The sequence below is a fragment of the Aeromonas sp. 600276 genome (assembly GCF_049175815.1).
GTDB classification, from domain to species: domain Bacteria; phylum Pseudomonadota; class Gammaproteobacteria; order Enterobacterales; family Aeromonadaceae; genus Aeromonas; species Aeromonas dhakensis.
In genome coordinates this window covers 170,120-227,790 of record NZ_JAAKVU010000006.1, presented here as the reverse complement: position 1 = coordinate 227,790, position 57,671 = coordinate 170,120, and the positions used below count along the sequence as shown (strand labels likewise).

49 protein-coding genes (2 of these 49 running past the window's edge) are annotated in these 57,671 nt (G+C 60.1%); 21 read left to right on the top strand and 28 right to left on the bottom strand.

The window, feature by feature from the left end; genetic code table 11:
* Positions 1-172, top strand: partial view of a LysR substrate-binding domain-containing protein gene (locus G5134_RS08485; RefSeq protein ID WP_065018618.1) — the final stretch only. 731 nt of this gene lie to the left of the window's left edge; the window shows 172 of its 903 coding nt (coding positions 732-903); its start codon lies off the left edge, out of view; the stop codon is at positions 170-172.
* Positions 173-264: 92 nt separating this feature from the next.
* On the opposite strand, the gene G5134_RS08480 is transcribed toward G5134_RS08485, so the two are convergent.
* From G5134_RS08480 to G5134_RS08465, 4 genes are all read right to left on the bottom strand, one after another.
* On the bottom strand, positions 265-501 hold the full coding sequence (locus G5134_RS08480) for a hypothetical protein (protein WP_017765989.1): 237 nt from the start codon (positions 499-501) through the stop codon (positions 265-267).
* 186 nt (positions 502-687) lie between these two features.
* Positions 688-2,664, bottom strand: a complete 1,977-nt coding sequence (locus G5134_RS08475) for a methyl-accepting chemotaxis protein (protein WP_065018617.1) — start codon at positions 2,662-2,664, stop codon at positions 688-690.
* Between the two features lie 197 nt (positions 2,665-2,861).
* Complete coding sequence (glpK, locus tag G5134_RS08470; RefSeq protein ID WP_005299552.1) at positions 2,862-4,364, bottom strand: glycerol kinase GlpK; 1,503 nt, start codon at positions 4,362-4,364, stop codon at positions 2,862-2,864.
* A 54-nt stretch (positions 4,365-4,418) separates the two neighbouring features.
* Positions 4,419-5,267, bottom strand: coding sequence for an MIP/aquaporin family protein (locus tag G5134_RS08465; RefSeq protein ID WP_065018616.1), 849 nt, complete (start codon positions 5,265-5,267; stop codon positions 4,419-4,421).
* A 487-nt stretch (positions 5,268-5,754) separates the two neighbouring features.
* Between G5134_RS08465 and glpT the strand changes: the two genes are divergently transcribed.
* Entirely contained in the window at positions 5,755-7,110 is a 1,356-nt protein-coding gene (gene glpT / locus G5134_RS08460; RefSeq protein WP_005299556.1) for a glycerol-3-phosphate transporter, read from the top strand.
* A 101-nt stretch (positions 7,111-7,211) separates the two neighbouring features.
* Positions 7,212-7,970 (top strand): DeoR/GlpR family transcriptional regulator, encoded by a 759-nt coding sequence (locus G5134_RS08455; protein WP_005299558.1) that lies wholly within the window; start codon positions 7,212-7,214, stop codon positions 7,968-7,970.
* Between the two features lie 79 nt (positions 7,971-8,049).
* Here the strand turns inward: G5134_RS08455 and G5134_RS08450 are convergent, their stop codons facing one another.
* Positions 8,050-8,187, bottom strand: a complete 138-nt coding sequence (locus G5134_RS08450; protein WP_197495635.1) for a hypothetical protein — start codon at positions 8,185-8,187, stop codon at positions 8,050-8,052.
* A 104-nt stretch (positions 8,188-8,291) separates the two neighbouring features.
* Between G5134_RS08450 and glpD the strand changes: the two genes are divergently transcribed.
* The 4 genes from glpD (at position 8,292) to tyrA (ending at position 13,609) form a co-directional block, all read left to right on the top strand.
* Positions 8,292-9,779, top strand: coding sequence for a glycerol-3-phosphate dehydrogenase (gene glpD / locus G5134_RS08445; protein ID WP_421231965.1), 1,488 nt, complete (start codon positions 8,292-8,294; stop codon positions 9,777-9,779).
* Between the two features lie 99 nt (positions 9,780-9,878).
* Entirely contained in the window at positions 9,879-10,958 is a 1,080-nt protein-coding gene (gene glpQ / locus G5134_RS08440; RefSeq protein ID WP_214453951.1) for a glycerophosphodiester phosphodiesterase, read from the top strand.
* 319 nt (positions 10,959-11,277) lie between these two features.
* Positions 11,278-12,351 carry a 3-deoxy-7-phosphoheptulonate synthase gene (locus G5134_RS08435; protein WP_017779394.1) on the top strand — a complete coding sequence of 358 codons (1,074 nt, stop codon included), beginning with the start codon at positions 11,278-11,280 and terminating at the stop codon, positions 12,349-12,351.
* A 118-nt stretch (positions 12,352-12,469) separates the two neighbouring features.
* Positions 12,470-13,609: a bifunctional chorismate mutase/prephenate dehydrogenase gene (gene tyrA / locus G5134_RS08430; RefSeq protein ID WP_065018613.1), complete on the top strand. Its 1,140-nt coding sequence runs from the start codon at positions 12,470-12,472 to the stop codon at positions 13,607-13,609.
* A gap of 62 nt (positions 13,610-13,671) precedes the next feature.
* Here the strand turns inward: tyrA and hdfR are convergent, their stop codons facing one another.
* From hdfR to G5134_RS08380, 10 genes are all read right to left on the bottom strand, one after another.
* Positions 13,672-14,547 carry an HTH-type transcriptional regulator HdfR gene (hdfR, locus tag G5134_RS08425; protein ID WP_005299567.1) on the bottom strand — a complete coding sequence of 292 codons (876 nt, stop codon included), beginning with the start codon at positions 14,545-14,547 and terminating at the stop codon, positions 13,672-13,674.
* Positions 14,547-14,903 carry a DUF413 domain-containing protein gene (locus G5134_RS08420; protein WP_010634377.1) on the bottom strand — a complete coding sequence of 119 codons (357 nt, stop codon included), beginning with the start codon at positions 14,901-14,903 and terminating at the stop codon, positions 14,547-14,549. Before G5134_RS08420 ends, hdfR begins: the two co-directional genes overlap by 1 nt.
* Positions 14,904-15,205: 302 nt before the next feature.
* Positions 15,206-15,688 (bottom strand): serine protease inhibitor ecotin, encoded by a 483-nt coding sequence (gene eco / locus G5134_RS08415; protein WP_005299572.1) that lies wholly within the window; start codon positions 15,686-15,688, stop codon positions 15,206-15,208.
* Positions 15,689-15,918: 230 nt separating this feature from the next.
* Positions 15,919-16,476, bottom strand: coding sequence for a DUF1566 domain-containing protein (locus G5134_RS08410; protein ID WP_005299575.1), 558 nt, complete (start codon positions 16,474-16,476; stop codon positions 15,919-15,921).
* Positions 16,473-17,846 carry a DUF1566 domain-containing protein gene (locus tag G5134_RS08405; RefSeq protein ID WP_065018612.1) on the bottom strand — a complete coding sequence of 458 codons (1,374 nt, stop codon included), beginning with the start codon at positions 17,844-17,846 and terminating at the stop codon, positions 16,473-16,475. Before G5134_RS08405 ends, G5134_RS08410 begins: the two co-directional genes overlap by 4 nt.
* 58 nt (positions 17,847-17,904) lie before the next feature.
* Positions 17,905-20,319 (bottom strand): proprotein convertase P-domain-containing protein, encoded by a 2,415-nt coding sequence (locus G5134_RS08400; protein ID WP_065018611.1) that lies wholly within the window; start codon positions 20,317-20,319, stop codon positions 17,905-17,907.
* 32 nt (positions 20,320-20,351) lie between these two features.
* A complete protein-coding gene (locus G5134_RS08395; RefSeq protein ID WP_421231964.1) occupies positions 20,352-22,430 on the bottom strand; it encodes a prolyl oligopeptidase family serine peptidase in 2,079 nt (692 codons plus the stop codon).
* Positions 22,430-24,592 carry a TonB-dependent hemoglobin/transferrin/lactoferrin family receptor gene (locus G5134_RS08390; RefSeq protein ID WP_208199549.1) on the bottom strand — a complete coding sequence of 721 codons (2,163 nt, stop codon included), beginning with the start codon at positions 24,590-24,592 and terminating at the stop codon, positions 22,430-22,432. The genes G5134_RS08395 and G5134_RS08390 overlap by 1 nt, the downstream gene beginning before the upstream one ends.
* Before the next feature lie 307 nt (positions 24,593-24,899).
* Positions 24,900-26,750 (bottom strand): DUF3413 domain-containing protein, encoded by a 1,851-nt coding sequence (locus G5134_RS08385; RefSeq protein WP_065018608.1) that lies wholly within the window; start codon positions 26,748-26,750, stop codon positions 24,900-24,902.
* Positions 26,751-26,793: 43 nt separating this feature from the next.
* Entirely contained in the window at positions 26,794-27,021 is a 228-nt protein-coding gene (locus G5134_RS08380; protein WP_005299589.1) for a YejL family protein, read from the bottom strand.
* Positions 27,022-27,094: 73 nt separating this feature from the next.
* Here G5134_RS08380 and yejK point away from each other — a divergent pair, with 73 nt between their 5' ends.
* From yejK to G5134_RS08355, 5 genes are all read left to right on the top strand, one after another.
* Positions 27,095-28,156, top strand: coding sequence for a nucleoid-associated protein YejK (gene yejK, locus G5134_RS08375; protein ID WP_065018607.1), 1,062 nt, complete (start codon positions 27,095-27,097; stop codon positions 28,154-28,156).
* Positions 28,157-28,551: 395 nt separating this feature from the next.
* Complete coding sequence (gene malE / locus G5134_RS08370) at positions 28,552-29,733, top strand: maltose/maltodextrin ABC transporter substrate-binding protein MalE (protein ID WP_005299593.1); 1,182 nt, start codon at positions 28,552-28,554, stop codon at positions 29,731-29,733.
* A 75-nt stretch (positions 29,734-29,808) separates the two neighbouring features.
* Positions 29,809-31,461 (top strand): maltose ABC transporter permease MalF, encoded by a 1,653-nt coding sequence (malF, locus tag G5134_RS08365; RefSeq protein ID WP_005299595.1) that lies wholly within the window; start codon positions 29,809-29,811, stop codon positions 31,459-31,461.
* Between the two features lie 12 nt (positions 31,462-31,473).
* The gene (malG, locus tag G5134_RS08360) at positions 31,474-32,364 is read left to right on the top strand and encodes a maltose ABC transporter permease MalG (protein WP_005299600.1); all 891 of its coding nucleotides are present in this window, start codon (positions 31,474-31,476) and stop codon (positions 32,362-32,364) included.
* A gap of 70 nt (positions 32,365-32,434) precedes the next feature.
* Complete coding sequence (locus tag G5134_RS08355; protein ID WP_065018606.1) at positions 32,435-33,571, top strand: ABC transporter ATP-binding protein; 1,137 nt, start codon at positions 32,435-32,437, stop codon at positions 33,569-33,571.
* Between the two features lie 115 nt (positions 33,572-33,686).
* Here the strand turns inward: G5134_RS08355 and ppk2 are convergent, their stop codons facing one another.
* Positions 33,687-34,502 (bottom strand): polyphosphate kinase 2, encoded by an 816-nt coding sequence (ppk2, locus tag G5134_RS08350; RefSeq protein ID WP_054545130.1) that lies wholly within the window; start codon positions 34,500-34,502, stop codon positions 33,687-33,689.
* Between the two features lie 171 nt (positions 34,503-34,673).
* Here ppk2 and G5134_RS08345 point away from each other — a divergent pair, with 171 nt between their 5' ends.
* Entirely contained in the window at positions 34,674-35,474 is an 801-nt protein-coding gene (locus tag G5134_RS08345; RefSeq protein ID WP_065018605.1) for an alpha/beta fold hydrolase, read from the top strand.
* Between the two features lie 68 nt (positions 35,475-35,542).
* On the opposite strand, the gene G5134_RS08340 is transcribed toward G5134_RS08345, so the two are convergent.
* From G5134_RS08340 to G5134_RS08330, 3 genes are read right to left on the bottom strand one after another with little or no spacing between them, the layout of a single operon-like run.
* Positions 35,543-36,331 (bottom strand): MipA/OmpV family protein, encoded by a 789-nt coding sequence (locus tag G5134_RS08340; RefSeq protein WP_065018604.1) that lies wholly within the window; start codon positions 36,329-36,331, stop codon positions 35,543-35,545.
* A gap of 56 nt (positions 36,332-36,387) precedes the next feature.
* A complete protein-coding gene (locus G5134_RS08335; RefSeq protein ID WP_017786655.1) occupies positions 36,388-37,458 on the bottom strand; it encodes an AI-2E family transporter in 1,071 nt (356 codons plus the stop codon).
* A 16-nt stretch (positions 37,459-37,474) separates the two neighbouring features.
* Entirely contained in the window at positions 37,475-37,717 is a 243-nt protein-coding gene (locus G5134_RS08330; RefSeq protein ID WP_065018603.1) for a sulfurtransferase TusA family protein, read from the bottom strand.
* A gap of 129 nt (positions 37,718-37,846) precedes the next feature.
* On the opposite strand from G5134_RS08330, the gene G5134_RS08325 reads away from it, so the two are divergent.
* A complete protein-coding gene (locus G5134_RS08325; RefSeq protein ID WP_010634365.1) occupies positions 37,847-39,301 on the top strand; it encodes a M48 family metalloprotease in 1,455 nt (484 codons plus the stop codon).
* Between the two features lie 128 nt (positions 39,302-39,429).
* Here G5134_RS08325 and G5134_RS08320 read toward each other — a convergent pair whose 3' ends face one another.
* Positions 39,430-39,912 carry a TlpA family protein disulfide reductase gene (locus tag G5134_RS08320; protein WP_421231963.1) on the bottom strand — a complete coding sequence of 161 codons (483 nt, stop codon included), beginning with the start codon at positions 39,910-39,912 and terminating at the stop codon, positions 39,430-39,432.
* 60 nt (positions 39,913-39,972) lie between these two features.
* On the opposite strand from G5134_RS08320, the gene arsC reads away from it, so the two are divergent.
* Both arsC and G5134_RS08310 read left to right on the top strand, forming a co-directional pair.
* On the top strand, positions 39,973-40,323 hold the full coding sequence (arsC, locus tag G5134_RS08315) for an arsenate reductase (glutaredoxin) (protein ID WP_373342008.1): 351 nt from the start codon (positions 39,973-39,975) through the stop codon (positions 40,321-40,323).
* On the top strand, positions 40,320-40,703 hold the full coding sequence (locus G5134_RS08310) for a DUF2069 domain-containing protein (protein ID WP_017779377.1): 384 nt from the start codon (positions 40,320-40,322) through the stop codon (positions 40,701-40,703). The genes arsC and G5134_RS08310 overlap by 4 nt, the downstream gene beginning before the upstream one ends.
* Positions 40,704-40,847: 144 nt before the next feature.
* Here G5134_RS08310 and G5134_RS08305 read toward each other — a convergent pair whose 3' ends face one another.
* Both G5134_RS08305 and G5134_RS08300 read right to left on the bottom strand, forming a co-directional pair.
* Positions 40,848-43,502, bottom strand: coding sequence for a hypothetical protein (locus G5134_RS08305; RefSeq protein WP_421231962.1), 2,655 nt, complete (start codon positions 43,500-43,502; stop codon positions 40,848-40,850).
* 465 nt (positions 43,503-43,967) lie between these two features.
* Complete coding sequence (locus G5134_RS08300) at positions 43,968-44,582, bottom strand: ACP phosphodiesterase (RefSeq protein ID WP_421231961.1); 615 nt, start codon at positions 44,580-44,582, stop codon at positions 43,968-43,970.
* Between the two features lie 176 nt (positions 44,583-44,758).
* Here G5134_RS08300 and iadA point away from each other — a divergent pair, with 176 nt between their 5' ends.
* Positions 44,759-45,889, top strand: coding sequence for a beta-aspartyl-peptidase (gene iadA / locus G5134_RS08295; RefSeq protein ID WP_421231960.1), 1,131 nt, complete (start codon positions 44,759-44,761; stop codon positions 45,887-45,889).
* Positions 45,890-46,000: 111 nt separating this feature from the next.
* Here the strand turns inward: iadA and G5134_RS08290 are convergent, their stop codons facing one another.
* Positions 46,001-46,903 carry a lysine exporter LysO family protein gene (locus G5134_RS08290; protein ID WP_010634358.1) on the bottom strand — a complete coding sequence of 301 codons (903 nt, stop codon included), beginning with the start codon at positions 46,901-46,903 and terminating at the stop codon, positions 46,001-46,003.
* A gap of 533 nt (positions 46,904-47,436) precedes the next feature.
* On the opposite strand from G5134_RS08290, the gene G5134_RS08285 reads away from it, so the two are divergent.
* The 4 genes from G5134_RS08285 to G5134_RS08270 all read left to right on the top strand — a co-directional run bounded on the left by G5134_RS08285 (position 47,437) and on the right by G5134_RS08270 (position 50,621).
* Positions 47,437-48,207, top strand: a complete 771-nt coding sequence (locus G5134_RS08285; protein WP_005299631.1) for an ABC transporter ATP-binding protein — start codon at positions 47,437-47,439, stop codon at positions 48,205-48,207.
* A 64-nt stretch (positions 48,208-48,271) separates the two neighbouring features.
* Positions 48,272-49,045 (top strand): ABC transporter substrate-binding protein, encoded by a 774-nt coding sequence (locus tag G5134_RS08280; RefSeq protein WP_005299633.1) that lies wholly within the window; start codon positions 48,272-48,274, stop codon positions 49,043-49,045.
* 139 nt (positions 49,046-49,184) lie between these two features.
* Positions 49,185-49,925 (top strand): ABC transporter permease, encoded by a 741-nt coding sequence (locus G5134_RS08275; protein ID WP_005299635.1) that lies wholly within the window; start codon positions 49,185-49,187, stop codon positions 49,923-49,925.
* A gap of 3 nt (positions 49,926-49,928) precedes the next feature.
* Positions 49,929-50,621 carry an ABC transporter permease gene (locus G5134_RS08270; RefSeq protein WP_065018598.1) on the top strand — a complete coding sequence of 231 codons (693 nt, stop codon included), beginning with the start codon at positions 49,929-49,931 and terminating at the stop codon, positions 50,619-50,621.
* A gap of 59 nt (positions 50,622-50,680) precedes the next feature.
* Here G5134_RS08270 and G5134_RS08265 read toward each other — a convergent pair whose 3' ends face one another.
* From G5134_RS08265 to G5134_RS08245, 5 genes are all read right to left on the bottom strand, one after another.
* Entirely contained in the window at positions 50,681-51,994 is a 1,314-nt protein-coding gene (locus tag G5134_RS08265; protein WP_408771828.1) for a capsule biosynthesis protein, read from the bottom strand.
* 7 nt (positions 51,995-52,001) lie between these two features.
* On the bottom strand, positions 52,002-54,056 hold the full coding sequence (locus tag G5134_RS08260) for a capsular polysaccharide biosynthesis protein (protein ID WP_421231968.1): 2,055 nt from the start codon (positions 54,054-54,056) through the stop codon (positions 52,002-52,004).
* 52 nt (positions 54,057-54,108) lie between these two features.
* Entirely contained in the window at positions 54,109-55,161 is a 1,053-nt protein-coding gene (locus tag G5134_RS08255; protein WP_421231959.1) for a galactosyltransferase-related protein, read from the bottom strand.
* A gap of 29 nt (positions 55,162-55,190) precedes the next feature.
* Positions 55,191-57,008: a hypothetical protein gene (locus G5134_RS08250; protein ID WP_421231958.1), complete on the bottom strand. Its 1,818-nt coding sequence runs from the start codon at positions 57,006-57,008 to the stop codon at positions 55,191-55,193.
* A 122-nt stretch (positions 57,009-57,130) separates the two neighbouring features.
* Positions 57,131-57,671 carry the 3' portion of a DUF6270 domain-containing protein gene (locus tag G5134_RS08245; protein WP_421231957.1) on the bottom strand. 254 nt of this gene lie beyond the right edge of the window, so 541 of the gene's 795 nt are visible here — the last part of the coding sequence; its start codon lies beyond the right edge, outside the window; its stop codon occupies positions 57,131-57,133.

Below are 57,671 nucleotides of genomic sequence, written 5' to 3'. Positions count from 1 at the left end.
CATGACCGGGCCGGATCGGACGAGCGGGGCCCTGGTGGAGGTGCTGGCCCGCAGCAACAGCGGCGCCTCGCGCCCCATCAATGCGGTCTTCTACTCCGATGCCCAGCGCGACATCCGGCTGCGGGTCTGGCTCGATTTCCTCAAGGAGCAGCTGGGCAGCCATGCCCTGTGATCCAGCGGTCGGGTGAAGGGGCAGAGGGCTGCACCGGATAAGCAGACGGCCGCCTCAAGGGGCGGCCGTCTGCCTGGGAAGGTGGGGAGGGCTTAGCGGGGCAATCTGCCCCATACCCGGCTGAGCAGGGCGCCACCGATGGCAGGCGGCATGGCCAGCAGCAGCGTCCCATACCAGGGGAGCTCAGCCAGGGTGGCGGCCAGGACAATGCTGGTGAGCACCAGCAACTGGGCAACCATCATCAGCAAGGTGCCTTCACGGGGGGTCAGCGCCGCCTTGTGGGTGACACAGGTTTGGGCGGCGGGGGTGTGAGTGGTGGTCGGCTTCATGGCGATGTCCCTGGGTTGCGTCTGATATGACTCAACGATGACTAGCAATGACCGTTCCAAATATTTTCGTGTTACTTATCAATTGGTTGTGTATGTGCGTGCCATTCCCGTTTCGGGAGTGATGCAAAATTGTTCGCAAAATGAAAACGCCACCCCAGGGTGGCGCCTTGTCTGACCGACGGCGGTTCAACCGATCCGGTATTGGCGGATCTGCTCGTCTATCGCCTTGGCCAGTTCGAACAGCTCGCGACTGGCGGCATTGCTCTCTTCTGCGTGTTCCCGTTGATGCTCGGCCACCATGGCCAGCTCGTCCAGCGCCGCTCTGGCTTGTCCCATCTGCTGATCCTGCGCCTGGGCCAGCGCACTGATCTCGTTTATCTCGAGGGCGGTCTGCTTGATCTGGCGGCTGGCATCCATCAACACCGCCCTGGCCTGATGCATGCGGTCATGGCTCTCTTCACTCAGGGTGCGGGAATCAGCCATGGAGCCGCTGGCCTGGCGAGTGCCCTCCTGCAGACGCAGGATGAGATCCTGCACATCCTTGGTGGCGGTCTGGGTGCGCACCGCCAGCTGGCGCACCTCGTCGGCCACCACGGCAAAGCCGCGCCCCATCTCGCCCGCCCGCGCCGCCTCGATGGCGGCGTTGAGCGCCAGCAGGTTGGTCTGGTTCGAGACGTCACGGATGAGGTTCATGATCTGGGTGATGTTGTTGCTGTCCTTGACCACCTCTTCGAGCAGGGCGGAGGAGCTGCCGATGCTGCTGCGCAGGGTGTCGAGCTGCTGGGCGCTTTGACTGACGTCCCGCTCGATGGCGAGCATGTGATCGGCGATGCGGTGGGTCACCTCGTTGACCCCCTCCGAGCGACCGGCAATCTGCTCGGCATTGTCGCCGATAAGGGCGACCACGCTGCTCAGCTCCTGGATGCTCTGGGCCTGCTGGCAGGCCTCTCCTGCCAGGGCCTGCGCCTGATGCAGGGATTGGGAGGACTGGGCCGAGAGGGCGCTGCCTGACTGCTGGAAGCGGGAGAAACTCTGGTTCAGGCTCTGGATCAAGCGGTTGAAGCTCTGCGCCATCTGGCCCAGCTCCGACTGATCCGAGAAGTCGAGGCGGGTCGCCAGATCCCGATCGGCGGTGATGTGGTGCATGCCGTCGGCGGCCTGGCGAATGGGGCGGCTGATGGAGTGGGCGAGCCAGGCGGAGGCCAGCATGGCGAGCCCGCCGATAGCCAGCGACACCATGATGATAAGCCGGCGGGATTCGCTGCGCCCCTCCTCCAGTTCGGCTGCATTGATCTCGCCTATCAGCAGGCGATTGAGTGCCGGAATGTAGCGCACGGCGATCAGATAGGTCTCTTTTCCAAGCGTGAGGGCCTGGACCGCGACCTGTTCTCTGGCTGCCGGGATCAGCGCCCTGACGGTGTCGAGGAAGGCGCTCTGATGGTGGGCAGCCTCTTTGAGCTCCTGCTCTGGGTGGATCTCGATATGACCCTCCATGTCGGCCAGATAGACCTGCCCGCTCTTGCCTATCCGGTAGCTGCTGATGAGTTTGCGCAGTGCGCTCATGTCGATGGAGGTACCGGCCACCGCCAGAGTCTTGCCCCCTGCCGTGACGGCGGTATTGATATAGAGGGAGGCGCGCTTGTCAAAGTCGGAGATGTCGAGGTTCAGCTCGTAGGGCTTGCCCCGTTTCAGAAAGCCGTAAAACCACTCGTCTTTGGGGTCCGATGCGCTCAGTTTCTTCTGGGCCGTGGTGCCGTTGCTGAAGTTGAGCAGGGTGGCGCTCTGGCGCGGCGCGATAAACACATTGCCCCCGATGCGTTGCTGCAGTGCCAGAAAGTAGCGCTCCATGACCGGCCACTGCTCGGCGGGCATCTCCTGGCTCAGCCAGTCGATGACAAAGCTGTTGCCGGCCAGTGCCTCGGCCTCGGTCAGGTGCTGGGTCAGCTCGGCGGTCAGCTGGTTGGCGATGCGCTCCACGCTGCTTGGCAGCTCATAGCGCTCCACCCGCTGCTGTGCCTGGTCGTGGGAGATCTGCTCCAGGATCAGGGTGATGCAGCTGATGGCAATGATCATCAGGATGGCTACTCCGAGCAGGATCCGGCTGCGGATCCCGAGCCCCGACCAGAGTGATTGCAATCTAACAAGGTGTATCGCCCGCTCCATAACGCTCTCCTGTATTAAATAAGGTCGCATATGCGACCCAAGAGATGATTATAGATAGATAACTCAATTGAGAATGGCTGACATGAAATCGTCATCAAGGCAGGGGCGGCTGGCAGGGGGCCGGCAGGCCATAAAACAAAAGGCCGACATTGCTGTCGGCCCCTTCAGTCTTTATTTCAAGGATATCGGTTGCCCGATCACTCCTCTTCGGCCCAGCGGCGTGAACGCTCGACTGCCTTCTTCCAGCCGTTGTAGCGTTTGGCGCGATCGTCGCGGTCCATCTGCGGGATGAACTCACGGTCCACGCTGAACTTGTCTTCCAGCTCTTCCGAGCTCTTCCAGAAGCCGACGGCCAGACCTGCCAGGAAGGCGGCGCCCATGGCGGTGGTCTCGATACGGGTCGGACGCACTACCGGGGTGTGCATCATGTCGGCCTGGAACTGCATCAGGAAGTCGTTGGCTACCGCGCCACCGTCCACCTTCAGGGCCGCCAGCTTGATGCCGGAGTCCTGCTGCATCGCATCCAGCACATCGCGGCTCTGATAGGCGATGGATTCCAGCGCGGCACGGATGATGTGGTTGCGGTTGGCGCCGCGGGTCAGGCCGACCATGGTGCCGCGAGCATACGGATCCCAGTAGGGGGCGCCCAGGCCGACGAAGGCCGGTACCAGGTAGACGCCGTTGGTGTCGCCCACCTTGGAGGCGAAGTAGTCGGTATCGCGGGCATCGTGAATGATCTTGAGCTCATCACGCAGCCACTGGATGGTGGCGCCGCCCATAAACACCGCACCTTCCAGCGCGTAGTTCACTTCCCCTTTCGGGCCGATGGCGACCGTGGTCAGCAGGCCGTTGCTGGAGCGAACCGGCTCGGTGCCGGTGTTCATCAGCATGAAGCAGCCGGTGCCATAGGTGTTCTTGGCCATCCCTTTCTCGAAGCAGAGCTGGCCGAACAGGGCAGACTGCTGGTCACCGGCGATACCGGCGATGGGGATGCGGGAGCCGCCGCCACGGGTGGTGTAGCCATACACCTCGGAGGAGGGCTTCACTTCCGGCAGCATGGAGGCAGGGATGCCCAGCTCGTCCAGCATGCGCTGATCCCACTTCAGGTCGCGGATGTTGTAGAGCATGGTACGGGAGGCGTTGGTCGGGTCGGTGACGTGCACTTCGCCGTTGGTCATCTTCCACACCAGCCAGGTATCGATGGTGCCGAACAGCAGCTCGCCGTTCATCGCCTTCTCGCGGGCCCCTTCGACGTTGTCGAGGATCCACTTCACCTTGGTGCCGGAGAAGTAGGCGTCCAGCACCAGACCGGTGTTTTCACGCACGTACTCTTCCAGGCCGCGCGCTTTCAGTTCTTCACAGATGGCCGCGGTGCGGCGGCACTGCCAGACGATGGCGTTGTAGATGGGTTTGCCGGTGGCTTTTTCCCATACCACTGTGGTTTCACGCTGGTTGGTGATGCCGATGGCGGCGATCTCTTCGCTGCGCAGGCCAGTCTTGGCCAGCACTTCGGTGAAGACGGAGGACTGGGTCGCCCAGATCTCCATCGGGTCGTGCTCCACCCAGCCCGCTTTTGGGTAGTGCTGGGTGAATTCGCGCTGGGAGGTACCGACTATGTTGGCGTCCTGGTCAAACACGATGGCGCGGGAGGAGGTGGTACCCTGGTCCAGAGCGACGACATATTTCTTTTCAGCAGACATGATGTTCTCCACGTTTTTATTTTCCACGTTTTTACACGTTGGGGAGGGCCGCTCTTAGGCGGCGGCCTCTTCTTTGGCGGTTTGGGCAGCTTGCTCGGTGGCGGCAACACGGTTGCCCGGCACACAGGGAGCCAACACTTTCACATAGAGGGCGGTACCAATCTGGGCGCCGACGATGGGGCCGAGGATGGGAACCCAGAAGTAGGGGTTGTCACGACCACCGGTCAGGGCCACGTCACCCCAGCCGGCCAAGAAGGCGAACAGTTTGGGGCCGAAATCACGAGCCGGGTTCATGGCAAAACCGGTTAACGGGCCAAGGGAGGCGCCGATCACCGCGATCAGGATACCGATCAGCAGGGCGGCGGCGAAGCCTTTGGGGGCGCCGTTGTTGTTGTCACCCAGTGCCATGATACCCAGCATCAGCACGGCGGTGATCACCAGCTCGACGGTGAAGGCCTGCATGTTGGAGAGCAGGGCATTGGGGTAGGTGGAGAAGATGCCGGCGGTGCCGAGGCTCTCGACGCTGCCGCGTACCACGTTGTGGGTCAGTTCCCACTGGCTGAAAAGGTTACCATAGAGGAAGTAGACCAGCGCCGCGAAGCAGAAGGCGCCAGCCATCTGGGCGATGATGTAGGGCACCACCTTGCGCTTGTCGAACCCGCAGAAGGTCATCAGCGCCAGGGTGACCGCAGGGTTGAGGTGGGCACCTGAGATGCCGCCGGTCACATAGATGGCGATGGCGACGCCCAGACCCCAGGTAATGGAGATTTCCCATTGCCCGAAGTTGGCACCGGCCAGCACCAGTGCGGCCACGCAACCGACGCCGAAGAAGATCAGCAGGCCGGTTCCGATAAACTCGGCGATGCACTCGCCAAGCAGGGTATTGGGTCTTTGTATGCTCATACCGTTATTCCTTATATCCACCCAGAGTAGGTTTGATGTTCCGTTTTGTTGTTTTTCATTCCCATTGTTGCGCCCGAAAACGTTTCTTCTTGTTTTTTGAGCTGACGCAAACGTTATGCTCGTTTGCGCTCGTTCTCGGACGAGAGAGAAAATAAACCGAAATCGACCATTCACCACTCCCTCCCCGCAGGAAATGTGGACAAGATCCCACTCATTGCTAAGAAAATGTGACGGAAAGCAAGTTGATACCGTGGTTATACCACTTAGTGGGTAGCTAGAGGCCTTGCTACACAAGGGATTGCGGCTGATGAGTGATTACTCATCTGACACTTTCTTTTGTAATAAAACTGCAATATTTCCGACTACATCACAGATTAAATGTTCACATATGAGCACAATAGGCTCGCTTTCGAATCGGGACTCCTCTGATTGGTCAGCATGGACAGGGCACCCTCAACCGCCCACAACAACAATAAGGAAGCAGAACATGCTTAGTCTCTTCAGGCCTGCACCACACATAGACAGGCTCCCGGCCGACAAGGTCGACCCCTTCTACAAACGCATGCGTTGGCAGGTGTTCTTCGGGATCTTCTTCGGTTATGCCGGTTACTACCTGGTACGGAAAAACTTCAGCTTGGCCATGCCTTATCTCATCGAGCAGGGCTTCTCCCGCGGTGATCTGGGCCTGGCCCTGTCCGGCGTCTCCATCGCCTACGGTCTCTCCAAGTTCCTGATGGGGAACGTGTCGGACCGCTCCAACGCCCGTTACTTCCTCTCCGCCGGTCTGCTGCTGTCGGCCGGTATCATGTTCATGATGGGGACCATGCACTGGGCCACCTCCAGCATCGCCATCATGTTCGTGCTGCTGTTCCTGAACGGTTGGGCACAGGGCATGGGCTGGCCGCCCTGCGGTCGCACCATGGTGCACTGGTGGTCGCAAAAAGAGCGGGGCGAAATCGTCTCGGTCTGGAACGTGGCCCACAACGTGGGTGGCGGCATGATAGGCCCGCTGTTCATTCTGGGGATGGGCTGGTTCAATGACTGGCGCAGTGCCTTCTACGTGCCGGCCGCTGCGGCTGCCGCCATCGCGGTGATCGCCTTCTTCGTGATGCGTGACACCCCGCAATCGGTGGGCCTGCCGCCCATCGAAGAGTTCAAGAACGACTATCCGAAGGATTACAACGAGAGCCACGAGCAGGAGTTTTCCGCCAAGGAAATCTTCATGAAGTACGTGCTGCACAACAAGCTGCTGTGGTACATCGCGATCGCCAACGCCTTCGTCTACCTCATTCGCTACGGTGTGCTGGACTGGGCGCCGACTTACCTGAAAGAGGCCAAGGACTTCAGCGTCGACAAGTCCTCCTGGGCGTACTTCCTCTATGAGTGGGCCGGTATTCCGGGCACCCTGCTGTGCGGCTGGATCTCTGACAAGATGTTCCAGGGCCGCCGCGCCCCGGCCGGTATCCTGTTCATGGTGCTGGTGACCATTTCCGTGCTGGTTTACTGGTTCAACCCGGCCGGCAACCCGACCATCGACATGATGGCTCTGGTCGCCATCGGCTTCCTCATCTACGGTCCCGTCATGCTGATCGGCCTCTATGCCCTGGAGCTGGCGCCGAAGAAGGCGGCCGGTACCGCGGCGGGCTTCACCGGTCTGTTCGGTTACCTGGGTGGCGCGGTTGCGGCCAACGCCATGCTGGGTTACACCGTTGACCACTTCGGCTGGGACGGTGGCTTCATGGTGCTGACTGCCTCCTGCTTGCTCTCCATCGTGCTGCTGGCGATGACCCTCAAGCACGAGAACGAGTCGATTGCCGCCAAGGCTGCTGTTCATAAGGCATAAAACGTGATCCTGCCCTTATCGATTGGAAAAGGGATCAGGTAAACTGCCCAAGGCCCCGCATCTGCCGGGGCCTTTTTTCGTCTCATCATCGGAGTTCAAGCGTGAAGCAAACCCAACGACATCTGGAGATCCTGGACGTCCTGACGCGGCAGGGCTTTGTCTCGACCGAGGATCTGGTGACCCATTTTGACGTCAGCCCCCAGACCATTCGCCGGGATCTCAACGATCTTGCCGAGCAGAACAAGATCCGGCGCCACCATGGCGGGGCCTCCCTGCATTCGAGTACCGTCAACACCGCCTACAGCGCCCGCAAGGTGATGCAGCTCAAGGAGAAAGAGCGCATCGCCCGGGAAGTGGCCGCCAACATCCCCGACGGTTCGTCGCTGTTCATCGACATCGGCACCACCACCGAAGCCATCGCCCGCGCCCTGCTCGATCACCGCGAGTTGCGCGTGGTCACCAACAACCTCAACGTGGCCAGCATCCTCACCGCCAAGGATGACTTCACCGTCATCATCGCCGGCGGCGAAATTCGCAACCGGGACGGCGGCATCGTGGGGGAGGCGACCCGCGACTTCATCGGTCAGTTTCGGATGGACTACGGCGTTATCGGCATCTCTGGCATCGACAGCGACGGCTCACTGCTCGATTTTGACTACCACGAGGTGAAGATCGCCCAGGCCATCATCGCCCACTCCCGCCAGGTTTTCCTGGCCGCCGACCACACCAAGTTCGGCCGCAACGCCATGGTCAACCTCGGCAACCTCAGCCAGATCCACGCCCTGTTCACCGATCAGGAGCCGCCGGAGAAGCTGATGCGGCTGATGTCCCAGCATCAGATCGAGTGTCACATCTGCTGAGTCGCCGTTAATCCGCTCCAGCATCAGGCCGCCATCGGGCGGCCGCTTCGTTTTCAGCCTCCCGCCTTTCTGCTTGCCCTCATTCCACTGCCGATGCCGAGCTGATCACCCCAAAAAGCGCGAACTCGCTCACAGCCTCGCCCCCGTTTTCCCCATGCCCTGCCGCTTTATCACCGACCGGCAGCATTTTTAGCATTGCCAAAACAATCGCGATCACATTTTCTCCATAAAATGTTCGTTTATCATTTTTTCATGCTCTAATATGAGCGAAATCAAACATTGCGACGGTTTCGCAAGATCAAAATAAGAAAGTAGGTGAACATGAGCGAACATTATGATCTGGTCGTCGTCGGCGGCGGCATCAACGGGGTAGGCATTGCGGCTGATGCGGCAGGGCGGGGTTTGAAGGTTGCCCTGTTCGAGGCGCGCGATCTCGCCTCTGCCACCTCTTCCAACTCCAGCAAGCTGATCCACGGCGGTCTGCGCTATCTCGAACACTACGAATTCCGGCTGGTGAAAGAGGCGCTGGCGGAGCGGGAAGTGCTGCTCGGCATGGCCCCTCATATCGCTCGCCCCATGCGTTTTCGGCTGCCCCATCGCCCGCACCTGCGCCCGGCCTGGATGATCCGCGCCGGCCTCTTCCTCTATGACAACCTGGCCAAGCGCGACAAGCTCAAGGGCAGCTGCGGCGTGCGCTTCCTGCCGCAGGATGGCCTCACCGCCGGCATCAGCAAGGGATTCGAATACTCGGACGCCTGGGTCGACGACGCCCGGCTGGTGGTGCTCAACGCCATGATGGCGCGCGACAAGGGGGCCGACGTGCAGACCCGCACCCGCTGCGTCAAGGCGGTGCGCGGCTCCAAACACTGGACCCTGACTCTGGAGCGGGAAGGGGGCGAGCAGTTCAACGTCACCTGCCGCGGCCTGGTCAATGCGGCCGGCCCCTGGGTCAAGACCTTCTATGACGAGAGCCTGCACGAGAAATCCCCGCGCGGCATTCGCCTCATCAAGGGCAGCCACATGATAGTGCCGCGCATCCATGAGCGCGAAGAGGCCTACATCCTGCAAAACGAGGACAACCGCATCGTCTTCGTCATCCCTTATCAGCAGGACTACTCGCTGATTGGCACCACTGACGTGGAGCACAAGGGCAGCCCGCGCGAGGTCAAGATCAGCGACGCCGAGATCAACTACCTGTGCAAGGTGGTCAACGCCCACTTCACCCGCCAGATCGCCCCCAAAGACGTGATCTGGACCTACGCCGGGGTGCGCCCCCTGTGCGACGACGAGTCCGACTCGCCGCAGGCGGTGACCCGCGACTACACGCTGGAGCTCAGTGGCGAATCCGATGGCGCGCCGCTGTTGTCGGTGTTCGGCGGCAAGCTCACCACCTACCGCAAGCTAGCTCAGGCTGCCTGCAACAAGCTCAAGCCCTGGTTCAGCCAGATGGGGGATGACTGGACCGCCAGCAGCCGCTTGCCCGGAGGCGAGTTCGACTGCTCGGTGCGCGAACTGGCGCGCGCCTTTGCGTTGGAGTTCGACTGGCTCGATGATCGCAGCGCCCTGCGCATTGCCGAGGCCTATGGTGCCCATGCCCGCCTCTGGCTCAAGGAGCCCCGTGGTCAGCACTTTGGTGCCGGTCTGTACGAAGCCGAGGTGCGCTACCTTATCGAGCGGGAATGGGCCTGCACCCTGGAAGACATCCTGTGGCGCCGCAGCAAGCTGGGGCTGCGCCTCTCCGACGCCGAGCAGCAGCAACTGGCTGCCTGGCTGAGCGAACACCACCACGCCCTGCCAAAAGCGAGCTGACCCCCTGCGGGCGGCCTCGGCCGCCCGCCGTAAAACTGCAATAAACCTCTGTTATAACAATAACCTACATCCCATAAACAATAACAAAGAGCACCGCGCATGAAAAAACATACTCGCTCCCTGATTGCCCTTGGTCTGGGGGCTGCCCTGGCATTGCCCGCACTGGCCGCCGATGAAGGCAAAATCGTGATCGCCCACCGGGGCGCCTCCGGCTACCTGCCCGAGCACACCCTGGAGTCCAAGGCATTGGCCTATGGCATGGGGGCCGATTACCTGGAGCAGGATCTGGTGATGACCAAGGATGACCAGCTGGTGGTGATGCACGATCACTTCCTCGATGGCATCACGGACGTGGCCGAGCGCTTCCCCGGCCGGGCCCGCCCGGATGGTCGCTACTATGTGGTGGATTTCACCCTGGACGAGGTGCGCTCCCTGCGCATGACCGAGCCGTTCCAGCTGGTGGACGGCAAGCAGGTGCCCGTCTATCCGGCCCGCTTCCCGCTGTGGAAGTCGAGCTTCAAGATCCACACCTTCCAGGAAGAGATCGAGATGATCCAGGGGCTCAACAAGAGCACCGGCAAGAACATCGGCATCTACCCGGAGATCAAGGCCCCCTGGCTGTTCCGCCACGAAGGCAAGGACATCTCCAAGGCGGTGCTCAAGGTGCTGAAGGAGTACGGCTACACCAGCAAGAACGACAGGGTCTATCTGCAGTGTTTCGATACCAACGAGCTCAAGCGCATCAACAGCGAGCTGATGCCCGCCATGGGGATGGACTTGAAGCTGGTGCAGCTGATGGCCGAGACCGACTGGAACGAGACCATGGTCTACGACGCCAAGGGCAAGGCGACCCCCTACAACTATGACTGGATGTTCAAGCCGGGCGCCATGAAGGAGATCGCCGCTTACGCCGAAGGGATCGGCCCCTGGAAGCCGATGATAGTGCCGGAGCCGGGTACCCTGGGCAAGCCGACCTTCACCGGCATGGTGAAAGAGGCCCATGCGGCCGGCCTCAAGGTGCATCCCTATACTTTCCGTCAGGATGAGGGCCAGATCCCGGCCTACGCGAAAGACTTCACCGATCTGCTGAATATCTTCCTCTATCAGGCCGATGTGGATGGCGTGTTCAGCGACTTCCCCGACAAGGCGGTCGAGGTGATCAAGACTCACGGCAAATAATAAAAGAAGAGCAACACGGGAATGCAAGCGGGGCCAGGTGCCCCGCTTTTTTATGTCTGCTGGCAAGGGAAACCAGTAAGGGTGTAATTATATGTTTACGATTTTGGTGTTTTGAGCATATGGCGAGCACTACTTTCTGGTCGAAAGGGTCTCTTTTGTGGTCATTTATCCATCTGTCAGCGAATAAGCCCGCTAGTTTCACTTGATTGTTTGTTTTTAATTGGTAAGGTGGGGGCGGTTGCGTAACAAAGTGCTGACTTGTGTAAATAAAAGTGAACGGTCGGCGCAGTTGGCTTGAAACAGTAGAGAGAATGAGAAAATGCAAAGAGACCCCCTCAACAACATCCATATCCAGTCCGAACAAGTGATGATCACGCCTGCCCAGCTCAAGGAGAAACTGCCCATCTCCGATCGCGCGCTGGCATTCGTGCAAGGGGCCCGCAATACCATCGCCGACATCATCCACCGTCGTGATCACCGTCTGCTGGTGATCTGTGGTCCCTGCTCCATCCACGACATGGACGCCGCCAAAGAGTACGCAACCAGACTCAAAGCGCTGCATGACGCCTATCAGGACACTCTCTACATTGTCATGCGGGTCTACTTTGAGAAGCCACGCACCACGGTCGGCTGGAAGGGCTTCATCAACGACCCGAACCTGGATGGCACCTTCGACGTGGAGCTGGGGCTGCACCGGGCCCGCGAGCTGCTCTGCTGGCTGGCCGAGCTGGAGCTGCCGCTGGCCACCGAGGCGCTCGACCCCATCAGCCCGCAATACCTGGCGGAGCTCTTCTCCTGGTCGGCTATCGGTGCCCGCACGACGGAATCCCAGACCCACAGGGAGATGGCGTCCGGTCTCTCCATGCCGGTTGGCTTCAAGAACGGCACCGACGGCAACCTGGGCACCGCCATCAATGCGCTGCAGGCCGCCTCCAGTCCCCACGCCTTCATGGGGATCAACCAGCAGGGCCAGGTCGCGCTGCTGCAGACCCAGGGCAACCCGGATGGTCACGTGATCCTGCGCGGCGGCAAGCACCCGAACTACGATTCGGTCAATGTGTCGCTGGCGGAAGAGGCGCTGGAAAAGGCGGGCCTGCTGCCTGGCCTGGTGGTGGATTGCAGCCACGGCAACTCCAGCAAGGATCACCGCCTGCAGCCCAAGGTGGCCGACAACGTGATCCACCAGATCGAGGAGGGCAACCGCTCCATCATAGGGGTGATGCTCGAATCCAACCTGTTCGAGGGCAACCAGTCCAGCGAGCAGCCCAAGTGCGAGATGCGCTACGGCGTCTCCATCACCGATGCCTGCATCGACTGGGAGACCACGGACGCGCTGCTGGCCCGTTGCCACAGCCAGCTGGCGGCACCACTTTTGGCCAGAACCAAGGCATAAGCCGTGGTATCTTGTCAGCACTGACTGAACAATCGAGGTGTCACCGGCCGAGGCGGTGACACCTCGTTGCCTCTTGAATCACAGGGCGTCGCTGCGGGCGGCGCCGCAGGGACCGGATATGGCTGAAGAGTTGAATGCCCTCAGGGACAAGATAGACGCGGTGGACAAGCAGCTGATTGATCTGCTGGCCGCCCGTCTCGCCCTGGTGGGGGAAGTGGGGGAAGTGAAGAGCCGGCACGGCCTGCCCATCTATGCACCGGATCGGGAGGCGAGCATGCTGGCCCGCCGCCGCGCCGAGGCCGAGGCTCTGGGAGTGCCGGGTGATCTCATCGAGGACGTGCTGCGTCGGGTGATGCGCGAGTCCTATATCCTGGAGTCCGCCAGCGACAAGGAGCACCACTTCAAGTGCATGAAGCCTGACCTTGGCAAGGTGGTCATCATCGGTGGTCAGGGGCAGCTCGGCCGCCTGTTCGGCAACCTGTTCAGCCTCTCGGGCTACCGGGTCGAGACCCTGGGTCAGGCCGACTGGCCGCGCGCCGACGAGATCCTGCAGGGCGCCGGACTGGTGATGGTGGCGGTGCCCATCGACGTCACCTGCCAGGTGATCGACCGGCTCGGCAACCTGCCCGAGAACTGCCTGCTGGTGGACGTGACCAGCGTCAAGGGTGAACCGCTCGAGCATATGCTGGCGGTGCACAAGGGGCCGGTGCTGGGGCTGCACCCCATGTTCGGGCCGGACGTGGCGAGCCTCGCCAAGCAGGTGATCGTCTGCTGCCAGGGGCGTGAGCCCGCAGCCAGCCAGTGGCTGCTGGAGCAGATGACCATCTGGGGCGCCCGTTTGCAGCAGGTGGAGGCCAGGGCCCACGACGAGGCGATGACCTTTATCCAGGCGCTGCGCCACTTTGCCACTTTCGCCTATGGCTGGCACCTCTCCCGCGAGCAGGCCAACCTCGACCGGTTGCTGGCGTTGAGCTCCCCCATCTACCGGCTGGAGCTGGCCATGGTGGGACGGCTGTTCGCCCAGGATCCGCACCTCTATGCCGACATCATACTGTCGTCACCGCAGAATCTGGCGATGATCCGCCGCTACTACCAGAACTTCGGCGAGGCGCTGGGGCTGCTGGAGCGGGGGGACAGGGAGGGCTTCATCGAGGCCTTCAGCCAGGTTTCGGGCTTCTTTGGCGAGCGGGCGGACGAGTTCCTGCGCGAGAGCCGCACCCTGCTGGCCCAGGCCAATGATCGTCGCCACCACGGCTGACGATGACCAAAAGCAAAAGGGGCCTGTCGGCCCCTTTTGCATTCTAGCGCGCCGCGCCGCCTCTATTCCGGCTGCGGCAAGCGCAGATCGGCGCCATCCCAGCCCAGCGGCAGGGTCAGCAGCTGATCGATCAGCTCCCGCCGATCGGACTTTTCCAGATAGGCAAGGTAGAGCGGGCGGCTCAGGGCCTGGGCGCCTTCCACCAGGTGCAGGCGCCCCTGCTCCAGGAAGGGGCTTACCATGCGCCTTGGCAGGTAAGCCGCGCCGCCGTTGGCCAGCACGAACTGCAGCGCCATATTGGCGGAGCTCGAGTGCAGCACCGGGGTCTTTTGCAGGCTCTGCAGCCGGCTGGGCTGGGGCTCAAAGCTGGTGCCCCAATCCAGATGAATGTGCGGCATCTGCATCAGGCTGTCGGCGTTGGCCGCGCCATCCCGGCTCACCAGCTCGAACACCAGCTCGCCGATGGGGTGCAGGGCTATCTCGTCGATCTTGGTCGGCTCGGAGAGCAGGGCGAGATCGAGGGAGCGCTCCAGCAGCTGGCGGCACAGGTGCTCGCGGGAGGCGGTCTCGAGCCGCACCGCAAGACCGGGGGCCAGGGCATAGACATGGTTGAGCCAGTCATTGAAGTCGAGCTCCCAGAACACGGCGGGGGCGCCGATGGCGAGCTGCTGGCTGAAACCGGGGGAGAGGGCCACATCCTGCTTGGCGCGGCCCAGGGTATGCAAGATGGCGTCTGCGTAGGGCAGCAGACGCTCACCGGAGGCGGTCAGGCGGATGTTGTTGCGATGGCGGGCAAACAGACTGACCCCGAGTTGCTGTTCGAGCTGGCGGATCCGAAAGCTCACCGCCGACTGGGTCAGGTAGAGATTTTCAGCAGCCCGGCCGAAGTGCCGGGTCTTGCTGACCTCGATAAAGGTCCGAAGCAGTTCGGTATCCATTAATCGATGGACTCGTCGCTACCGCTGCCACCTTCAAAACCGCCGCCACTCGCTTCCTCGTTGGCACCGCCGGCGACGGTGCACAGACGGTGCACGCGCTTGGGACCTATCACCTTCAGATACTTGAACCACACCTTGGCGTGGGGGTTGTTGCCGGCGGCGCCGGACTTGACCTGCTCGATGAAGGCGCTTTCCACGTCATCGCGCGCGGCCAGGTTGCCCTGATAGAGCGCGAGCATGGCGGTACCGTATTTTTCCAGACTGTCCGCTTCGGCCACAGTGAATTCGCCACTGCGACGCAGGCCACGGGGAAAATGTTTGAAGTCGTTGAAACGCTTGTCTGATTCGAAGCTCATAGTGCTCTTTTTCTGGTTAGTTTGACCTTTGCGGGCAAGTATCATCAGGCCGTCGCAGAGTGCAAAATCAATTTTTTCACTATATTGATAAATCTCTTTCATCGAAAGTGATTTGCGGCGGATCCATGGGCCCGGGTCGGCTGAAAAGGGCAAAAAAGTGAGAAAAAAAGCGGAGTTATGTCAGGTTCTGTAAAGGTTGGCGGGGTGGGAAACAGCACAATCTGTTACAAATAAAGCGCCATTCGGCGCTCTATTTGATGTCATTTATGAACCAAAGCGGGAGGTTTGGTCTCGGTAGAGACTCACTCGATCATGGCTGGCTGAGCCAGGGTATCGGCACGCCACAGACGGTAGCGCACTTCATACTCCTGCGGTACGTAGAGCACGAACGGCAGCTTGGAGTTGTAGTTCACAAAGAAGCCCTGACCGTAGATCTGGACGAAGGTCTCTTTCTTCTGGCCATCCGGGCAGGCCATCAGGGTGCTGATGGGATCGGACACCTTGCCGAGCATCAGGTAGTTGTAGCCCCAGCCTTTGACGCTGTGCTGTTCCAGGTTGCCGGCAAAGCGCGGCACATTGCAATCGACCATCATTTTCTTGCCGACCTGCAGCTCGACCATCATGTCGGCTTCGTTCTCGACTTCCGGCAGGCGGATCACCACACGTTCCTGGTTCACTTCGGCAGCCGGGAACATGCTGATATCAAATTTTTTCGGTTCGGCGGCGAAGGCATGGCCGCCCAGCAACAAGGCGCCCAGCAGGCTAAAACGCAATACGGTTTTCATCTGTACCTCATGGGGTTGGTTCAACGCCGCTAGACTAACCGCTCTGCCCGTTTCATGCCAGCGATCTGCTACGTAAAAACTGCGTAAAATGATGCAGATCCGGCACACAATGACGTGTTCTGGCTATTTTCTGACAGGGTGCAGATCCGCCAAACGACAGGCCGGGCCGCAAACGCGGGTGGCCAGCCGGGATCCGGTGTTCATCGGGATCCCCTGGCCACCCGACTCCATCAGCGCACCAGCAGCACCTGCTTGGCCCAGGCGCCGGGGGCCCGCATGCCGACGGCGCCGCTGGTGATATCCAGATAGGCGACCCCCTTGCTGGCCGGCACCGGGGTGGAGGACCAGAGGTAGACGTAACCGTCGTTCACCTCTTTGCCGTCACCGGCCATGGCGCGGGGGAAGATGGTTTCGTTGAGCGCCGGTTTGTAGCAGGCGGACTCCAGCACGCTGGCCAGCTCCTTGATGGTAGGCAGGCGCCAGCCGCCGTGGCCGCCGAAGTTGTACAGCGCATGGCTCGGCTCGGTACGGATCCGCTCGGCGGTCAGCAGGGCCTGCTGCCAGTAAAGCCGGGTCGGCTCGCCTTGGCAGCTCTGGTTGCGCCAGGTCTGGCCGAGCTGGCAGCGCATCCAGGTCAGGCCGGTGGAGCGATCCGTGACGGTGCCGTTGCCGCGGTCGATGAAGCGGGCGGTGGGACTGGTTCTGGGCATGTTGTCATCACAGATGGCGGTGGCCAGGGCGAGGGGGCTGCCGAGGGTCAGCAGCAGGGTCAACATCAAGCGGTTCATCGGGTTACCTCCGCCACCAGTCGCAGTTGCAGACCGTTGGCATCATCGCTGTTTTGAACTGTGGTGGCGTAGTCGGTGCCGGCGTCGTCGCCAAGGAAAATGTGGGCGATGGCGCTGATGGGGGCGCTCTCCAGCCGGCGCGAAGGGGTCAGGGTCTGGCTCCAGTAGTAGCCGCTGAAATCTTTGCTGGTGGTGCCGACATCGGGGAAGTAGCGCACGTCCATGCTCACCGGCTGGTCGTCCTGGCGGGCGAGGGAGCCGTAGTGCTGCAGGCTCATCAGCTCGCGCGAGTGGGGCATGCGCCAGTGAGTGATGCCGCACAACTGCTGGGCGTTGAGCCACTGGCGGTACTGCTCCGTGGTGCAGATGGCCTCGCCATCCGGGCAGGCGTAGTCCAGCTCCTGCTGGGTGGGGTGATAGTCGTCAAGCTCCCAGGCGAAGGTGCGGTGCAGATCCCGCGGGCTGGCGGGATCATCGAGTTTTTTCTCCCAGACCAGGCCGGTGTTGAGATCCTCCACGCACTCCCAGGAGGGGGCGTCATCTGGCAGGGGCTGGCCCTTGCCGTCGAGCTTGCGATAGTGCAGCGGCGCCTTGTTGAGGCTGGCCTCCTGCCCCGGGTGATCGGCGGGCTCCTGGGTGAGCAGGTAGTCGACCCCGTCCGTGTAGGTGGTGACGCCACTGCCGGTGATCAGCGGATGGGAGTGCTGTTGCAGCAGCCGGGCGCTGACGCGCTCCTGCTGGCTGGCCAGCTCGCCGTGCAGGGCAAAATGGCTGGCCAGCTCGGGCAGCAGGCTGCCGATGGCAGGCCACACCAGCATATGCAGAGTGGCGGTCGAGAAGCCCTCCTGCGCCTGTAGATCGGCCTCGACGACCGCTTGCAGCAACTGACCCAGCACCAGGTTGAAGTCGCTCAGCCGGGAGAGGGCGGCCAGATCCTGGTCCGGTTGCAGCGGCGCCAGCGCACGCAGCAGCTGGTCGAGAGCCTGCCTCGGGGGCTGCCCCTCGGCGATGCGGTATTGCAGCAGGGTGCTGAGCGGGCTAGGGGTCAGGTGCTGATCATCGAGCCGGGCGGCGGGGTGCAGCAGCACGGGGGCGGCCGGGTTGCTTGGCAAGAACAGCAAGGTAGTGGTCAACAGGGCCGGGGCGCTGCCGCTCAGCCGGTGAGTACCGGCCGCGCCGCTGACACTGGGCTCGCCCGCATCACAAGATGCATTCTGGTTGAGGTTGACGCACAGGGTGCCGGCTTCGGGCAGGGTCACGGTCAGGCTGTAGTCGGGGACCGCCAGCGGCGCCTCGTCCGAGCCGCCACCGCCACAGGCGGTGAGCAGGGGGGCCAGCAGGCAGGCCAGGCGGGAGTAATGTGGTGTCATCTCTAGTCCTTGGGGAGGGGGCCTTGACCCCCTCTTCTTATATATGGATGGGGTGGATTCAGGTGCGCTGGCGCAGGCGGCGCCAGAGTGCCAGCGGTAGCAACCAGAGCAGGTTGGCTGCCCCGCCGCCGCTACCGTCGTCCACCTGAAAGTGGATGATGCCGTCATCGGGCGGGGTGACCGGCTTGCTGCACTGGGCGCCGGTGCGCTGGCTGATGCTCCAGCCGTTGATGCGGCCCCGATTGCCGGGCTTGCTGTCCACTATCTCCAGCGTCCAGCGACCGGCCAGCGGCTCCCCTTCCAGCGCGCTGAAGGGCTGCAGGGGCAGCAGCTCGGTGGGGAACACTCCCTTGAGGCGCGGCAGCGGGCTGTAGCCCTTGTCCCAGATCTGGATGCGGGTGCCGGAGGGGGAGTTGAGCCAGATCTCCAGCTCATCGAGCGCCGGGTGCTGCAGATCCAGGTTCAGTTGCAGCCGATCGCTCACCCTAGCCTCGCTGCTCTCTATCAGCAGGCTGGTTTCGCTGAGGCCACGCACCTCGTCGCTGATGGCATCGCTCAAGGTGAGCGGCTGACCGCTGGCGCGGCTGACGATGGGGGCGCCGATGGGCAGGGTCAGCGACTGCTGCCACTGGCGCTCGGTCGGGCTGGTGCCGCTCATGGCGAGGCTGACCGGCAGCGCCACCTCGTCGCCACAGGCGAGCGGGCTCTGGGCCAGCAGGCGCAGGGTGGTGGTCATGCTGGCACCCGCCGCGAGGGTCGCCGGTTGCCAGCTGTAAGGATCGGCCTGCAGCCCGCTTGGCAGCTGGAGGGCCAGCTCATTGAGGGTCACCGGCGCCTTGCCCTGGTTGGTGAGGGTCAGCTGCACCGACTGGCGCTGCCCCAGCTCGATGACACTGCCATCACTCAGGCCCACATTGACCGGTGCCTGCAGCAGGCCGTGCTGGCGAAACGCCTGCTCCAGCAGCCGGGCATAGGGGCGCGCCGGGTAGAGCCGGGCGGCGGTATCCACCGTGATGCGGGCCAGCTGCGGCATGCGGATGGCCGGGCCGAGACCGAAGTGAGACTCGATGATCAGGCGATCAAACTCGTCCCGCGCTCCTTCGCCCTGCTCGGCGACCGCGGCCAGCAGCGCCTGGAACAGCGGGGTGCCCCACAGCTGGTCGCCATTGCTGCCGTTGATGGTGCGGTGGGCCGGGTAGTTGTAATCCGGGTGGTAGCGGGCGCGCAGATCGTCCAGCTGACGCGGGGTACGGTCGGTGAAGCGGGCATCCCAGTTGAACACCATGGCGGGCTCGAACTGGCGGCCGGCCTCGCTGCGCTGGCGGTGGCTGGCGGCCAGGTAGTCGCTGAAGCCCTCGCCGATGGCGCCCCAGTCCGCCTCGTCCCCCAGATCCGGCACTATGTGATGCTGCACCGCGTGGCCGAACTCGTGCCAGATCACCATGGGATCCTCGGCATCGGGCACGCCGCTGCGACCCAGCTCCAGCCGGCGTTCGAACGGATCGTAGAGGGAGTTGTCCTGATAGCCGGCCTCGGTGTCGATGTCGAGCGCCCCCGGGATAAGGTCGCTAAAGCCGAGGTGCTTGAGGTGGCGCTGGGCCAGATCCAGGTGGTAGTAGGCGTTGATATCGGCAAAGCCGCGATCATCGCGGGTCAGGCGAAACCCCTGCGGGCTGTCGGCGCTGAAGGGGGCTGTATCCGGCTCCATGGCATCCACCACCCGGGCGTGGGGGCCGCTCAGCAGATAGCGTCCTCCCGCCAGGGTGACCGGCAGCGGTACCTTGTCCTGATAGGCGGCGTCTGCCAGTTGCAGGGATTCGTGCCAGACCAGACCGGCGTCGCGCAGCTGGGTACGGGGATCCGGATCGAATACCCGAGCCTCCAGCTGGGTGTCGCCGGCGTCTGCGGTGCGGCTGGCCCGGGTGGTGGCCGCATCCATCCAGCGACCGAGCTCGCGGCTACCGTCGCAGCTGGCGAAGAGCTGCACCTGGCTGGCCTTGGCGTTGCCCGCCTGATGCTCGCGCACCCGCTGGCGCAGGGCCGGCACCAGGGTGTCACCGTCGCGCCAGTACCAGGCCTCGACCGGACCAAGGGTGTCGATCTCGCTGCCGCCATCGCGCAGCTGTTCCAGCAGGGGATCCAGATTGCCTGCGACATCGCAGCCGGGTTCGCTGCTATCCAGCGGCCGGCTGTTGTGATAGATGCGCCAGGGCTTGCCTGTTTGATCAACGCTGACGGCGGCCTGAATGGTGGCCACCGGCAGGCCGTTGACCAGCTGGCGGAAGCTGTAGTGATGACCGAGCAGGCTGGTCCGCTCGTAGTCGGGGGCCAGGCTCACGCCAAGGCGCTGCTCGAGCCATCGCTTCGGCGTGGTGGTCAGCGGCTGTTCATCGACAAACTGCAACTCGGCCGCCAGCAGCGGCTGGGAGAGCAGGGTTGCCGCCAGCCAGAGGGCCAGGGAAGAGGGTTTCATGGTTTACTCCAACACAAAAATGAGAAAAGGGATCACCGGCCGGCACCCGCCAGGGTGAGCAGGAAGGCGTACTCGCGGGCCGCCTGCTGGCGCGCATTGGCCGGGCTTATGCGGTGGCCGCCGTCGAGGGCCGTGCTGAGCAGATAGGGGCCCGGCCCCGTGCTGTGTTCCCGCAGGCGGGCCACCCACTTGAGCGGCTCCCAGTAGGGCACCTGACTGTCGTGCAGCCCAGCCGTCACATAGACGGGGGGATAGGGGGCCGCATGCAGGTTGTCGTAAGGGCTCAGGCGGCGCATGGTGGCGTAATCGGCGGCAATGGCCGGGTTGCCCCACTCGGCGTACTCCTGGCGGGTGAGCGGCAGTTCGGGATCGCTCATGGTGCCGATGAGATCGACGAAGGGCACCTGCAGCACGGCCCCGGCGAAGCGGGTCGGTGCCTGGTTGAGGGCCGCCGCCACCAGCAGGCCGCCGGCGCTGCCGCCCATGGCAAACAGCCGGGCGGGATCGATGGCGGGATCCCGGGCCAGCGCATCGGCCACGGTCAGGAAGTCGTCCACGCTGTGCTGTTTGTGGCGACCGCGTCCCGCCAGATACCACTCATCCCCCAGCATGCCGCCGCCGCGCACGTGGGCGATGGCGTAGACGAAGCCGCGATCCAGCAGGCTCAGCACCTGGGGCTGGTAGTAGGGACGCATGGGGGTGCCATAGGCGCCATAGCCGTAGAGCAGCAGCGCCTTGGGGGCGTGGATGTCCTTGCGCCACACCAGGGAGACCGGCACCTTGACGCCATCCTTGCCCACCACCCAGCGGCGCTCGCTCTGGTAGGGGGAGGGGAGGGCTGCCCGGGCGTCTGGCAGCCAGCGGCCGCTGGCGAGATCGAGCAGGCGCTGGTGCGGCGGCTCGGCCATGCCCTGACGGCGGATCAGGATCTGCCCGCTGGCGGGGTCGTGGGCGCCCTGGATCCAGGCCGTGCCGGCCCCCTCGGTCAGCAGCAGACGATGGCTGAGCCGGCCGCGGCCATCCAGCACGTCGAGCCAGTCATCCCCTTTGTGGCGATACTGCAGCACCGTGTAGTCGGCAAACAGGCGCCACTTCTCGAGGCTCCTCTGCTCGCCAGACCAGAGCGGCTGCCACTCTCCCTTGGCCACCTGGCTCAGGTCGGCCACCTGATAGAGGCCGAGGGCACCGTCCCGGTTGCTCTTGAGCAGCACCCGCTCCCCCTGGGTATCCAGGTAATACTCGAGGCCGGCCTGACGGGCCTTGAGCAGAGCAGGTCTGCCCTCGTCCAGCAGGTACTGCTCGGCGCTGTCGTGGTTGTTGCTCTGCAGCAGCAGGTGGCGCCGATCCGTGGTTCGATAGAGGCTCAGCAGCCAGGCGGGGTCCGCCTCCTGGTGGATCTGCTGCTCCTTGCCATCGCGCCAGGCCCACAGCTGCCAGGGGCGCAGGGTGCGAGGTTCATTGGCGATGGTGTAGAGGGTCTTGCCGTCCAGGCTCCAGAGCAGATCGGCGGCCCTGTGGGTCAGGGTGGCCAGGGGCTTGCCGTCGGTCAGATCGAGCAGGGTGATGCGGTAATCCCGATCGCCCTGCAGATCTTCGGCCAGAACCAGCCAGCGCCCGTTCGGGTGCAGGGCCCAGCTGGCGAGCTCGTAGTAGCCGCTGGCCGGTTGGCGGGCCGCCAGTCGTTGACGGGGCTCAGCCTGCTCGCCGCTGCGCTGCCACAGGCTGCCGTCGGCTTCCATCCGCCACTGGCTGCCCGCCTCGCTCAACCACTCTTGCGGCATGGGCTCGCCGCGCGCTTGCGCCTGCCATTCGGCCTGCAGAGCCTGCTCCAGTGGCCGCTGAGCGGCGAGCTGCTGCTCGGTCCAGCGGTTCTGCTCGCCCAGCAGGGTCAGCAGGGCGGGATCCTGGCGGCTGTCATCGCGCCAGCCACCATAGGGATCGAGCCGGGCCCGCTCCCCCGGCATCGGCAGCGGGCGGTGAGGGATAAGCGGGGCCACGAGCGGCGCCGCCGCGGCGACGGCCTGGCTCGGGGCGCCGGCAGGTGCAATGGCTGCGGGCTGGGCAGCCGCCGGAGTGGCCAGCAGGCTGGTCAGCATCAGGAGTGCGTGCATCAGAGCCCCACGAAGGTGTAGCGCAGGCTGGCGCTCAGGGAGCGGCCCGTCTGGGTGTAGAGGCCCGCATCCGTGCCTGCTTCCAGCCCGGCGACGTCCTGATAGCGGGTGTAGCGGGTGTCGAGCAGGTTGTCGAGCTTGAGGTTGGCCTTGAGGGCGTCGGTGATCTGCCAGTCGGCGGTCAGGGCGAAGCTGAGCCAGCCTGCGGTTTTCAGGCACTCGCCCTGCTGCTGGGTCAGGCTGTTGCCACAGGTGGGCACTCGGCTCATGGCGGCGGCGTAGTCGGCCTGCAGCCCCAGGCTCCAGTCGTTGGCCTGATAGCTGAGGCGGGTGTTGCCCTCGAGCGGCGTGAGGTTGCGCGGCGATTCGCCCTGGCTGGTCTTGCCGTCGACCCAGCCCAGCTTGGTGGCCAGCTCCCACTGCTGGGTCAGCCAGTAGCTGGCGGCGATCTCGGCACCCCAGGTTTCAGACTTGGCGACGTTGCGGTATTGACGCAGCATGACCCCGTCGCTCAGGCGAAAGCCCACCTGGCGCCAGTCGACGAAGTTGTAGTAGCGGTTGTAGAAGAGGGCCGGCTTGATGCTCCACTCGTCCCCTTCGCCGCTCACCCCCCACTCGAAACTGTGGCTGGTTTCCTCTTTTAGGTCCGGGTTGGCGATGATCTCGAACGGCGGCAGGGCAAAGTAGTGAGGGATGTTGCCGTACACCTTGTCGTAGGAGGGGGCGCTGAAACCGTTGGCGTAGCTCAGCCAGCTGCGCCACTGCTCGTTGAAGCGGTAGCTGGTGGCCAGGCTCGGCGAGAGGTGCCAGCTGTGGTTGCTCTCGCCCCGGCCATCCTGCGGGCTCAGCCACTGCTGATCCATGCGCAGGGTCGGGGTGAACTGCCACTGGCCCAGAGTCGCCACGTCTCCCAGCCAGATGCCGGCCCGATCGGTGCGGGCGCTGCTGAAGGGGGCGGACTGGGTGGGTTGGGGAATGCCGGCTTCCAGCATCAGCTTCTCCACCGGTCGCTCGTGCCGGGTGCGCGCCAGCTCGATGCCGTAGCTCAGCTTGTGCTCGACGGCGCCGGTGACCAGATCGCGGCGGATATCCAGCTCGCTGCCGAGCAGGTGCTCGGTGAAGGTGGCCAGCTCCCGCTCGCTGCGATAGCGGGGGTAGCCGCTCAGCTCGTCATTTTGCAGCAGGCTGCGCTTGTTGGCGGTGTTCTTGGCGTAGTTGCCGTGCAGGTTCCAGGTAAAACGGTCGGCCAGCGGGTGGCCCAGATCCTGCGCCTCCCAGCTCAGCTTGCCGCCCTGGGAGCGCTGGCTGCCGTTTTCACGATACTGGCGCACCTGCCACTTGCCGTCGGGCTGGGGAATTTCGCGCGGCCCCTGATCCCGCTTGGCGTTGTCCTCGAAGTAGTCGAACTCGAGGCGCAGCAGATGCCGTTCATTGAGGGTCAGGCTGGAGCTGGTGGAGGCGCTGAGGCCATCGAGATCCGCCGGAATGCGGCTCTGGTCGTAGTTGGCAGTCTCGTGCCCCTGCCAGCCGGAGAGGCGCAGCAGGTGGGCGCTCTCGCCCCAGCGGGCGGCGCCGGTGGCGCTCAGTTTCTGCTTGTCGCTGCTGCCATCGTGCAGCACCTTGCTGCTGAGGTAGGCATCCTGCCCCTGCAGGTAATCTTCCGGCTGCTTGGTGGTGATGACCACGGTGCCGCCGATGGCGTCCGAGCCGTGCAGGGCGGAGCCTGCTCCCTTGGCCACCTCGATCTGCTTGACGTCATCGAGATCGAAGCTGAAGCGGCCCACCTTGTCGTTGAGATCGTCGGCACCGAAGCCGTCGCTGACCCGGACTCCGTCCTTGACGATCAGCACCCGGTTGCCACCGATGCCGCGGATGCTGATGTTTTGCGGCCGGCCCGCCGAGCCGGTCACCGAGACGCCGGGTTCGTTCTTGAACACGTCGGTGAGCTCGGTGGCTATCTGGCGCTCCAGATCCTCTTCGGTGATGACGGTGATGGAGCCCGAGATGTCGGACAGTTTCTGCTCGACCCGCTGACCCTTGACGATTATGGTCTCGCGCGCCTTGGGCGGGGTGGTGCCGGAGGTGTCTATCCCTGCGGGATCGCCAGCGGCCAGCGCTGTACCGGACAGCAGCATGGGCCAGTAGTGAAGTAGTGTTTTCATCTTGAGAATAATTATTATTTAAGCCTGAAGGCCGCGGATTATTGCAGAGAGGTCCAATCAGATCAATGATTGATAATCATTATCATTTTGTTTTTATGATCCTGATCAGGCTGCATTTTTTGATGAAGACATCAGTAGCAAAGTGGGCCAACGTTTGTGCCTGCAGGACGCAGGGCAGGCAGACGGGGGGATGAAATGGGGAAGGGTGGCAAGGTGTTGGCTGAGGGTTTGGCAGCCCCTGCACAGGTCTTGGCGGAAATAAAAAACCCGCTCGAGGAGCGGGTTTTCAAGGGATACAGGACGGGCCTCAGGGGGCGCGGTAGAAGCGGTTCAGCTCGTTCATCACCTGGATCATGACCCCCATGTCCGGGGTGCCGTGCTTGATGGGACGGTAGCTGTTGCGCTCCAGCAGCTCGAAGTCACCCTGCTTGTTGAAGTGGGTGATGGTGTTGCCCTGATAGATGGCAAAGTCGCGCTGATCCCCCGCCAGCAGCCAGTTGCGCGGGCTGTTGTCGAACAGGTTGCGGCCTATGCTGTAGTCCCGCGGCGGGTTGCGCACCCCCAGCATCCCCTGCATCAGGGTCGGCACCAGATCCAGGTGGCTGCTCACCGGGCTCGTCGGCAGGGTCTCGTTGCCCGGCCAGGCCAGCACGAAGGGCACCTGCACCTGATAGGGTGAGTAGTTGGTGCCATAGCCCCAGCTGTTGCTCTGGGTATCGTTGAACTCCTGGCCGTGGTTGGCGGTGACCACGACGATGGTCTGCTCGCCAATGCCCTGCTGCTGCAACTGGGTCAGCATCTGCTCCAGCAGCTGATCGGTGTAGAAGACCGAGTTCTTGTAGCGGTTTTCCAGCTTTTGCAGGTTTTCGGCCTGATAGGCGGTGGCCGGGTTGAACTTGGTGAGCTCCGGCTGGAAGGGGCCCTTGATGCCGGCCGGCAGCTGGTAGTCGCCCGGGCTCGACAGATAGACCAGCGAGAACCAGGGGCGGTCAGGGGAGCGCTTGGCGAGCCACTGCTGCCAGTCGCCGACAAGCTGGGTATCGTCGGTCTGCTCGGAGACGAACACCTGCTTGCGCAGGCCGGAGAGGATGCTCTGGCGATACTGCTGGGCATCTTCCAGCGCGCCGAACAGGCCGAACTGGTAGTCCTGGCGCAGCATCTCGTCAAACAGCACCGGCGGGGTCTTGTCGTTGCGAATGTCGTCGTAGTAGTGGCCAGGCAGGCCGTAGAACAGGCTGAACATCCCCATGGCGTCATCGTTGCCGCCACTCATGTGGTTGGCAAAGTTGAGGTGCTGATCCGCATAGCGCTGCAGATTGGGCATGTTGATGTTGTTGAGCATGTCGGCCCGCAGGGAGTCGACCACCACGATCAGCAGGTTCTTGTGGGTCAGCGGGGCGTTGACGCTGAGCGGGCGCAGCGGGTAGCGCAGCCGGCTCACACTGTCGCCATCCTGGGACTCGGCCTTCTTCTCGTACTGATCCAGATCCAGCCAGCCGTGCTTGGCGAGGAAGCTCTTGGCGGTCATCGGGTAGGAGAGCGGGAAGTTGGCGCGCTGCATGGTGATGGGCTGATACAGGGTGGCATCGGCCCAGCTGTTGACCACGTGGGTCAGGATGAAACAGACCAGCAGGGCCAGCCCCACCTGATTGCCGTACTGGCGGCGCTTGCGCTTGTTGATCTTGCGCCAGACATAGGCCGACAGCAGCAGTTGCACCAGGAAGATGGTGGGCACCGCCACGAAGATGATGCTCCAGATCGAGCCCTCCTCGGTCTGGGCCTGATCCAGCAGCAACTGCCACACCTGACCGTTGAGGTGGAACTTGAACAGCTGGAACACCTGGGTGTCGATAAGCAGCAGCACCAGCGCCAGGGTGGCGATGATGGCGGAGATGAAGCGCAATGGTTTCTCCCTGGGCAGCACGAAGCTCAGGGGGAAGATCGTCAACAGGTAGGTGACAAAGCTCAGAAACGAGAAGTGACCGATCCAGCTGATGATGAGATAGGTCACGCCGAGCGTGGTCGACGGCCAGCTGATCGTCCCCAGATAACGGGTGGCGATCAGCATGGCCAGAATGATGTTGAAGAAGGAGAACCAATGCCCCCAGGTGATCAGGCGAGAGACATTATCACGATAGGGGTTGCCGGTTTCGACCATAGTGATCCATCTGCTTGAAAAACATCAAAGAATGCGAAGAGACTCAATGAGCGTCGTGGCGATGATCGACCGAGGCGGTGAGCGCCTGGATGAATTTCTCGGTGATCGCCTGACGCTGGGCCGGGGCCATGCCATTGATGATGTTGGTGGTCAGGTTGCCGAGCACCATCAGACTGAGGTCCACCGGCGCCTTGTGCTTCTCCAGGGCGGTGATCAGGTCGTTCATCAGGGCGTCAAACTGCTCGTTATTGTACTTTGATACGATGGGCATAATCTTGGGTTCATCTCGGTTCAAAGCGCCTTATAATACTTCACCCTTTCGGCTAACACTATGGCTTTGTGACATGAGTCTCGATATCGACAAGATCATTCTTCACTCCCTGCGCCAGGGCGGCGATGGTCAACCTCACGCCGACACCCGCAGCCAGCTTCTGCCTGCCGATGAGGCGGTACAGGGGCTGATGGCGGAGCTGCACCGCATTTACAACGGCAAGGGGGGCAAGGGCTTCGGCTTCTTCGCCGACCCCGAGGCCGCCATCGTCGAGCTGGCAGAGGGGGAAGAGGCCCCCAAACAGCCCTCTCCCCTGTTTCGCATCGCGCTGGAAAAGCTGCTGGACGAGCAGCTCGAATTCGTGCCCTTCTCGGTGGAGATGACCCAGCTGCTGGTCAAGCAGCTGGTGGAGCACGCCCTCGACGAGCAGGGGGTGCTGCTGTTTGCCAAGTACAACTACGTGGGTGTGGATTATCTGATGATCGCCCTGCTGGAGGGCAAGGAGAGCGTCACCGTCAGCGAGGCGCTGGAGCTGCGCCACATCCAGTATCTGGATATCGGCAAATTGAACCTGGTGGCCCGCATCGATCTCACCGAATGGAAAACCCAGGTTGATTCGCGCCGTTACATCACCTTCAGCAAGGGCCGGGTCGGTCGCAAGCTGGGTGATTTTTTCATGGAGCTGCTGGGTGCCCGCGAGGGGATGGATGCCAAGATCCAGAACAAGGGGCTGCTGCAGGCGGTGGACGACTATTGCGACAGCCGCCAGCTCGAACCGGCCGAGCGCAACGACTACAAGAAACAGGTCTTCAAATATTGCACCGAGCAGGCCAGCGCCGGTGAAGAGATCGAGATCAGGGAGCTGTCGGCAGAGCTCTCGTCAAAAGAGGCAGGGGAGGGCGACCTCGATTTTTACAGCTTCATTGGTCAGGAGTACGAGCTGGAAGAGCGTTTCCCGGCCGACCGCTCCACCCTGCGCGGGCTGACCAAGTTCGTCGGCTCCGGTGGCGGCCTGACGTTGAGCTTCGAGCAGAAGCTGCTCAACAGCCGGATTTTCTACGATCCCCAGACCGATACCCTGACCATCAAGGGGGTGCCGCCCAACCTCAAGGATCAGCTGTTGCGCCAGTCGTAATGTGATCTGCTTTCCACTTTTGGCAAAAAGACACCGCAGCCTGCTGCGGTGTCTTTTTATTTAACGGGGTAGGTGGCAGCGAAACCAACTCGGTGATTTGTTAACAAATTAAACAGAATAATCCCTGTGAAAGGGTTTTCAATGAGGTGAAAACCCTTTCATTCATGTTTATTTATTTCTCTTTGGTAATTTAATTTCTTAATTTGGCGATAAATATGCCAATAAATGGCATTAACCCCCTGAAATAAGAAAATGTTTTCAGAACTTTCCGGAAGAAAATACGTAATTGCGTTTCAAAAATGCGAGTTGCGTCATGTGAGGCGGTAACGGCTTGGGATAATATTCATCTCGCACACAATGCTCTTGCAGCGCGGAACTAATACAAGGAAAGGCTCATGAAAAAGAAATTGCTGTCATCCCTGATCGGTCTGGCTACTCTGGGTGTGGCTTGCTCTGCCACTGCCGCCATTGACGAAGGCCAACTGACCATCTGGATCAACGGTGACAAGGGATACAATGGTCTGGCCGAAGTAGGTAAGAAATTTGAAGCCGAAACCGGCATCAAGGTGACGGTTGCTCACCCTGATCAGGTGGAAGTGAAATTCCAGCAAGCCGCTGCCACCGGCAACGGCCCGGACATCTTCTTCTGGGCTCACGACCGTTACGGTGAGTGGGTCAAGGCCGGTCTGCTGGTCCCCGTGACCCCGAATGCCGCCACCAAAGCCAAGTTTGAACAGTTCGCCTGGGATGCCATGACCGTCGATGGCAAGACCTACGGTTATCCGGTTGCCGTTGAAGCCGTCAGCCTGATCTACAACAAGGATCTGCTGCCGGAGCCGCCGAAGACCTTCGAAGAGATCGCCAAGATTGACGAGACCCTGAAGAAGAGCGGCAAACGCGCCATCATGTGGGCCTATGACACCCCCTACTTCAGCTACCCGCTGGTGGCTGCCAACGGTGGCTACGCCTTCAAAAAGACCGCTACCGGTTATGACGTGAAAGACACCGGCGTGAACAACGCGGGTGCCAAGGCCGGTGTCGGCTACATCTCCGAGATGATCAAGTCCGGTCATCTGGAAAAAGGCATCGACTACGGTGTGATGGACGCCAAGTTCAACAAGGGCGAAGTGGCCATGATGATCAACGGTCCCTGGGCCTGGAGCAACCTGGACAAGAGCGGCATCAAGTACGGCGTTGCCTCCCTGCCGACCCTGAAGGGTAAACCGGCCAAGGCCTTCGTCGGCGTGCTGGGTGCCACCATCAACGCCGCCAGCCCGAACAAGGATCTGGCCATCGAGTTCCTGGAAAACTACCTGCTGACCGATGCCGGTCTGGCTCCGGTCAACGCCGACAAGCCGTTGGGCGCCGTGGCGCTGAAGTCCTTCCAGAAGACCCTGGAAGCGGATCCGCACATCAAGGCCACCATGGTAAACGCCCAGAATGGCGAGCCGATGCCGTCCGTGCCTGAAATGAGCCGTTTCTGGTCCTCCTTCGAAACTGCCCTCAAGAACGTGACCTCCGGCCGTCAGAGCGTTGACGAAGCCCTGGATACCGCTGCCAAGCGTATCGTTCAGTAAGCACGCACTACCCGGGAGGCCGCAACGGCCTCCCACTCTCTCAAATCTCTCTTGGCGTTATAAAGGTTAATTGGCATGGAAGTAGTACCTTCTATCGAATCCTATGCCGGTCCGAAGGATAAGCACACCTGGCTTAAGTGGACCATTGCTGCCCTGGTAGCCATCCTCAACGGTTATGCAGCCGTGATGATGTACGCCAGCGGTGAGTGGGTATTCGCTCTGCTTGATCTGGTGGTGGTCTCCGTCGGTCTGTATGTCTTCATGAACAAGAAGACCTATGCCCACCGCTATATCTTCCCCGGTGTGGCTGGCATGGTTGTTTTTATCATCTTCCCTCTTGCCTACACGATCGGCATCGCCTTCACCAACTATTCGGGATCCAATCTGCTCTCCATCGAGCAGGCGCGGGATTACCATCTGAAAAAAACCTATAAGGTGGCGGGCGGTGAATTCGATTTCACCCTCCTAGGTGGTGAGAACAATCAGTTTCAGCTGCTGCTGAAACAGGACGACCAATCCTTTATCAGTCAACCCGTTACCCTGATGAACAACAAGGCCCGTGAGCTGGCTGTCCGCGAGGGCAGGGTTCATGACAAGGTACAAGTTGTTCAGCTGCAACCCCTGGCCGGTGAGGCCGTGGACCAGGTGGCGCCCATCCGGGCCATCGTCGATCACCGCACCCATCTGAGCGCCCTCGATCTGGTGCTGCCGGATGGCGGCACCCACCTGACCCTGAGCAGCCTGCGCAAGTTCGCCGCCCAGAAACAGCAGTACACCCGTCTGCTTGACGGTGCCGTGCTCAAGTCCGGGGTGGTGATCAAAGACAGCAACCTGCTGCGTGACAACCAGAGCGGCGAGCTGATGCTGCCCAACGGCGACACCGGCTTCTATCAATACATCGACGAGCAGGGCCAGTTTGTCGGCAAGAGCGTGGCACCAGGCTTCGTGGTGAGCGTGGGCTGGAAGAACTTCGCCCGCATCGTCACCGATCCGGGTATCCAGGCGCCGTTCCTGCAGATCTTCGTCTGGACCGTGATCTTCTCCGCCTGTTCGGTGGGCTTCACCCTGGCCATCGGCATGGTGCTGGCCTGTCTGGTGCAGTGGGAGTCCCTCAAGGGGCGCGGTTTCTACCGGGTCATGCTGATCCTGCCCTATGCCATCCCGGCGTTCATCTCCATCCTGGTGTTCAAGGGTTTGTTCAACCAGAACTTCGGCGAGATCAACCTGTTCCTGGAAGCGGCCTTCGGCATCAAGCCTGACTGGTATACCAACCCCTTCCTGGCCAAGGTGATGATCCTCATCGTCAACACCTGGCTTGGCTACCCCTACATGATGATCCTCTGCATGGGCCTGCTCAAAGCCATTCCGGAAGATCTCTATGAGGCGTCCGCCATGGACGGTGCCGGTCCGGTGCAGAACTTCTTCAAGATCACAGTACCGCTCTTGATGAAGCCGCTGACGCCCCTGTTGATTGCCTCGTTCGCGTTCAACTTCAACAACTTCGTGCTCATCCAGTTGTTGACCAACGGCGCGCCGGACATCATTGGCGCCAGCACTCCGGCCGGGACCACCGACCTGCTGGTGAGCTACACCTACCGGATCGCGTTCCAGGGCTCGGGTGGTCAGGACTACGGTCTGGCCAGTGCCATCGCCACCGCCATCTTCCTCATCGTGGGTGCGCTGGCCTTGCTCAACCTGAAATTGTCCAAAGCCGACAAGCAACTGTAAGGAGGCTTCAACATGGCAATCGTACAACCCAAATCAGTCAAATACCGGGTGTGGGCAACCCACCTGGTGATGTGGGGTTTCCTGGCACTGATCATCTTCCCCCTGATCATGGTCATCGCCATCTCGTTTAGAAACGGCAACTTCGCGGTAGGGGAGATCATCCCTTCCAATCCGACCCTGGATCACTGGAAGCTGGCGCTGGGCATGTCCATCACCAACGCCGATGGCAGCATCACGCCGCCGCCGTTCCCGGTGCTGACCTGGTTGTGGAACTCCATCAAGATCGCGGGCATCACCGCCCTGATGATAGTGGTGCTCTCCACCACCTGTGCCTACGCCTTCGCCCGTCTGCGTTTTCGTGGCAAGTCCACCATCCTGCAGGGCATGCTGATCTTCCAGATGTTCCCGGCGGTGCTGGCACTGGTGGCCATCTATGCGCTCTTCAACAAGATTGGTGACTACATCCCCTGGCTGGGTCTCAACACTCACGGCGGCCTGATCCTGGCCTACATGGGCGGCATCGCCCTGCACGTCTGGACCATCAAGGGCTACTTCGAGACCATCGACTCCTCCCTGGAAGAGGCGGCGGCCATCGACGGTGCCACCCCGTGGCAGGCGTTCCGGTTGATCCTGCTGCCGCTGTCGGTGCCCATCCTAGCGGTGGTGTTCATCCTGGCCTTCATCGGTTCCATTACCGAGGTGCCCATGGCCTCCATCCTGCTGCAGGATGTGAACAATCTGACCCTGGCGGTCGGGGCCCAGCAGTACCTCTATCCGCAGAACTACCTGTGGGGTGACTTCGCCGCAGCCGCCGTGCTGTCGGGCTTCCCCATCACGGTCGTCTTCCTGCTCGCCCAGCGCTGGCTGGTGGGTGGTCTCACTGCCGGCGGCGTGAAAGGTTAACGGTTCATGGCCGGGGGAGCCGACTCCCCCCGCCATCACGATTTGCAAAGATTCAAGAGCGGAGCTCGACATGGCTGAAGTAGTACTCAACAACGTTCGCAAAAATTACGACCCGGCTGTCCACAAGGACACCCTGCGCAATATCAACCTGGCCATCAAGGAAGGGGAGTTCATCGTCTTCGTCGGCCCGTCCGGTTGCGGCAAGTCCACCTTGCTTCGGATGATCGCCGGTCTGGAAGACATCACCAGCGGCGAGCTGACCATAGGCGGTCGCTACATGAACGACGTGCCGCCGGTAGAGCGCAACGTCGGCATGGTGTTCCAGTCCTACGCACTCTATCCGCACATGAACATCTACGAGAACATGGCCTTCGGCCTCAAGCTCAAGAAGATGGACAAGGAGAACATCCACAAGCGGGTAATGCGCGCCGCCGAGATCCTGGGTCTCGAGCCGCTGCTGGACCGCAAGCCCAAGGCCCTCTCCGGTGGTCAACGCCAGCGGGTCGCCATCGGCCGCTCCATCGTCCAGCAGCCGCAGGTGTTCCTGTTTGACGAACCCCTGTCAAACCTCGACGCCGCCCTGCGGGTCAAGATGCGTATCGAGATCGCCAAGCTGCACAAGGAGCTCAACTCCACCATCATCTACGTGACCCACGACCAGGTGGAGGCCATGACCCTGGCCAACCGCATCGTGGTACTGAGCCCGCTCAAGGCGGATGCGACCACCAACCTGGAACAGTTCGGCACCCCGCTCGAGCTCTACCACAACCCGGACAACAAGTTCGTGGCGGGCTTCATCGGCTCCCCCAAGATGAACTTCCTGGCCGGCGAGCTGGTGGAGATTGGCGAGCAGGAGTGCCTGGTCAAGCTGACCACGGGCGACAGCGTGCGGGTGCGGGTCGATGCCCGCCGCGGCGCGGTTGGCGACAAGGTGGAGCTGGGGATTCGCCCCGAGCATTTGGTGCCGCTGGATCACGCCCATGCCGACAGCCGCGTGAGCGGCGTGGTACAGGTCGCCGAGCACCTGGGGGCGGAATCCTTCGTCTACATGGACGTGGGCGGCCACGACTTCACCGTCAAGGCGAGCTCCGACGTGGACGTGGCCACCGGCCAGGAGTACAGCGTCGGCATCCCGGCCGAGGCCTGCTACCTGTTCGATGCCAAGGAGCAGGCGTTCCCGCGCACGGCCAAATACATCCGCACCTGACAAGGGGCGGCTGCCGAGGTTTCCTTTTCTTTATATTCAATGCCTTTTTGCCGGTCGCAAGACCGGCTTTTTATTGCTTGCCGTTTGGCGAGCACGGCAGGCGAGGTGGCAGAGATCAGGCCTCGAGCGCGGCGGTAATGTCCGGCACGAAGTGCTGGCTGGTGAGCGGCGGGCGCTCGTAACCCTCGGTGTTGATGGGGGGCAGGGTGATGGGCTCGTAGTGGATCGCCTCGTAGGGCACCTTGCCCAGCAGGTGGGAGATGCAGTTGAGGCGGGCACGGCGCTTGTCGTCCGCCTCCACCACGAACCAGGGGCAATCCTCGGTATCCGTGTAGATGAACATGTCATCCTTGGCGCGGGAGTACTCCACCCAGCGCGAGCGGGACTGCAGATCCATCGGGCTGAACTTCCAGCGTTTGATGGGGGTGTTGATCCGCTCCTTGAACCGTTTCTCCTGCTCCTCGTCGCTGACCGAGAACCAGTACTTGATGAGGGTGATCCCCGAACGGGTCAGCATCCGCTCGAACTCGGGGCAGGCGCGCAGGAACTCGCGATACTCGTTGTCGCTGCAAAAGCCCATCACCCGCTCGACCCCGGCCCGGTTGTACCAGGAGCGGTCGAACAGCACCATCTCGCCGGCGGCGGGCAGGTGGGTCACGTAGCGCTGAAAGTACCACTGGGAGCGCTCCCGGTCAGAGGGCGCTGGCAGGGCGGTGACCCGGCAGACCCGGGGGTTGAGGGGCTCGGTGATCGCCTTGATGACGCCCCCCTTGCCGGCGGCGTCGCGACCCTCGAACAGCACCACCACCTTCAGCCCCTCCTGTTTGACCCACTCCTGCAGCTTGACCAGCTCCTCCTGCAGATGGGCCAGGTGGTGCTCGTAGGTCTTCTTGTCCAGGCGCGGGCGCTTCTTGCTCTTGTCCTTCGGCATGATTGTCTCCTTATTGAGTCCTTTCCAGATTGCACCAGGCGGGCGTCACTGCCAAGGGGGTCGTGTTACACTGCCGCCTCACGAGCCGCCGGCGGGCAATAAAAAACATGAAGCCAGTGATGGCGATTTGCACTGCCGTCTCATCACCGGCTGTTGGCAACAGGAGAAAACATGAAGCAAGTTATGGAGATAGCAGGCCGCCAGATGGCCTATCTGGACGAGGGGCAGGGCCCGGTCGTGCTGTTTGGTCACAGCTACCTGTGGGACAGCGCCATGTGGGCGCCCCAGGTGGAGGCCCTCAAGGGGCAGTACCGTTGCATCGTGCCCGAGCTGTGGGGCCACGGTGATTCCGATGCGCTGCCAGAGGGGGGCTGCACCCTGGCGACCCTGGCCCGCGACCACCTGGCCCTGCTCGATGCGCTCGGCATCGACGAGTTCGTGCTGGTGGGGCTCTCCATCGGCGGCATGTGGGGCGTGGAGCTGGCGCGCATGGCGCCTGCGCGCCTCAAGGGACTGGTGCTGATGGACAGCTTCGTCGGCCTCGAGCCCCAGATCACCTGCGAGCGCTACCTCGGCATGCTGGCCATGATCGAGCAGCTTGGCACCATCCCGGCACCCATCGTCGAGCAGGTGGCGCCGCTGTTTTTTGCCGACCAGCCGGATGCCGATCTGATGAGCGGTTTCAAGGCGCGCCTCGCCGCCTGGCCGGCCGACAAGGTGGCCGCCATGGTGGCGGTGGGCCGCAGCTTCGTAACCCGCGAAGATCGCATTGAGTGGCTGGAAGAGATGAGGCTGCCCGCGCTGGTGATGACGGGTTGCCAGGACAAGGCCCGCCCTGTGCTGGAAGGCTACCTGATGGCCGAGGTGCTGGGCTGCCCGTTCAAGGAGATCCCGGCGGCCGGCCACATCGCCTCGCTGGAGAACCCCGCCTTCGTCAACGGTGCGCTGGCCGAGTTTCTGGCCCGCCTGTAACAGTGTTCTCTGCCGGATAACAAGAAAAGGAGCCATGGGCTCCTTTTCTCTTGGGTGTGGTCTGGGCGTTACCAGATATAGCCGAGCCCCAGCCCGGCATAGAGTTCCCCCTGATGCTGGACAAGGGGGCTGTCCGCGATGTCGCCGTCATAGCGCTCGTAGTTGATGCCAAAGCCGCCGATCCAATTGGCGTTGAAGCGATAGCTGCCGATGAGGGAGACCATGGGGGAGAGGGTGGTGCCGGTGTTCCATGCCGGCCTGTCCGCCCTCGCTTCGTCTTGCGAGACACCGCCGAAGTAGTAGTTGGCGAGGTTGTGGCTGCGCAGCATGACGCCGGCCCCCGGCATCAGCAGCAGCGGGCCGCGAATGATGGGGAAGTTGGCCCACAGCATCAGCTCCTGGCCATTGCTGGTGCCGGTCACGTCGCTGGTGGCCCGCACGCTCCAGAGGGCATAGGGGGTGATGAGATCGGCCCCGATCCCGGCCTCGAACTCACCCTTGCGCTTGTCGAGGCCGTGCAGGAAGGGATCATCGTCCGGATCCAGATTGCCAAAGCGCATCCGGCCGAAGGCGTAGGTGGAGAGGCCGCCATTGCGGCTCAGGTAGTAGCGGGCCCGATCCCCCAGATACATGAGGTTGTCGCCAAAGTAGAGGGCACCCGGGATCGGCAGCAGGGTGTCATCCTGGTGCTGGTAGCGGGCCTGACCGCCGATGACGGCCCCGCCCAGCACCAACCCTTTGGGAATGGGGCTGTCGGGGCTGTCGCTGGAGAAGGCGCTGAGCGCCCCGATATCGAGGTCGGCCCGGGCCGGCAGGGTGGTCAGGAGCAGAGCTGCCAGCCCCGTCCGTATGAGCATTTGCAATATCTTCATGGACACTCCGTTGTCATCGATGGCCAGGCACGACTATCGCATTATTTGGGCACGGCGGGCAGCTCTTCGCGCTTGGGCCAGGCATTGAGCACCGCCTTGACCAGGGTGGCGAGGGGGATGGCGAAGAAGACCCCCCAGAAGCCCCACAGGCCGCCAAACACCAGCACGGCAACGATGATAGCCACCGGATGCAGGTTGACCGCCTCGGAGAAGAGCAGAGGTACCAGCAGATTGCCGTCGAGGGCCTGGATCACCAGATAGGCCACCATCAGCCAGGTGAACTCGGGGGTCAGCCCCCACTGGAACAGGGCCACCATGGCCACCGGCACCGTCACCGCGGCGGCGCCTATGTAGGGGATCAGCACCGAGAAGCCCACCGCCACCGCCAGCAGCGCCGAGTAGCGCAGCCCCATCAGGGCGAATGGAATATAGGTCGCCACTCCGACGATGAGGATCTCGATCACCTTGCCGCGGATGTAGTTGAGGATCTGCTCGTTCATCTCCACCCAGACCCGGTTGACCAGGGTGCGGTTGCGCGGCAGGAAGCGACGCAGCCCTCCCATCAATATCTCTTTGTCCTTGAGCATGAAGAACACCATCAAGGGCACCAGGATGGCGTAGATGAGGATGGCCACCACGTTGATGAGGGAGCCGAGGGAGGCGGTCACCAGCTGCTCGCCCCCGCTCAGGATACGCTGGCGCATGTTGTCGATGACGGTCTCCACCAGGCTGACATCGACCAGCTCGGGGTACTGCTCCGGCAGGGTGCGCACATAGTCCTGGGCATGGGAGAGCATGGCCGGGGACTCCTTGGCCAGGTTCAGCCCCTGGCTTGCCAGGGTCGGGATGAGGCCGAGAAACGCCATGGCGGTGAGGGCGATGAACAGCAGCAGGATGAGGCTGGTGGCCAGGGTGCGGGAGAGCCCGGCCCGCTGCAGCCGGCTCACCGGCCACTCCAGCAGGTAGGCCATCACCAGTGCGACCAACAGTGGCGCCAGCAGATCGCCAAACAGCCAGAGCACGGCGAAACAGGCCGCCAGCAGCAGAAACAGGGTGACGGCATCGGGATCGGAGAAACGGGTCTGATACCAGCGCTTGATGACTTCTAACATGGCGACATCCTTTACGTTACTGGGGCTGGCTGTGGTGCCTGGCCCCGACCACCAACTGCAAAGAGAGGGTATTGTCCGGCGCTTCCTGCAAGGTGAAGGGGTGACCCTGGCGCTGCAGAAAGGCGGGAATGTCCTGCCGGGAGCCGGCATCGGCCAGCCGGATGGCGAGGGCTTGACCGGTTTTGGCCTGGCGCAACCAGAGCTTGAGCCGGATCAGCGGCTCGGGGCAACGCCAGGGGGTCAGGTCGAGGTATTCCATGGAGGCTCCATCGCGCGTGATGGCGGCTATTATGGCCGTGATGAGAGCACGAAACAACGCTTGTAGCCCTTGATGGGCAAGGGTATTCTGCCGGTGTCCCGGTAGGGTCTGATTGGAGATAGAGATAACGTGGCACGCTTTTCCCCCCTGATGGCATCGCTCCCCCTGCTGGCTTCCCTGATGGGCGCCACTTTCCATGCCCAGGCCAGCAACCAGCTTCCCGATATCGGCACCGCCGGGGTGGCCGCCCTGCCCATCGAGCAGGAGGTGCGCTACGGCAACGCCTTCATGCGCTTTGCCCGGGCCGGTTTGCCGATCATAGATGATCCCGTGTTGAGCCAGTACATCGACGATCTGGGCCAGCGGCTGCTCTCCAACGCCGACGGGGTGCGCTTCCCGTTCACCTTCTTCCTCATCAACGACCCCAGCATCAACGCGGCCGCCTTCCTCGGCGGGCGGGTCAAGGTGCACACCGGCCTGTTTCTCTATGCCGACAGCGAGAGCGAACTCGCCTCGGTACTGGCGCACGAAATCACCCACGTGACCCAGCGCCACATCGCCCGCTACATGGAAGCGCAGGCGAGCAGCTCCGCCATGACCCTGGCCGGGCTGGTGGGCTCCATTGCGCTCGCGGTGATCAACCCCACCGCAGGGATCGCCGCGCTGCAGACCACGCTGGGTCTCTCCATGCAGTCGGCCATCAACTACACCCGCGACAACGAATACGAAGCGGACCGGATCGGCATGAAAACGCTGTATGACGCCGGTTTCGATCCCATGGGCATGGCCAACTTCTTCCAGAAGCTGGCGGCCGAGTATCGATATGCCAGCAAGCCCCCTGAGATGCTGCTGACTCACCCGCTGCCGGAGACCCGGATCAGCGAGGCGCGCGCCCGGGCGGGCAGTTATGGCCGTCGCAATCTGCCACCCAGCCTCGACTTCTGGCTGGCCAAGGTGCGCATTCAGGTGCGTTTTGGCACCGAGAGCCCGCAGGCCCTGCTCACCTATTTCGACAACCGGTTGCAGAAGGGGGACTACCCGCTCAAGGATGCGGCCATCTACGGCAAGGCGCTGGCGCTGCTGCAGCTCAAGCGCACCGACGAGGCCGACGCCCTGATGCAGGAGCTGGCGACTCGCCACCCGGAAGATCTGTTCGTGGTGGACGCCCTCACCGACATCGATCTGGCCAAGGGGCGCAGCGCCCAGGCCATCGCCCGGCTCGAGAAGTTCCGCACCCGCATGCCGGACAACGAAGTGGTGGTGGTGAACCTCGGCAACGCCTACCTGGAAGGGGGCAACTACAAGAAGTCCATCGCCATTCTCGACCCCTATGCCCGCGAGCACGAAGAGAACAACCTGGCCTGGAGCCTGCTCTCCGATGCTTATCGCAAGGCGGGCAGGATGACCGAGCTGCACATGGCACGGGCCGAGATGCTCTCCCTGCGCGGTGACTACCAGGCGGCCATCGACGAGCTGATCGTGGCGCGCGGCACCACCAACGACAAGTTGACCCTGGCAAGGCTTGAGGCACGGATCACCGAGCTGGAGCGGGCCAAGAAGGATCTCGACAGCCTCAAGGGCTGACGGGCCAGCGGCTCTCACGCACGACAAGGGCGCACCAGGGGGCGCCCTTGTCGTTGATGCAGGTTGCCGATGGGCAACAACGGGGGGAAGGGTGGGGAAACAGAGCGGCCGGCGGCAAGGGGTCAGGCTCAGTGGCCAGCCGGCTTGACGGATTCCTTGAGGGCCTCGAGCTGCGATGGGGTGAGCTCCCCCACCAGGCTCTGCAGGAGTTTTCCTTTGCCATCGAGCAGATAGCTGGTGGGCAGCCCGGCGGGGCGAGGGAAGGGGAGGCTCGCCTCCTGCCGTGGGATGAGCAGCGGCACTCTGATGTGGTACTGCCCGGCCAGTTTGCGAAGCTCGGCCGGTGTGGTCGGGTCATAGTTGACCATCACCACGGCGATCTCTCCCTCCCGCGCCAGCGCCTCCAGCAGCGGCAGCTCCCGCAGGCAGGGGGCACACCAGGGGGCGAAGTAGTTGACCAACAGCGGCTTGCCGGCAAAGTCGGCCAGGGCCACCGGCAGGTGCTGGCTGTCGGTGAACTGGGGGGCCGGGCTGCAGGCCGTCAGCAGACCGGCCACAATCAGCCAACAAATTCGTTTCAATTCCTGCACTCTCGCGCTTACCCTGACCATCAGTTTCCCCTACAATAGCGCCGTTTCTTGTCCCATCTTGCGATTAATCAGGGAGTTATCATGAGCGAGACCCAAATCTACCACAATCCGCGCTGCTCCAAGAGCCGTGAAACCCTGGCCTTGCTGGAACAACACGGGATCGCCCCGGCTGTGGTGCTCTATCTGGAGCAGGCCCCGAGCGAGGAAGAGATCCGCACCCTGCTGAGCCAGCTGGGATTCAGCGATCCGCGCCAGCTGATGCGCACCAAGGAAGATCTCTACAAGGAGCTGGGTCTGGGCGAGGTGAATGGCGACGCCCTCATTCGCGCCATGCATCAGCATCCCAAGCTCATCGAGCGCCCCATCGTCATCAAGAACGGCCAGGCCCGCATCGGCCGCCCCCCCGAGCAGGTGCTGGAGATCCTCAAGTGAGCACCCGCTTCGCCCGTCTGCTGACCCTGGTCGGCTTTTTCGGCCTGCTGGGCTGGGTGCTGCTGTGGCACCTGTGGCTCTCGCCCCACCCAGACCTCAACCCCTGGCTGCTGCCGGTGATCTGGACGGTGCCGCTGCTGTTCCCGCTCAAGGGGATTGTGCAGGGCAACCCCTACACCCACGCCTGGGGCAACTTCGTGCTGATGCCCTACTTCCTGCACGCCCTGACACTGATCACCACGGATGAAGGGGAGCGGTGGCTGGCGGTAGTGGAGCTGCTGCTCACCACCCTGGCCTTTGTCGGCACCATCTATTACGCCCGCCTGCGCGGCCGCGAGTTGGGGCTGAGCATTCGCAAGAAAAAGGATGCCGACAGCTGACCCGCTGAGTTTCTACCCCGGCTTGCAGGGGAAAACGGGCTGTCGCTGCGACCACAGTGCAGAGCGCGCCCCAAATAAAAAGTCCCTGCCTTGGCAGGGACTTTTTTTATGGCCTGAGGGGCCTTGGCTACGCTTGCCGTTCGCTTAGAAATTAATGGTCAGCTGGGGCGATTTGACCGGGGTTGCTTCAGAGGTATAGACATATTGATGGCCGGGAACATTATAACCAGTATCAAGCACGAAGCTTAATCTTGGCTGTTCATAGGTATCGCCATTCCCCGTTTTTGCCCTGTCCAGGGCGGCATTGAACAGGTTAGTCACATCAAGCCAGATCACCTGTTGATCCGTGTCGAAGGTGATTAGATCGCTGAACTTGGGCTGCATCTCTTTCCAGCCGTTTTGCCGCATCGCCCAGGTTGAGGCGTTGGCGCTGAAGAAGTAGTAACTCCAGTAACTGTAAATTCCAATGTTATCAGGAGTGTCTTTCTGTTCGAGTCGGAATGAAACCGAGCGCGGTTTTCTATTGCCATATTTGGCGACGTATTCACCCAGGTTGAAGGAGAGAAATCCCCAAGTCATGGCAGGATAATGACTCCCATCAGGCCCCATGTTCAGGTAAGTCTCTTGAACTTGGCTGACCTGTTTTGGCTCATAAGTGTAATAAGCCATGTCTTCATCGGCAAAGATGGCATAGGTGCCATCGCTTCTGACCTCATGGGGCTTGTTATATTCCCCTTCTGCAGCGCAATAGTTCTTTATGGTGACCTGACTTGATGGTGCACCGAGACGAATATCAAGACCTCGCTTAGGTGTCAGCGTCACATTGCCCAGTTGTCCTGAATTGATCAGGCGCTTGGCATCGCTATCCGGATCCAGCGCGTCCTTGGTATAGCTCAAGGTGGCGGGATACTCTTTCATGGTCAAATAATAGGGAACGAATTTCCCCTCGGCGTCCGTTTTATTCACCATGGCAATGTCTTTATTCAAGATGTTGTCATGGAGGGTGGCGGAATTATTCTTCGCCGTGACGATCAGGGAGATGCTATCCACAACCCCTTTTCCCCCCTTGAATGAAATGCTCGGGCGCTTGCTGTTCAAGCGGTCGTACAAATACATCAAGGGCACGTCATCGGTGACTACCGTATACAGCTTGGAACTGCTGCCATTGGTAGACATAGCGGCATAGGAGAAGCTGTCATTATTGCCGTCTATATCGTGAAGGTTGGTGAACTGCGGGGTGACATCAGCACTGACCAGATATTTGATCTTCAATCTCCCGGTGAGATTGATGCCGGTATTCTCGGTCGTGTTCCAGCCACTCATGGTCAAGCCCGACTTGGCATTACTTGCCAGCACGACGTTGGAGGGGATGAAGGTGGTGACCAGCTTGTATCCCTGGGAGCTGGAGCGATCGCTATAGGTCTTGTCGACACGGACCTTCGGGGTGGTCAACAGGGTGAACAAGCCCATGGGCTCATCATAGAGCGGGAACGAAATATCACTGGCACCATTTTCGCCAAAATCTTGCCAGGCGGTGGACAAACTGCCCGGCATTTTCAGTTTGACCGTGATGCCAGGATCTGAGGAGGTCGTTTCACCCCGCAAATACACCTCCGAGAAGGAGATTTGTGGAATGATTGGGCTGTAGCCGGGCACGGCCGCCGCCTGTGTTCCGAAGATGGATCCCACGCCAGACAGGGTGCCAGCCAGTGCCTTGAAGCCTGCCGTTACACTGCTTCCCCCCGGAGCTAACTCCATCATGCCGCCCAGAAAGTCGCCTGCGGCACCCAGGGCATCGCTGGCCACGGCATTGGAGGTGGCGGAGTCGTTGATGCCGCCGAAGACATTCTGCAGGTCGGAGAGATTGCTGACGGTATAATTGCCGGCCTGTTCCAGGTTGTCGCTCAAGCTACCCGAGACATCCATCAGATAGGCCGCCGGATCGCCGATACCCTCGTCGGTGATATTCTGCGAGATACCGGTGGCATGCCCATACAGTTCAACATTGGCGATCGCTTTTGGACTGATTTTGATGTTCAAGTGAATTTCATCTGAACCGGCGGAACAGGGATCCAGATTCACATGAAAGTCGGTCACCCCCCAGCCACCATCCTGCGCGTTATTGATGGCGCCAAAGCCGGTCTTGCTGCTGGAGTAAAATCGGGCATCCGCGCTCTGGTTGCTGTCAAAGAGCTTGGATTTGCCAGTGGTGGAGAGCGTCACCGCAACGCCGGTGCCTATGGTGTAGCCAGGGAAATATCCCATCACCCGCAGTTTTGCCGTCATCCGGTTGTAGAGAATGAGGTAGGGGTATTGGTTGGTCGAGAATGCATCATCCCCATCGGCTGACCAAGCGGACTTCGCATTGGCATAATGCTGCATCTTGTAGCCAAGATTGAATTTGAGGAGCTCCCAACCGCTATTTGGGTCCATGTCGGGTATTTTATCTGCGATGGATCTGGCTGCCTGCCTGGTGCAGCCTGTGGCGGGAGGAAGCTGATTACCCGGGCCCATGATATCCGAGGTGATGACTGCGCCACCCGGAATATTGTAGAGCGATTCTATTTCGCAGATATAAAATGGGCTGATCATCAGCTCATCTTCTCCGCTTATCGAAGACATGCCAACTTGCAGGTGTTGGGTGCGCCAGTCGAAAATATTTTTGCGCTGTTGTTGAATTGCCGCTGCCGTATTTGGGTAGCGCGCATAATGACGGCTTCCTGTTTCCAGCGAGCATCTATATCCAGCGGGGTGGCTGCATGCGCCATCAATGGAAGCATGGCACTGACGGCCATCCATAATGTTGAATGCCTGATCTCCATTATCATAATTCTCCAGGTTTTAATCGCTATTGTAAAATCTTACAATTGACAGATATTGAGAATATTATTCTCGTAATGAATATGTCAGCGGGTTTTAAATGAAACATATCCATTACCGTGAGGGTAATAATTAATGCTGGCTAGTCAATGACTTTTTTATTATTTTGGAAGTCATGGATAATAGCGGTGGCATTCGACAGGCGTTTTTATATGAAAATAATGTCAGTCAGAACTGGTGTGGCATCATTTATGTGGAGCCTTCATTGGCGTTGATTTTTTTGCAGCCAGAACGATATATGAAAATATATATTCAATGAATGAAATCTTTTCCATCAAGGGTCACTGCCAAGCAAATATTCCTTACCCCAGCTCAACCGGAGTTATGCTCTCGTGAAATACAGGGAGCGAAAGAGAGTGTGTTTGCCGTCATTTCGCGGGGTACTCATGGCTGCGGCCGTTCATCCCCGCCACGATAGTGGACCAGCTGCTGCACGCTGAACTGCATCAGCTGAGGATAGAAGCGCAGAAAACCCGCCTCGCACCCTTGCCATTGCGCTCCCTTGAGGGTGAGCAGCGCATCGCCGAGCGGCAGGGGGCGGCGCAGCCGGCGGCCGATGCCGTTGAGGGCCTGCGCCAGCCCCTCTTTGTGCTGATAGGAGGCGATCCAGTTCTGCTCTGCCATCCGTCTGAGGGGCAGCGGCAACCCATCCGGCAGGCGGTCTGCATCCACCAGCAGGTGCCGGTAACTCTGCTGCAGGAAGCGGGGCAGGGCCTCGTCATGAAACTGCGGCCAGTGCAGGCTGAGCCAGTGGTCGTAGAGCATGTCCACCAGGATGCCGCCAAAGCGGCGCCAGGGTGCCTCGAAGCAGGCCACCGCCGCCCTGTGTTCGGGGTGGCCATCGGTGAAGGCGTCTATCTTGCGGTGCAGCCAGATCCCCTCGTCAAATTGCGCAGCGAGGCCGGTGGGCAGGGCACCCTTGACGAAATCCCCAAGCAGGTTGCCGGTGAGGGAGCTGTGGGTATGGGCTGCCAGATGCAGGTGAGCCAGATAGTTCATGAGAGGGGGAACCAGCCAAAGGGATTGCCGCTGAGCCTAGCGGATCCGGCGGCCCTTGCCTATGAAAACGGCCGCCTGGCCGTGAGGAAGTGCTTCCCTCCCTGACCGTCGGCTGGGTAGAGTGCAGCATGGCTGCCGCTTGACGGCGCACATCAACCTCACGAGGAGCATGCCGCATGTTGACCCTGATCGAAGGGGCCGAACTCTATGGTCCGACCCCGCTTGGCCGCCAGGATCTGCTGATGGCCGATGGCCGCATCGCCTGGCTCGGGCAGGGATTGTCTGTTCCCGCCGACTGGCCGCTGACGCGGGTGGACGGTCGCGGCCGCTATCTGGTGCCCGGACTGGTGGATCCGCTGGCCCACATCACCGGCGGTGGCGGCGAGGGGGGCTTTGGTTTTCGCACGCCGGAGCTCTCGGCAAGGGAGGCGCTGAGCGCCGGGGTCACTACCCTGGTGGCGGCGCTTGGTACCGACAGCTTGACCCGCAGCCCGGCCCAGGTGCTCGGCAAGGTGCGCGAGTTTCGCGCCGCCGGGGTGAGCGCCTTCATGTATACCGGCTCCTACCATCTGCCGGTCAAGACCCTCACCGGCACGGTGGAGTCCGACATCATGCTCATCCCCGAGGTACTGGGGGTGGGGGAGGTGGCCATCAGCGATCACAGATCCAGCGCGCCGACCCACGACGAGCTGGCCCGCCTGGTGAGCGAGGCGCGGGTGGCCGGGCTGCTTGCCGGCAAGAGCGGGGTCAGCTTCTTTCATCTGGGGGACGGGCGCGGGGCGCTGGCACCGCTGCGGGCCCTGCGCGATGGCACCGACATCCCGCTGCGCCAGCTCTATCCCACCCACTGCAACCGCAATCCCTGGCTGTTTGCCGAGGCCATCGAGTGGGGCCGGGCCGGCGGCTGGGTCGATCTCACCACCTCGAGCTTCCCGGATCTGCTGGACGATGGTGAGTTGCTGGCGTCCGACGCCCTGGTGGCGCTGCTGGCGGCCGGGGTACCTGCCGAACGTATCAGCTTCAGTTCGGACGCCAACGCCAGCCTGCCGCGCTTCGACAGCGAGGGGCGTCTCATCGAGCTGCGCTGCGGCCAGATAGGCAGCTTGTGGCAGGCGATGGTGGAGAGCTGCAGCAAGGGGATCGCGCTGGAGGTGGCGCTGGCGGTGGTGACGGCCAATCCGGCCAGGGCGTTGGGGTTGGCGGCCAAGGGCACGCTGGCGGTGGGGCAGGATGCGGATCTGCTGCTGATCGACCCCGACACGCTCACCATCGAGCGGGTGATGAGCGGCGGCCGCTGGCGCAGCTGAATATCGGAATTGATGGGGAATCTGTGAGGTCAGGCCACCCCTCTTGTAAACAACAAGCCCGGCAGCAGTGCCGGGCTTGTTGTTGACCGTGGGCCAGTCAGCGGGTCGAGATCAGATGGCCAGGAAGCCCAGGATCAGGATGGGGCCGAGCAGGCTCAGGATAAAGCCGGAGACGATGGCCACCGGCACTACCTGGATGCCGCCGGATTTCTGGATCACCGGCAGGGTGAAGTCGAGGGCCGTGGCGCCGCCATAACCGATGGCGGCGGAGGGGTGGCGGCGCATCAGCACCGGAATGATCAGGATGGCGATGAGCTCGCGCCCCAGATCGTTGATAAAGGCGGCGGAGCCCAGCACCGGCCCCAGCTTGTCGGCCACCAGGATGCCGGAGAGCGAATACCAGCCGAAGCTGGAGCTGAGGGCCAGGCCGTGGGCCAGCGGCATGCCGAGCAACTGGGCGGCCAGCAGGCTGCCGAGCCAGCTGCTGACGATGACGGTGGCGGCGATCTTCATGCCCCAGGGGTTGAGCAGGATCTGGCGCAGCCGCATGCCGGAGTTGCGCATCTGTACCCCGATGAGAAACAGCAGCAGCATCAGGGCCCACTCGCTCCACTTGTCGATGGGCAGGGCGCGCAGGTCCACCAGCAGCCCCAGCAAGACGCCGCCCAGCACCACGAAGCAGAGCTGCAGCGACTCCCACAGCAGGTGCAGCTTGCTCGGCATCTGGCCGTCGCTGGCTTCATGCGTAGGAGGGGAGCGCCGATCCAGCCACCAGAGGGCCAGCAGGTTGCACAGGGTAATGGCGGCGAGCATGACGCCAGCCACCTTGAAGATCACCGCCAGGTTGCTGCCCAGGTTCTCCACGTAGGCGAGCCCCAGCCCCATTAGGAACAAGATGAGATAGACCATCTTGCCCAACGATTGATTGACCAGCTTGATCAAACGGGCGGAGGAGAGGGGTACCAGATAGCCGATCACAAGCGGCAGCAGGATCAGCAACACATTGAGCAACATCGGGGCCTCGATCACAAAAACTGACAAAAATGACACCTTATCATCACTTATTGGCCCTGTGTCACATATTTGTGTGTTTGTCTGCCTCATCCGGAACTTTTTTATCGATTTGTTATGTTTATGGTATGAAACGAGGCCCCGTTTCGGGGCATCTACCCACCCTGGTGCAACCCGAAAACGGCGCGAGTCGGCGATTTTTCAACGGGATGCGAGGGCGGGTCGGGTGAATAAATCCACTTCGGCTGCCTTATGGCATGATGGGCGGAATTTTCTTGCCAGTAGTGCGCTACGGGTATAAAAAGGCGGTGTCGTCGAACCGGGTTGATTAGCATTTTATGCAGACAAAGTGCTGAAAAATACCTGTTTGGCCAATAAAAATACAGACAAAACACCAAAGACCTCGGTTCTGTATTGTTTTTTGACTATCCGAGTGATATTTTCGCTGAAGGTTGCCATCGGTTAACTTTTTGTTAAATAAGCGATGGCGTGAGTCACGCCCCAGCGGCGTCTAGGGACAGACAAGGTTGTAATGGATGAGCGACGTTGCCGCACTGGAAGTTCGTGATCTGCACAAGTATTTCGGCACCCACGAAGTGCTCAAGGGCATCGATATGACCGCCCACAAGGGGGATGTCATCTCCCTTATCGGCTCCTCCGGTTCGGGGAAGTCGACCTTTCTTCGCTGTATCAATCTGCTGGAAACACCCTCTTCCGGCACGGTTTCCCTCCATGGCGAGCTTATTCGCATGAAAACCAACCGCACCGGTGAACGTCTGCCGGAAGACATGCGGCAGGTGGAGCGCATTCGCAGCCGGCTGGCCATGGTGTTTCAAAGCTTCAACCTATGGTCCCACATGACCATCATGCAGAACATCATCGAAGTGCCGATCCAGGTACTCAAGGTGCCCCGCGCCGAGGCCATTGCCAAGGCGGAACACCTGCTCAACCGGGTAGGGCTGTGGGAGCGGCGTGACTACTACCCGGGCCACCTCTCCGGCGGTCAGCAGCAGCGGGCGGCCATCGCCCGGGCGCTGGCGGTGGAACCCGAGGTGATGCTGTTTGACGAACCCACCTCGGCGCTCGACCCCGAGCTGGTGGGCGAAGTACTCGGCCTGATGCGCGAGCTGGCCGAAGAGGGGCGCACCATGCTGGTGGTGACCCATGAGATGTCGTTTGCCCGCGATGTGTCGAACAAGGTAATGTTTTTGCACCAGGGCCGCGTGGAGGAGGAGGGCAATCCCAAGGAGATCTTCGCCCATCCCAAGTCCGAACGGTTCAAGCAATTCATCTCCTCCATCTATTGATGGCCGGAGCTGAGCCCAACAATCTGCAATTGCAACAGTCGATGACTTTATCAAGGAGAGATACATGAACAAGCTGATGCTGGCGACTGCCATGGTTACTGCCCTGTCCTCCGGCAGCCTGATGGCCAAGGAGTGGAAAGAGGTGCGGATCGGTGTCGAAGGAGCCTACCCCCCCTTCTCCTGGACCGAGCCGAGCGGCGAGGTGAAAGGCTTTGACATCGACATCGCCAACGCCCTGTGCGAGGAGATGAAGGTGAAATGCACCCTGGTCAAGCAGGACTGGGACGGCATCATTCCGGCGCTGCTGTCGCGCAAATATGACGCCATCATCGCCACCATGGACATCACCGAAGAGCGCAAGAAGAAGGTGGACTTCACCCAGAAGTACCAGCACATTCCGGCCCGCTTCGCCGCCAAGAAAGGCACTGACGTGAAACTGGAGAAGGCCTTCATGGATGGCAAGACAGTGGCCGTGCAGCGCGCCACCTCCATGGACACCTTTATTACCGACAACTTCCCCAACGCCACCATCAAGCGTTACGGCACCGCCGATGAGGCCTATCTCGACCTGAAATCCGGCCGCGTCGACTACGTGCTGGCCGACTCCGCCGCCATCAGCGACGGTTTGCTCAAGAAAGAGGGCGGCGATGCGTTCGAGTTTGTGGGCCCGAAACTGACCGATCCCAAGTGGTTTGGTGAAGGCGCCGGCATCGCGGTGCGCAAGGCCGACAAGGATCTGAAAGAGAAATTCAACGCCGCCATCCTGGCGCTGCGTGCCAACGGCAAGTACAAGGCGATCAACGACAAGTACTTCGACTTCGACGTCTACGGCGAGTAACTTCCAAGGCTCGCTGCCAGAGGCAGGAGCCAGGGCGTGACACGCACAATAGCGACAGGTTGACCCTCGTCTGTAGTCATCGGGCCCGTCGTCTCTCGCCAGGGAGTGATGGGCCCGCTTAGTTGCGATGGAACTGCATATGTTTGATTTGAAAGGATACGAAACCTCCCTGCTGGAGGGGGCCTGGGTCACCCTGGAGGTGGCGCTGGCCTCCCTGCTGCTGGCGCTGGTGCTCGGCATGCTGGGGGCGCTGGCCAAGCTCTCCCCCTACAAGTGGGCCCGCGGCTTTGCCACCGCCTATACCACCGTCATTCGCGGCATTCCCGATCTGGTGCTGATGATGCTCTTGTTCTTCGGCGGTCAGGTGCTCATCAACAACCTCTGTACCTGGGTCAACGAGACCTACAACAACTACCTGCTGGCGAGCAACCCCAACCAGGAGTGGGTCTCCCTGCTGCCCGATTACATCGACATCAGCCCGTTTGCAGCCGGGGTGGCCACCATAGGCTTCATCTTCGGCGCCTACATGACCGAGACCTTCCGCGGCGCCATCCTGGCGGTGGACAAGGGCGAGCTGGAGGCAGCCCGGGCCTTCGGCATGCGGGCAACCCAGGTGTTTCGTCGCATCCTGTTTCCCCAGATGATGCGCCACGCTCTGCCTGGGTTTGGCAATAACTGGCTGGTACTGCTGAAAACCACTGCGCTGGTCTCCATCATCGGGCTCGATGACATGGTGCGCAAAGCGTCCCTGGCGGCGGGCTCGACCCAGCTGCCCTTCACCTTCTACATGGCGGTGGCCCTGATCTTCCTGATCTTCACTGCGGTCTCCACCTCGGCACTGAAATGGGCCGAGCGTCACTATGCGATAAAGACGAGGTAAGCCATGGATTTCTCAATCATTCTCAGCGAATGGCCCACCTACTGGCAGGGCCTCTACACCACTGTACTGCTGGTGGCCGCCTCCCTGACCCTCGGGCTGATGCTGGCGGTGCCGCTCGGTATCCTGCGCAACAGCCGCAACTGGCTGATCAAGGGGCCGATCTGGGCCTACATCTACTTCTTTCGCGGCACCCCGCTCTTGGTGCAGCTGTTCATCATCTACTACGGCGCCGCCCAGTGGGAGTGGCTGAAAAACAGCGTCGCCTGGGATCTGTTTGCCGAAGCCTGGTTCTGCGCCCTGCTGGCGTTCACCCTGAACACCGGGGCCTACACCGCCGAAATCGTGCGCGGGGCCGTGCTCAACATGCCCAAGGGGCAGATTGAGGCGGCCAACGCCTTCGGCATGACCCGCTGGCAGACTCTGACCCGGATCATTTTGCCCAACTCGTTTCGCCGGGCACTGCCGGCCTACAGCAACGAGGTGATCTTCATGCTGCAGGGCTCGGCGGTGGCGGGCATCATCACCATCGTCGATCTGACCGGCGCCGCGCGGATCATCAACTCCCGCTACTACAGCCCGTTCGAGGCGTTCCTGACCGCCGGCCTGCTCTACATGCTGCTGACATTCGTCATCGTCTGGCTGTTCAAGAAGTGGGAAGCCCGCTGGCACGCCCACCTGCGCCCCCGCACCGTGTAATGGCCATAAAAAAAGCCCGCAATTGCGGGCTTTTTCATGGGTCAAGATAGGGGCAAGCATCACAGCATGCCGAGGGGCGTCAACATCTCGTCTGCCATCAAGCCAAGCGAGCTCAGTACGCCGAGGGCACCGACAAGCCCGGGGGCGTTAAGGGTCTGCTTGCCCTGTTTGATTGGCATGCGCTGCTTGTCGTGCTGCTGGATCTTCTGTGCCACGGCCATGGCCCCGATCTCCAGATGCCGATAGAAGCTGGCATTGATCTGGGTCAGGTGCAGCAGGGATTGGCGCATGCGTTCGAACGTCGCGTTGCAGACCGGGCTCTGCTTGTGCCAGAACTTCTCCAGCGTGCCGCGGGTGGTGAGCCCCGGCAGATCGTAGAGGGCGCGCCCCATGCAGAAGGTCGGCACATCGTGCAGCAGGGCGGAGAGGCCGACCGTGCTGTTGATGGTAATGACGCCCTTGAGCAGGGGATAGAGCGCCGGCAGCGGCAGGTCATAGCCATAAAACACCCGCCCTTCCAGCCCGAGCAGGGTGACCAGCCGGTTGATCTGGGACTGGTAGCTGACGTAACCACGGTCCATGGGGTGATGTTTGAACAGCAGCACATCTTCGCTGCGGGCATGCTCGGCAAACGAGTTCATCACCTGTGCCACCATCTCCTCGACACCGCTCAAATCCGAATGCTCACGGATCTGGAAGTCCTCGGTGACCTGCAGGGGAACGAAGAAGATATGCCCCTTGTGTGCCGGCAGGGCTTTCAGCAAACGGCGGTCTGCCCAGCGGTAGCGCCACTTCACCAAGCCGCCGGCAACCCAGCCGCTGGCCTCCTGGTAAAGGCTCCAGGGTCTGTGATTGACGAAGTGGGGGTAGCGCCAGCGAAACAGGCTCTTGTTGATGTGGTAGCGGCTGGCATACCAGGCTCGTCTGGCAAAGGTCTTGCCCACCTGCAACGGCGCCTGGTAGGGCTCAGGCCATTGCATCTCCGCCAGCTTGTCACGCTTGGCATAAAGCGGGCTGAAGGCGTTGACCCCCCCTTGCTCCAGCGTCACGTAGTCGGGGCGCAGGTACCCCTCTTCCATGGCCCAGACGGCAATCTTTTTCTGCTTGCAGATGCGAATGGCTTGCAGATGGTAATAACGGCAGTCACCGTAGCAGACCAGGCTGTCGATACCGTTGCGCTTGATGAAGCGGCGAAAAAAAGTGTTCCAGCTCTCCGGTTTGCCGGTAAAGCGCTCGTTATGGCCGACACAGGGCCAGCACTCATCCCCACCGTTGAAATGGATCTTGTACACCTGATGGCCGGCATCGCTCAGCACCTGGCTCAGGGTCTGAAAGAAGGGGCCCAGCGGTCCTTGCAACAACAAAATCTTCATGTACGACTTATCTCATGAGCTGGGGGAGGGAAGGGCGCTGCCACAGAGTCTGGGTCAGGTAACTCAGCTTGAGCTGCCAACGTTGCCAGCGGCCAGCCTTTCGGGCCGATGAGTGGCCCTGCTGTGCCAGCTGGCGGATCAGCTGCTCCGGACTTATCCAGAGGCCAGTCTGCCAGTCGATATAGAGCGGATAGGCCACCAGGGTCAGATAGACCAGAGCGGCCAAAGGCAGGGTTCGTTGCCGACGAGCAGGAGGGTGGGCATCCGTGGTCAGGCCCCAGCCACTGTAGAAGGGTTGACCCCAGGTCGTGACCTTGACCCCTTGCACCAGCGCCTCGAATCCGCTCAGCGAGGTCATGGTATGCAGCTCGTCCACATGGGGATAGAGGCTGGTGAGGCCAATATCGAGTACCTGGCTGTCGACGCACTCCGCCAGGCAGGCTGCCGAGATAGCACCGGCCCGGTTGCCTGCCACCACATCCGGATGCGGTTTGTAGATGATATGGGCCTCGGGTTTGGCGGCCCGTACGGCCCACAGCAACTGCTCGTTGCTGCGAATGGTCGGACTACCGGTCAGGATGGAGGCATCCCCGTCGACCTGACCCACCACCAGCACCCGCGTGCGGCCATCTGACGGCGGCGTGAATGGCTGTACTGTGCCCACATTGTATTTGCTGACGCCGTGTCGCTTGAGCAGCTCAAGCAGAGCCTGGCCTCGCATGACCTCCTGCTCGGTCAGTTGCTGGTAATTGAGCAGCTGCTCGAGCCCGCTTGGGGTGCGACAGTCAAAGTAGATCCCCACCGGATCGATGGAGAGGGAAGAGGGACGACACAGGTTGGAGCCCAGCCCGCGAGAGCGGATAAAACCATCTTCCACCCGAATGGCCGAGGTGAGATCGGGATGCCGGCTGCCCCAGACCAACACCTGCTCATCGCCGGTCAGCCGCTTGGGAGGCTTGCGAACAAAACGAAGCTCCTCGGCCAGGTGATGACAAAACGCCTGCATAAAGGCGCGCTTCCACAGCGAAAAACCGACCAGATAGAGCCTGCGCCAACGGGGAGCGGGCTTTTGCTGGCGGGCGATGATGGCGATCACCTCTTCCACTTCGCAGCGCTGGCCGAGCACGGGGTCAAGGTAGCGCGGGTAGTGGATCAAGGCCGCCGCCACCAACTGGGCCAGCGACACCGGCAGGTTGCGACGCTCACACTGCTTGCTGTCGTGGGTCAACCCCCAGCCGGCATAAAACGGCATGCCGAAGCAGTAGACCGGCTTGCCCAGCAGCAGGCCCTCAAAGCCGAGCTGGGATGAGACGGTATAGACGGCATCCACCAGGCTCAGCAGCGCGTGGGGATGACAATGGTCGGCCACTATCTCCACATCGCTCAGCTTCAGCCTGGCCAGCACCCCGCTCTTCTTGCCAAAGCGGGTATCGGGATGGGTGCGCAGCAGCAGACGGGCATGGGGGTGGTTGCGACGTGCCGCTTCCACCATGGCAACAAAGTCGGCTTCGCTGGCCAGTGCGCCGGGGATGGAGAGATCGCCGGCCACCTGATCGACCAGCAAGACTCTGGGCCTGGCGTCTTGCAGCAGGCGTTGAGCCAGTGCTGCCGGTAGCCCTTTCACTTCGGCAACCGACGGGCTGCGGGGCCCGGCGGCCGAGGCGGTATCGGGGCGACTGGCATAACAGTTGTACTTGGTCACCCCAAGGCGTACCAGTTCGCCTATCAGTCGCTCGGCACGCGCCAGCGTGCCGGCATCGCAAGGGGTAGCGATCAGCTGTTCGAGCCGGCTGGGTTGGCGGGCATCGTAATAGATGCCCACCGGATCGGCGATCAGCGACACCGCCATCCCCCCCTTGGCGGGGTGGCCGATATAGCCGATAAATCCATCTTCCAGTTGCCAGTAGGGCAGGCCCAGTGCCTGTGCCTGCTGCTTGATCTGGCGGGTATTGGCCTTCTGGCCCCAGCCGATCAGCACATCACCCGGTTGTGGGTCATCAGGGGATGTGAAGCGAGCCAGAGGCTGGTCCAGGCAGGCACCGATCTGGGCGCTGCGAGCCATAATGCCGCCGGATTGTGTCCATAGAGTCATGCAAATTGCTCAGATAAAAAGTTCAGCGAGACCTGGGGTTGAACATGTCTCTGAAAAAAGCCCGAGGGTTGAGGTAGAGCTTGCGCAACTTGCGCCACAAAGGGCGCTTGGGTTTGATGCCATCCTGCCAGCGAAGCAGACCCGGATACTCCTGCACCGGGTAGCCAGCCTCCTCCTGCAAGCGGATCATCCACTCACGAAAATCGGGCAGCTCTCCACCAAGGTTGTTGCAGGGCACCACGGGCCCTTTCAACGGGCCCCGCTCTGCCTCGCTGCGGGCCAGCATCTGCTCGAGCAGCTGATCATTGCCTGCCCGCCGCTTGTGGTATGGGTGGGTCAGGGGGCGCGGATGCCACTGGTGCACCAGAAATCGGCCGGCAAACAGATGGGGCAGCGCATAATAGCTGAAATAGCGCCGAAAGCCCTGATAATCACCCGGATGCTGGGCCTTGATATTGAGGGCATAGTCATCCGGCCTCGGCCCGATGGGGTAGTGACGGGTGAGGCGGTCTATCAGTTCGAGATCTTCGCCGCCATGGCCGACAAACTGCTCATCAAAGCCCCCCAGCTGCAAAAACCACTCGCGGTTCATCAGCAGACAGCTGCTGGCCAGGGCGATTCCCTCCACTCGATGATTCTCCCCGCGCAAGAAGGACTCCAGGCAGCCCTGAAAATCACCGTCAAAGCGCTCCGTCTCTTCCTTGGTCAGATAGAGGCAGGGGTACATTTCAAAAAAAACATTAGACCTTTCTAACTTACATTTTTTTACATCAATTTGATTAATAAATCCTTTAGGATATAACAAGTCTAAATCTAAGAAGAAAATGAATTCGGATTTAATGTTTCTAACAACGAAGTTCCTTGCTACTCCTGCGGAGTAGCAAGGAACTGAATTCATTGTGTGAATAAAAACATTCGAATGTGGAAAATTAATGTTAGTACTAGGGAGTTCTTCTGCAATAAAAAAATCTATATTATCTTCAGTTGTGATTTCTGATAGCAAATTAGATAATCGCTTCTCATCATCACAATGATCTCGAGCTTTAAATGGAGTTATTATAGAAATTTTTTGCATGTTTATTAACGTAGTTTTTCTGAATGTGGCTATATAATACTCAACCGTTCAATAACTATACTTCCCGCTTTACCCCAAGACCATTTCTCACAGTCTTTCAATGCAAGAGATTTTACTTTTAAAGTATGGAGACCAGGCGTTAAGTCAATGACTATCTGTTGTGTCTCCTTCCATGACGAAGCATCTTTAATCCAAACTTCCTCATTATCAAGTTCAATCACAACAGCCATTCTTCCAAGAAGTTTTGGGTTTGCAAAAGGCGTTCTTAAGTTCACGACAAGTTTTTTATCATTGACGACTTCTATTGGTGCTATAAGTGAAACATAGTCCCCTTTCAATGGACCGCTGTCAATCAGGTTAAACATCGCAGAGAATTGCTTTTTAACAGAGTTAAATCTAGGTATATTACCCTCTTTGATAGAACCACTGATGAAGTTTATATTATCAAATAATATTGCATTTTTAGTGATATGTATATCTTTATCAAAAACAGATGCTGCGTGGTATGTATTATTAACTCCCCAGTAACCTAATATAGGCCAATTATCTTCACACATCGAAAGATAAAATCTATTATCTTTACGAACATCATATGGAATGGAAAGCAATTCTTTTAGAAAATATCTACTATTAAAAAGAATATGTGTATCAAAGGCCAAGTCTGACTCTAGTAGAATTAGGGAATGCCATATGCCCATTCTATATTCCCAGTAGAACAAATCAAATGGGTCATATCCAGATGGCAAGTTTTCATAAGAAACCTCATTAAAAAAATGCTCAAATAACGTTCTTACTTCATCATCATTTTTAGCCTTCTCTGAATAGCAGACTATTGCGTCATTTAATGAGAATTGTTCGCTTTTTATATTGTAATGATCTCGGTAAAATACTCGTCCTATTTCTAATAGGTTTGACCTTAGATGAAGATAGTTTTTATGACCAAATCTATTCATCAACTCAAGCGCGATACTAGCTTGGTGTGTAATATGTGACTCTTGTAGTATTTTGGCTTGTAGCTTTCTTGCAATATCAGAATGTTCCTGATCAACTTTAAAAAGAGTGTGGTTTAAGTTTAAATTCAAGGCTATATCTGACACGACATTTTTATCTACACTTAAAATGTCACTACTTTCTCCCTTTCCACCATAATATGTAAAGTAGTCTATCTCATTTGAATGTAAACGTGTTGCGGCTAATGTTACTCTGCTATCAATACCCGCACTAATAGAACACAGAAGTTTGTTTTTATTAATTAGTTGACGGACTTGATGCATAAGATGTTGTGATAGCATCTTTCTAGATAAATCGATATCTTTAGATGGCTGTAAATCATCTCTAGGAAAAAATCTAACTAATGAGTTTGATGATGAGTTCAGATAGTGATTCGGAATTAATTGATAAACATCATCATAAGTTGTTATATTTCCTGGGAGATGATAGCTACTATATTTACTAAGGAGGTAACCATATTTGTTTTTGGAAGAATTAATTGCATGTGATAAAAGAGATGGATGTGATGCGTAGTAATTTGACTTTAATTTAGTGTAAAATACACTTCTCATTCCACATGCATCATTAATAACCTTAACTGGTTTATTATGAGCTCTGTAAATTATAGCGAAACGGCCATTTATTTTGTCTAACTCTTCAAAAAAAGATACTTCTGAAGTATTCAAAATAGTAAGTAAGTTTTGGGAGCATACATCATTGTTATTATCGTAAACATAGATCGCTCTACCAATTAGAATAAGAAATGATGAGCTGTCTTCAGCAAGTTGGCAACTATAACTATTATCATGTTGTAATGTAAATTCTTGTATTTCATGTTTATCCCAGTCTTCTAACATAACTCCATTTTCAGTTGATGGAGAAAAAATAAAACCATTACAATATCTTGTAAAGTCGCAATTGTTATTTAAATTAACCAAAATGAACCTCAATGGATATAGACAGGATTTTATATGAGCTTTTAATTTACTTCTTCAATAAGTTTTGAAAAAAATTCTTCATAATATTCATCTATATAGTGATATGGGGATAGCCCCCATATATGATTACTATTTGCAATAGTTAATTGAGGAGGGAGAGAAATCAGTGAGGCATTATTTATATTTGATTTTAAATAGTCATATCCAAAAGATAAAAGACAATTTATGCTCTTGTTTCGTTGACATTTTTCATCACTAAATTTTTTAATTTTACCACTTTCAATAAAGTAATCTGAAAAAAAGGCTCTATGAATAATTATTTTTGATGAGGGAAAATCTTCGTTAAATATAGAGCATAGTTTTTCTAGACTATGAAGAAAAAGTGCTTTCCTTTTTTTATCATAGAAGGATATACGCTCATTGGAGACAAGGGATTTATGATTAGCATAGTATTTTACAAGTTCATCCGAGAAAGTGATATAACTTCCATCTTGCACTTTTACTATATCAAAGCGCTCTTCAATCAAGTCTACACATATTGCATAAGGGTTATGAGTAGCCACTTTTAATAGAGTAGTTTTT

What these genes read in the sequence shown, in the direction of transcription:
- G5134_RS08480 (WP_017765989.1), bottom strand. Translation starts at nt 501, where the DNA reads ATGAAGCCGACCACCACTCACACCCCCGCCGCCCAAACCTGTGTCACC.
- G5134_RS08475 (WP_065018617.1), bottom strand. Translation starts at nt 2,664, where the DNA reads ATGGAGCGGGCGATACACCTTGTTAGATTGCAATCACTCTGGTCGGGG.
- glpK (WP_005299552.1), bottom strand. Translation starts at nt 4,364, where the DNA reads ATGTCTGCTGAAAAGAAATATGTCGTCGCTCTGGACCAGGGTACCACC.
- G5134_RS08465 (WP_065018616.1), bottom strand. Translation starts at nt 5,267, where the DNA reads ATGAGCATACAAAGACCCAATACCCTGCTTGGCGAGTGCATCGCCGAG.
- glpT (WP_005299556.1), top strand. Translation starts at nt 5,755, where the DNA reads ATGCTTAGTCTCTTCAGGCCTGCACCACACATAGACAGGCTCCCGGCC.
- glpD (WP_421231965.1), top strand. Translation starts at nt 8,292, where the DNA reads ATGAGCGAACATTATGATCTGGTCGTCGTCGGCGGCGGCATCAACGGG.
- glpQ (WP_214453951.1), top strand. Translation starts at nt 9,879, where the DNA reads ATGAAAAAACATACTCGCTCCCTGATTGCCCTTGGTCTGGGGGCTGCC.
- G5134_RS08435 (WP_017779394.1), top strand. Translation starts at nt 11,278, where the DNA reads ATGCAAAGAGACCCCCTCAACAACATCCATATCCAGTCCGAACAAGTG.
- tyrA (WP_065018613.1), top strand. Translation starts at nt 12,470, where the DNA reads ATGGCTGAAGAGTTGAATGCCCTCAGGGACAAGATAGACGCGGTGGAC.
- hdfR (WP_005299567.1), bottom strand. Translation starts at nt 14,547, where the DNA reads ATGGATACCGAACTGCTTCGGACCTTTATCGAGGTCAGCAAGACCCGG.
- G5134_RS08420 (WP_010634377.1), bottom strand. Translation starts at nt 14,903, where the DNA reads ATGAGCTTCGAATCAGACAAGCGTTTCAACGACTTCAAACATTTTCCC.
- eco (WP_005299572.1), bottom strand. Translation starts at nt 15,688, where the DNA reads ATGAAAACCGTATTGCGTTTTAGCCTGCTGGGCGCCTTGTTGCTGGGC.
- G5134_RS08410 (WP_005299575.1), bottom strand. Translation starts at nt 16,476, where the DNA reads ATGAACCGCTTGATGTTGACCCTGCTGCTGACCCTCGGCAGCCCCCTC.
- G5134_RS08405 (WP_065018612.1), bottom strand. Translation starts at nt 17,846, where the DNA reads ATGACACCACATTACTCCCGCCTGGCCTGCCTGCTGGCCCCCCTGCTC.
- G5134_RS08400 (WP_065018611.1), bottom strand. Translation starts at nt 20,319, where the DNA reads ATGAAACCCTCTTCCCTGGCCCTCTGGCTGGCGGCAACCCTGCTCTCC.
- G5134_RS08395 (WP_421231964.1), bottom strand. Translation starts at nt 22,430, where the DNA reads ATGCACGCACTCCTGATGCTGACCAGCCTGCTGGCCACTCCGGCGGCT.
- G5134_RS08390 (WP_208199549.1), bottom strand. Translation starts at nt 24,592, where the DNA reads ATGAAAACACTACTTCACTACTGGCCCATGCTGCTGTCCGGTACAGCG.
- G5134_RS08385 (WP_065018608.1), bottom strand. Translation starts at nt 26,750, where the DNA reads ATGGTCGAAACCGGCAACCCCTATCGTGATAATGTCTCTCGCCTGATC.
- G5134_RS08380 (WP_005299589.1), bottom strand. Translation starts at nt 27,021, where the DNA reads ATGCCCATCGTATCAAAGTACAATAACGAGCAGTTTGACGCCCTGATG.
- yejK (WP_065018607.1), top strand. Translation starts at nt 27,095, where the DNA reads ATGAGTCTCGATATCGACAAGATCATTCTTCACTCCCTGCGCCAGGGC.
- malE (WP_005299593.1), top strand. Translation starts at nt 28,552, where the DNA reads ATGAAAAAGAAATTGCTGTCATCCCTGATCGGTCTGGCTACTCTGGGT.
- malF (WP_005299595.1), top strand. Translation starts at nt 29,809, where the DNA reads ATGGAAGTAGTACCTTCTATCGAATCCTATGCCGGTCCGAAGGATAAG.
- malG (WP_005299600.1), top strand. Translation starts at nt 31,474, where the DNA reads ATGGCAATCGTACAACCCAAATCAGTCAAATACCGGGTGTGGGCAACC.
- G5134_RS08355 (WP_065018606.1), top strand. Translation starts at nt 32,435, where the DNA reads ATGGCTGAAGTAGTACTCAACAACGTTCGCAAAAATTACGACCCGGCT.
- ppk2 (WP_054545130.1), bottom strand. Translation starts at nt 34,502, where the DNA reads ATGCCGAAGGACAAGAGCAAGAAGCGCCCGCGCCTGGACAAGAAGACC.
- G5134_RS08345 (WP_065018605.1), top strand. Translation starts at nt 34,674, where the DNA reads ATGAAGCAAGTTATGGAGATAGCAGGCCGCCAGATGGCCTATCTGGAC.
- G5134_RS08340 (WP_065018604.1), bottom strand. Translation starts at nt 36,331, where the DNA reads ATGCTCATACGGACGGGGCTGGCAGCTCTGCTCCTGACCACCCTGCCG.
- G5134_RS08335 (WP_017786655.1), bottom strand. Translation starts at nt 37,458, where the DNA reads ATGTTAGAAGTCATCAAGCGCTGGTATCAGACCCGTTTCTCCGATCCC.
- G5134_RS08330 (WP_065018603.1), bottom strand. Translation starts at nt 37,717, where the DNA reads ATGGAATACCTCGACCTGACCCCCTGGCGTTGCCCCGAGCCGCTGATC.
- G5134_RS08320 (WP_421231963.1), bottom strand. Translation starts at nt 39,912, where the DNA reads ATGGTCAGGGTAAGCGCGAGAGTGCAGGAATTGAAACGAATTTGTTGG.
- arsC (WP_373342008.1), top strand. Translation starts at nt 39,973, where the DNA reads ATGAGCGAGACCCAAATCTACCACAATCCGCGCTGCTCCAAGAGCCGT.
- G5134_RS08305 (WP_421231962.1), bottom strand. Translation starts at nt 43,502, where the DNA reads ATGGATGGCCGTCAGTGCCATGCTTCCATTGATGGCGCATGCAGCCAC.
- G5134_RS08300 (WP_421231961.1), bottom strand. Translation starts at nt 44,582, where the DNA reads ATGAACTATCTGGCTCACCTGCATCTGGCAGCCCATACCCACAGCTCC.
- iadA (WP_421231960.1), top strand. Translation starts at nt 44,759, where the DNA reads ATGTTGACCCTGATCGAAGGGGCCGAACTCTATGGTCCGACCCCGCTT.
- G5134_RS08290 (WP_010634358.1), bottom strand. Translation starts at nt 46,903, where the DNA reads ATGTTGCTCAATGTGTTGCTGATCCTGCTGCCGCTTGTGATCGGCTAT.
- G5134_RS08285 (WP_005299631.1), top strand. Translation starts at nt 47,437, where the DNA reads ATGAGCGACGTTGCCGCACTGGAAGTTCGTGATCTGCACAAGTATTTC.
- G5134_RS08280 (WP_005299633.1), top strand. Translation starts at nt 48,272, where the DNA reads ATGAACAAGCTGATGCTGGCGACTGCCATGGTTACTGCCCTGTCCTCC.
- G5134_RS08275 (WP_005299635.1), top strand. Translation starts at nt 49,185, where the DNA reads ATGTTTGATTTGAAAGGATACGAAACCTCCCTGCTGGAGGGGGCCTGG.
- G5134_RS08270 (WP_065018598.1), top strand. Translation starts at nt 49,929, where the DNA reads ATGGATTTCTCAATCATTCTCAGCGAATGGCCCACCTACTGGCAGGGC.
- G5134_RS08265 (WP_408771828.1), bottom strand. Translation starts at nt 51,994, where the DNA reads ATGAAGATTTTGTTGTTGCAAGGACCGCTGGGCCCCTTCTTTCAGACC.
- G5134_RS08260 (WP_421231968.1), bottom strand. Translation starts at nt 54,056, where the DNA reads ATGGCTCGCAGCGCCCAGATCGGTGCCTGCCTGGACCAGCCTCTGGCT.
- G5134_RS08255 (WP_421231959.1), bottom strand. Translation starts at nt 55,161, where the DNA reads ATGCAAAAAATTTCTATAATAACTCCATTTAAAGCTCGAGATCATTGT.
- G5134_RS08250 (WP_421231958.1), bottom strand. Translation starts at nt 57,008, where the DNA reads ATGTTAGAAGACTGGGATAAACATGAAATACAAGAATTTACATTACAA.